Origin of the sequence: Enterobacter pseudoroggenkampii (assembly GCF_026420145.1) — a bacterium.
Classification (GTDB): Bacteria; Pseudomonadota; Gammaproteobacteria; order Enterobacterales; family Enterobacteriaceae; genus Enterobacter; species Enterobacter pseudoroggenkampii.
Map to the genome: position 1 here is coordinate 512,506 of NZ_JAPMLV010000001.1, position 57,671 is coordinate 570,176.

50 protein-coding genes (2 of these 50 only partly in view) are annotated in these 57,671 nt (G+C 56.7%); 23 read left to right on the forward strand and 27 right to left on the reverse strand.

Annotation, left to right across the window (positions count from 1 at the left end; genetic code table 11):
• From OTG14_RS02505 to OTG14_RS02515, 3 genes are all read right to left on the reverse strand, one after another.
• On the reverse strand, window positions 1-1,793 hold the 5' portion of the coding sequence (locus OTG14_RS02505; RefSeq protein ID WP_267214528.1) for a fimbria/pilus outer membrane usher protein. It extends 751 nt beyond the left edge of the window; the window shows 1,793 of its 2,544 coding nt (coding positions 1-1,793); it begins with the start codon at window positions 1,791-1,793; its stop codon lies off the left edge, out of view.
• Window positions 1,794-1,819: 26 nt separating this feature from the next.
• Window positions 1,820-2,494 carry a fimbrial biogenesis chaperone gene (locus OTG14_RS02510; RefSeq protein ID WP_267214529.1) on the reverse strand — a complete coding sequence of 225 codons (675 nt, stop codon included), beginning with the start codon at window positions 2,492-2,494 and terminating at the stop codon, window positions 1,820-1,822.
• Between the two features lie 68 nt (window positions 2,495-2,562).
• Window positions 2,563-3,099: a fimbrial protein gene (locus OTG14_RS02515; protein WP_024908718.1), complete on the reverse strand. Its 537-nt coding sequence runs from the start codon at window positions 3,097-3,099 to the stop codon at window positions 2,563-2,565.
• A gap of 256 nt (window positions 3,100-3,355) precedes the next feature.
• Between OTG14_RS02515 and ybiB the strand changes: the two genes are divergently transcribed.
• A complete protein-coding gene (gene ybiB / locus OTG14_RS02520) occupies window positions 3,356-4,318 on the forward strand; it encodes a DNA-binding protein YbiB (protein ID WP_024908717.1) in 963 nt (320 codons plus the stop codon).
• A gap of 119 nt (window positions 4,319-4,437) precedes the next feature.
• Here the strand turns inward: ybiB and ybiJ are convergent, their stop codons facing one another.
• From ybiJ to mcbA, 3 genes are all read right to left on the reverse strand, one after another.
• A complete protein-coding gene (gene ybiJ / locus OTG14_RS02525; RefSeq protein ID WP_023310874.1) occupies window positions 4,438-4,698 on the reverse strand; it encodes a DUF1471 family protein YbiJ in 261 nt (86 codons plus the stop codon).
• A 285-nt stretch (window positions 4,699-4,983) separates the two neighbouring features.
• On the reverse strand, window positions 4,984-5,250 hold the full coding sequence (locus OTG14_RS02530) for a DksA/TraR family C4-type zinc finger protein (RefSeq protein WP_267214530.1): 267 nt from the start codon (window positions 5,248-5,250) through the stop codon (window positions 4,984-4,986).
• A 122-nt stretch (window positions 5,251-5,372) separates the two neighbouring features.
• Window positions 5,373-5,639, reverse strand: a complete 267-nt coding sequence (gene mcbA, locus OTG14_RS02535) for a DUF1471 family periplasmic protein McbA (RefSeq protein WP_267214531.1) — start codon at window positions 5,637-5,639, stop codon at window positions 5,373-5,375.
• Between the two features lie 243 nt (window positions 5,640-5,882).
• Between mcbA and rlmF the strand changes: the two genes are divergently transcribed.
• Window positions 5,883-6,794 (forward strand): 23S rRNA (adenine(1618)-N(6))-methyltransferase RlmF, encoded by a 912-nt coding sequence (gene rlmF, locus OTG14_RS02540; RefSeq protein ID WP_024908713.1) that lies wholly within the window; start codon window positions 5,883-5,885, stop codon window positions 6,792-6,794.
• Window positions 6,795-6,842: 48 nt separating this feature from the next.
• On the opposite strand, the gene ybiO is transcribed toward rlmF, so the two are convergent.
• The 6 genes from ybiO to rhtA all read right to left on the reverse strand — a co-directional run bounded on the left by ybiO (window position 6,843) and on the right by rhtA (window position 13,441).
• Window positions 6,843-9,056 (reverse strand): mechanosensitive channel protein, encoded by a 2,214-nt coding sequence (gene ybiO / locus OTG14_RS02545; protein WP_061715707.1) that lies wholly within the window; start codon window positions 9,054-9,056, stop codon window positions 6,843-6,845.
• A 125-nt stretch (window positions 9,057-9,181) separates the two neighbouring features.
• Window positions 9,182-9,904, reverse strand: coding sequence for a glutamine ABC transporter ATP-binding protein GlnQ (glnQ, locus tag OTG14_RS02550; protein ID WP_048991512.1), 723 nt, complete (start codon window positions 9,902-9,904; stop codon window positions 9,182-9,184).
• Entirely contained in the window at window positions 9,901-10,560 is a 660-nt protein-coding gene (gene glnP, locus OTG14_RS02555; RefSeq protein WP_014169254.1) for a glutamine ABC transporter permease GlnP, read from the reverse strand. The genes glnQ and glnP overlap by 4 nt, the downstream gene beginning before the upstream one ends.
• Window positions 10,561-10,644: 84 nt before the next feature.
• A complete protein-coding gene (gene glnH / locus OTG14_RS02560; protein ID WP_023310880.1) occupies window positions 10,645-11,388 on the reverse strand; it encodes a glutamine ABC transporter substrate-binding protein GlnH in 744 nt (247 codons plus the stop codon).
• 362 nt (window positions 11,389-11,750) lie between these two features.
• Window positions 11,751-12,254, reverse strand: a complete 504-nt coding sequence (dps, locus tag OTG14_RS02565; protein WP_010428924.1) for a DNA starvation/stationary phase protection protein Dps — start codon at window positions 12,252-12,254, stop codon at window positions 11,751-11,753.
• 299 nt (window positions 12,255-12,553) lie between these two features.
• Entirely contained in the window at window positions 12,554-13,441 is an 888-nt protein-coding gene (rhtA, locus tag OTG14_RS02570; RefSeq protein WP_024908710.1) for a threonine/homoserine exporter RhtA, read from the reverse strand.
• A gap of 354 nt (window positions 13,442-13,795) precedes the next feature.
• Between rhtA and ompX the strand changes: the two genes are divergently transcribed.
• Window positions 13,796-14,314 (forward strand): outer membrane protein OmpX, encoded by a 519-nt coding sequence (gene ompX / locus OTG14_RS02575; RefSeq protein ID WP_024908709.1) that lies wholly within the window; start codon window positions 13,796-13,798, stop codon window positions 14,312-14,314.
• 159 nt (window positions 14,315-14,473) lie between these two features.
• Here the strand turns inward: ompX and OTG14_RS02580 are convergent, their stop codons facing one another.
• Both OTG14_RS02580 and mntS read right to left on the reverse strand, forming a co-directional pair.
• Window positions 14,474-16,057, reverse strand: a complete 1,584-nt coding sequence (locus tag OTG14_RS02580; protein WP_267214532.1) for a phosphoethanolamine transferase — start codon at window positions 16,055-16,057, stop codon at window positions 14,474-14,476.
• A 283-nt stretch (window positions 16,058-16,340) separates the two neighbouring features.
• Window positions 16,341-16,469 carry a manganase accumulation protein MntS gene (mntS, locus tag OTG14_RS02585; RefSeq protein WP_032645368.1) on the reverse strand — a complete coding sequence of 43 codons (129 nt, stop codon included), beginning with the start codon at window positions 16,467-16,469 and terminating at the stop codon, window positions 16,341-16,343.
• 183 nt (window positions 16,470-16,652) lie between these two features.
• Between mntS and mntR the strand changes: the two genes are divergently transcribed.
• The 9 genes from mntR to OTG14_RS02630 all read left to right on the forward strand — a co-directional run bounded on the left by mntR (window position 16,653) and on the right by OTG14_RS02630 (window position 27,298).
• Window positions 16,653-17,126 carry a manganese-binding transcriptional regulator MntR gene (mntR, locus tag OTG14_RS02590; protein WP_267214533.1) on the forward strand — a complete coding sequence of 158 codons (474 nt, stop codon included), beginning with the start codon at window positions 16,653-16,655 and terminating at the stop codon, window positions 17,124-17,126.
• Window positions 17,123-18,232 (forward strand): anion transporter, encoded by a 1,110-nt coding sequence (locus OTG14_RS02595; RefSeq protein ID WP_157188804.1) that lies wholly within the window; start codon window positions 17,123-17,125, stop codon window positions 18,230-18,232. Before mntR ends, OTG14_RS02595 begins: the two co-directional genes overlap by 4 nt.
• A gap of 101 nt (window positions 18,233-18,333) precedes the next feature.
• Window positions 18,334-19,428: an HlyD family secretion protein gene (locus OTG14_RS02600; RefSeq protein WP_267214534.1), complete on the forward strand. Its 1,095-nt coding sequence runs from the start codon at window positions 18,334-18,336 to the stop codon at window positions 19,426-19,428.
• Window positions 19,425-20,996, forward strand: coding sequence for a DHA2 family efflux MFS transporter permease subunit (locus tag OTG14_RS02605; protein ID WP_024908705.1), 1,572 nt, complete (start codon window positions 19,425-19,427; stop codon window positions 20,994-20,996). The genes OTG14_RS02600 and OTG14_RS02605 overlap by 4 nt, the downstream gene beginning before the upstream one ends.
• Window positions 20,996-22,519 carry an efflux transporter outer membrane subunit gene (locus OTG14_RS02610; RefSeq protein ID WP_148769782.1) on the forward strand — a complete coding sequence of 508 codons (1,524 nt, stop codon included), beginning with the start codon at window positions 20,996-20,998 and terminating at the stop codon, window positions 22,517-22,519. Before OTG14_RS02605 ends, OTG14_RS02610 begins: the two co-directional genes overlap by 1 nt.
• Before the next feature lie 107 nt (window positions 22,520-22,626).
• On the forward strand, window positions 22,627-23,667 hold the full coding sequence (locus OTG14_RS02615) for an aldo/keto reductase (RefSeq protein WP_032649388.1): 1,041 nt from the start codon (window positions 22,627-22,629) through the stop codon (window positions 23,665-23,667).
• A gap of 148 nt (window positions 23,668-23,815) precedes the next feature.
• Window positions 23,816-25,192, forward strand: coding sequence for a glycoside hydrolase family 1 protein (locus tag OTG14_RS02620; protein WP_267214535.1), 1,377 nt, complete (start codon window positions 23,816-23,818; stop codon window positions 25,190-25,192).
• A 51-nt stretch (window positions 25,193-25,243) separates the two neighbouring features.
• Complete coding sequence (locus OTG14_RS02625; protein ID WP_267214536.1) at window positions 25,244-26,566, forward strand: PTS sugar transporter subunit IIC; 1,323 nt, start codon at window positions 25,244-25,246, stop codon at window positions 26,564-26,566.
• 15 nt (window positions 26,567-26,581) lie between these two features.
• Window positions 26,582-27,298, forward strand: a complete 717-nt coding sequence (locus tag OTG14_RS02630) for a GntR family transcriptional regulator (protein ID WP_024908700.1) — start codon at window positions 26,582-26,584, stop codon at window positions 27,296-27,298.
• A gap of 8 nt (window positions 27,299-27,306) precedes the next feature.
• Here OTG14_RS02630 and OTG14_RS02635 read toward each other — a convergent pair whose 3' ends face one another.
• Window positions 27,307-28,116 carry a glycosyltransferase gene (locus tag OTG14_RS02635; protein WP_024908699.1) on the reverse strand — a complete coding sequence of 270 codons (810 nt, stop codon included), beginning with the start codon at window positions 28,114-28,116 and terminating at the stop codon, window positions 27,307-27,309.
• A gap of 242 nt (window positions 28,117-28,358) precedes the next feature.
• Window positions 28,359-29,279: a L,D-transpeptidase gene (gene ldtB, locus OTG14_RS02640; RefSeq protein ID WP_024908698.1), complete on the reverse strand. Its 921-nt coding sequence runs from the start codon at window positions 29,277-29,279 to the stop codon at window positions 28,359-28,361.
• Between the two features lie 222 nt (window positions 29,280-29,501).
• On the opposite strand from ldtB, the gene OTG14_RS02645 reads away from it, so the two are divergent.
• Window positions 29,502-31,097 carry an ABC-F family ATPase gene (locus tag OTG14_RS02645; protein WP_024908697.1) on the forward strand — a complete coding sequence of 532 codons (1,596 nt, stop codon included), beginning with the start codon at window positions 29,502-29,504 and terminating at the stop codon, window positions 31,095-31,097.
• Between the two features lie 91 nt (window positions 31,098-31,188).
• Here OTG14_RS02645 and OTG14_RS02650 read toward each other — a convergent pair whose 3' ends face one another.
• Together OTG14_RS02650 and OTG14_RS02655 are read right to left on the reverse strand one after the other, a co-directional pair.
• Entirely contained in the window at window positions 31,189-33,552 is a 2,364-nt protein-coding gene (locus tag OTG14_RS02650; RefSeq protein WP_267214537.1) for a glycoside hydrolase family 31 protein, read from the reverse strand.
• A gap of 17 nt (window positions 33,553-33,569) precedes the next feature.
• The gene (locus OTG14_RS02655; RefSeq protein WP_024908695.1) at window positions 33,570-34,871 is read right to left on the reverse strand and encodes an MFS transporter; all 1,302 of its coding nucleotides are present in this window, start codon (window positions 34,869-34,871) and stop codon (window positions 33,570-33,572) included.
• 288 nt (window positions 34,872-35,159) lie between these two features.
• Here OTG14_RS02655 and OTG14_RS02660 point away from each other — a divergent pair, with 288 nt between their 5' ends.
• Window positions 35,160-36,233, forward strand: a complete 1,074-nt coding sequence (locus OTG14_RS02660; protein ID WP_267214538.1) for a LacI family DNA-binding transcriptional regulator — start codon at window positions 35,160-35,162, stop codon at window positions 36,231-36,233.
• Here the strand turns inward: OTG14_RS02660 and OTG14_RS02665 are convergent.
• The 4 genes from OTG14_RS02665 to OTG14_RS02680 form a co-directional block, all read right to left on the reverse strand.
• A complete protein-coding gene (locus OTG14_RS02665) occupies window positions 36,230-37,486 on the reverse strand; it encodes a DUF1479 domain-containing protein (protein WP_090417642.1) in 1,257 nt (418 codons plus the stop codon). The genes OTG14_RS02660 and OTG14_RS02665 overlap by 4 nt on opposite strands.
• A gap of 149 nt (window positions 37,487-37,635) precedes the next feature.
• Window positions 37,636-38,451, reverse strand: a complete 816-nt coding sequence (locus OTG14_RS02670; protein ID WP_267214539.1) for a Cof-type HAD-IIB family hydrolase — start codon at window positions 38,449-38,451, stop codon at window positions 37,636-37,638.
• Between the two features lie 193 nt (window positions 38,452-38,644).
• Complete coding sequence (locus OTG14_RS02675) at window positions 38,645-41,077, reverse strand: formate C-acetyltransferase/glycerol dehydratase family glycyl radical enzyme (protein ID WP_267214540.1); 2,433 nt, start codon at window positions 41,075-41,077, stop codon at window positions 38,645-38,647.
• Window positions 41,078-41,081: 4 nt separating this feature from the next.
• Window positions 41,082-41,981: a glycyl-radical enzyme activating protein gene (locus OTG14_RS02680; RefSeq protein WP_248273133.1), complete on the reverse strand. Its 900-nt coding sequence runs from the start codon at window positions 41,979-41,981 to the stop codon at window positions 41,082-41,084.
• 128 nt (window positions 41,982-42,109) lie between these two features.
• On the opposite strand from OTG14_RS02680, the gene fsa reads away from it, so the two are divergent.
• Window positions 42,110-42,772: a fructose-6-phosphate aldolase gene (gene fsa / locus OTG14_RS02685; RefSeq protein ID WP_248273132.1), complete on the forward strand. Its 663-nt coding sequence runs from the start codon at window positions 42,110-42,112 to the stop codon at window positions 42,770-42,772.
• A 98-nt stretch (window positions 42,773-42,870) separates the two neighbouring features.
• Here the strand turns inward: fsa and moeB are convergent, their stop codons facing one another.
• Complete coding sequence (gene moeB, locus OTG14_RS02690; protein ID WP_267214541.1) at window positions 42,871-43,623, reverse strand: molybdopterin-synthase adenylyltransferase MoeB; 753 nt, start codon at window positions 43,621-43,623, stop codon at window positions 42,871-42,873.
• A gap of 1 nt (window position 43,624) precedes the next feature.
• Window positions 43,625-44,857, reverse strand: coding sequence for a molybdopterin molybdotransferase MoeA (gene moeA / locus OTG14_RS02695; RefSeq protein ID WP_267214542.1), 1,233 nt, complete (start codon window positions 44,855-44,857; stop codon window positions 43,625-43,627).
• 187 nt (window positions 44,858-45,044) lie between these two features.
• Between moeA and iaaA the strand changes: the two genes are divergently transcribed.
• Genes iaaA through gsiD form a run of 5 tightly spaced genes read left to right on the forward strand, consistent with a single transcriptional unit; the run spans window position 45,045 to window position 51,267 of the window.
• Complete coding sequence (gene iaaA, locus OTG14_RS02700) at window positions 45,045-45,983, forward strand: beta-aspartyl-peptidase (RefSeq protein ID WP_048990358.1); 939 nt, start codon at window positions 45,045-45,047, stop codon at window positions 45,981-45,983.
• An 11-nt stretch (window positions 45,984-45,994) separates the two neighbouring features.
• Window positions 45,995-47,866 carry a glutathione ABC transporter ATP-binding protein GsiA gene (gene gsiA / locus OTG14_RS02705; RefSeq protein WP_048990342.1) on the forward strand — a complete coding sequence of 624 codons (1,872 nt, stop codon included), beginning with the start codon at window positions 45,995-45,997 and terminating at the stop codon, window positions 47,864-47,866.
• A 23-nt stretch (window positions 47,867-47,889) separates the two neighbouring features.
• A complete protein-coding gene (gene gsiB, locus OTG14_RS02710; protein ID WP_048990344.1) occupies window positions 47,890-49,428 on the forward strand; it encodes a glutathione ABC transporter substrate-binding protein GsiB in 1,539 nt (512 codons plus the stop codon).
• A gap of 5 nt (window positions 49,429-49,433) precedes the next feature.
• Entirely contained in the window at window positions 49,434-50,354 is a 921-nt protein-coding gene (gsiC, locus tag OTG14_RS02715) for a glutathione ABC transporter permease GsiC (protein ID WP_032649351.1), read from the forward strand.
• 1 nt (window position 50,355) lies between these two features.
• Window positions 50,356-51,267 carry a glutathione ABC transporter permease GsiD gene (gene gsiD, locus OTG14_RS02720; protein ID WP_024908682.1) on the forward strand — a complete coding sequence of 304 codons (912 nt, stop codon included), beginning with the start codon at window positions 50,356-50,358 and terminating at the stop codon, window positions 51,265-51,267.
• A gap of 59 nt (window positions 51,268-51,326) precedes the next feature.
• Here gsiD and rimO read toward each other — a convergent pair whose 3' ends face one another.
• Together rimO and OTG14_RS02730 are read right to left on the reverse strand one after the other, a co-directional pair.
• Window positions 51,327-52,652 carry a 30S ribosomal protein S12 methylthiotransferase RimO gene (gene rimO, locus OTG14_RS02725; RefSeq protein ID WP_023335043.1) on the reverse strand — a complete coding sequence of 442 codons (1,326 nt, stop codon included), beginning with the start codon at window positions 52,650-52,652 and terminating at the stop codon, window positions 51,327-51,329.
• 353 nt (window positions 52,653-53,005) lie between these two features.
• Window positions 53,006-53,923 (reverse strand): LysR family transcriptional regulator, encoded by a 918-nt coding sequence (locus OTG14_RS02730; RefSeq protein WP_267214543.1) that lies wholly within the window; start codon window positions 53,921-53,923, stop codon window positions 53,006-53,008.
• Between the two features lie 204 nt (window positions 53,924-54,127).
• On the opposite strand from OTG14_RS02730, the gene bssR reads away from it, so the two are divergent.
• Together bssR and OTG14_RS02740 are read left to right on the forward strand one after the other, a co-directional pair.
• Entirely contained in the window at window positions 54,128-54,511 is a 384-nt protein-coding gene (gene bssR / locus OTG14_RS02735; RefSeq protein ID WP_024908680.1) for a biofilm formation regulator BssR, read from the forward strand.
• Between the two features lie 106 nt (window positions 54,512-54,617).
• Window positions 54,618-55,736 carry a PQQ-dependent sugar dehydrogenase gene (locus tag OTG14_RS02740; RefSeq protein WP_267214544.1) on the forward strand — a complete coding sequence of 373 codons (1,119 nt, stop codon included), beginning with the start codon at window positions 54,618-54,620 and terminating at the stop codon, window positions 55,734-55,736.
• Here the strand turns inward: OTG14_RS02740 and OTG14_RS02745 are convergent, their stop codons facing one another.
• Window positions 55,737-56,363, reverse strand: coding sequence for a glutathione S-transferase family protein (locus OTG14_RS02745; protein WP_024908678.1), 627 nt, complete (start codon window positions 56,361-56,363; stop codon window positions 55,737-55,739).
• Window positions 56,364-56,604: 241 nt separating this feature from the next.
• Here OTG14_RS02745 and dacC point away from each other — a divergent pair, with 241 nt between their 5' ends.
• Window positions 56,605-57,671, forward strand: the 5' portion of a protein-coding gene (gene dacC, locus OTG14_RS02750) for a serine-type D-Ala-D-Ala carboxypeptidase (protein WP_047653218.1). The gene runs 139 nt beyond the window's last position; the window shows 1,067 of its 1,206 coding nt (coding positions 1-1,067); its start codon is at window positions 56,605-56,607; its stop codon lies off the right edge, out of view.

Sequence of the window (57,671 nt, forward strand, 5' to 3'; positions counted from 1 at the left end):
TTGTTCAGGTTGTAGGTGGCCCAGGTGTTATGCATCCAGTGGTCCAGCGGCACGGAGACGCTCAGCGAGAACTGGTTGTCGTTCGTCACTTCGTCGCCGTTTTCATCGCTGTCCTGGGTGTTCTTGTTCATGCTGTAGCTCAGGCTGTAGCTCACCCCGTGCCAGCTGTTGTTGTAGCTGACGCTCATGGAGGTCATGTCCTGGTTCTGGCTCCAGTAAGTCTCTTTCACCATGTTCAGGGTGACGGACCCCCAGCCTTCGGGCAGCGTCTGGTCGATGGTGGCCTCGGTTCGGGCGCGGCGCTGCTGGGGGGCAGACCAGTCGTCAGAGCGGGTATATGACTCCATGGTGTCTTCCAGGGTGTAAAACCCTTTGCTGTTGTAGCGATAGCCCGCGAGCGAGAAGTTGGTGCCTGAACCGGCAAAATCTTTGCTGTAGCGCACGCGCCAGGACTGGCCTTTGCTGGCCTGCTGCTTTTTCAGCAGGGCCTTTGCGCGGGTGACGTCGATGGAGAACGCCCCTAAATCGCCCATGTTTTTCCCGGCGCCGAGCGCCTGGGACTGATAGTGGCTGCTCTGCTGTATGCCGCCGTAAGCGGTAAAACCAAAGGGCAGGCCGTAAATTGCGCTGCCCTGGGCAAACGGAGTTTTCTCGACGTCTTTGTCGTAGGAACGGTACCGCCCGGCGGTCACGCTGTAGCGCAGGTTTTTTTCGCGCTGCAGTACCGGTACGGAGGCATATGGCACCACGAAATGGCTTTCGCTGCCGTCGGTCTCTTTCACGGTGACCTGCAGATCGCCGCTGCTGCCGGTGGGGTAAAGGTCGTTAATTTCAAACGCGCCGGGAGCGACCGTGTTCTGATAAATGACGTACCCGTTCTGGCGAACCATCACCAGCGCATTGCTGTGTGCGGTGCCGCGAATAATGGGCGCATAGCCTTTTTCGCTGTCCGGCAGCATGTCGCTGTCGGATTTAAGCTCCACGCCGGTGTAGGGTACGCTGTCAAAAACATCAGAAGGCGAAGAGCTTTGTCCAACGGTGAGATCGCTTTTCATCGCCACGATATCGCGCTGGGCATAGGTATAAACGGAGGAGAATTTTTGTTGCTCTTCCTTGCCCTGGGTACTGCGATTCCACGTGGAGTAGTTGCGTACGCGCCAGGCGCCAACGTTAAACCCGGGACGCAGGTTAACGTACTGGCTGCTGTTATTCTGCTCGCCCGACTGTCGCGCATGGCTCTGGCTGGCAGTCGCGCTGTAGTTGAGAATACCTGCGGTGATCCCCTCGTCGAATTCTTTCGGGTCGATATAGCCGCGTGGAACCTGGCCCAGGGCCAGTTGAGGGATACTGAGCAGCAGCTGCTGATTGCGAACGTGAAACGACGTGGAGGCTGCCGGGATGGCGGTTAAATCGGCACACTGGCCTTTTGCCATCAGCGCCGGATATTTTTGGGTTTTGATCCCAAGGCTTTTTAAATCATTCAGGCTAAAGCAGGGCTGAAGTGAATTGCTGCCGTGTGAATCTTTTTGCAATGTGAACGTGACGTCGCGGGTATCAATTTTATTATTATTAATAAAAATAGCGACCTGATATTTACCCGGTGCCTGCCCTGGCCCTTTTTCGTAAACCGACAGATCGGTCTTACCCTGTTGCGGATTATCAATATCCAGCAGCGCCGGGTTAAAATAATCATCAGCCATAACCTGCTGCGCAAAAAACATCATTGCCAGGCCACAGAGAATGACCAGCAGGGATGAAATTCGGCAGGTGAAAGGCTTTTTATGGCTGTACATGATTATTTTATTACCGGCGGATAGTATTAACGAACGGCTTTCGACCAGGTATGGCTGATGCTGCCGTAATCAGTAATAATGGAATACGTGACGGTTGAGCCTCCGATATTGCCAGGTAAGGCAAAATGCGTTTCCGTTTTCGGGACCGCCCAGGTGGCTTTTGTTACTTTATGACCGTTCAGCGTGACGGTCTGGAAGTTCATAAAGAAAGGCGTGGGGTTATTCACCACCAATTCATTACCTTCATGGTGCCATTCAAGCTTATCGGCCACCTCTTCTGGTCTGCCTTTTACTGCTGACGGGCGATAAAGCAATTTAATACGCGTATTAATGGCAATTTGTAGCGTATTCACACCTTCGACGTGCTTTGATGATGGGATCGCTTTAATATTTAACCAGTACAGAGATTCCCTGTCTTCCGGTAAATTTCCGCCCGTACGTACAACGCGCAGAACGTTATCTTCTTTCGCATCCAGACGGAAAAGAGGAGGGGTGATTAGGAACGGCGCTTTGGCCAGGTTTTTACCGCCAGAGTCGACCCAGGACTGTACCAGATAATCCGTTGCATCTGGGTTTGAAAGACCAAGAGACGATTCCTTTTTCTCTCCCTGGTAGACCAGACGTGTGCCATTAATAATGACACCTGCATGTGCAGTAGAGGCCGCCAGTAAAAGCGTGCTCAGTAAATAACCGTGGCGCATAAATATTTCTCAATAAGATAAGAGATATTAACGCGTATAACCGTGTTAATATCTCAGGATTGATAATATCAGTTATAGATAACGGTGAAGGTCGAAACGGAGTTAGCCGGACCTGCGGTAATCGCGGCCCCGGTTTGAATATAACGCGCGCCGAATATCAGGTCGTTAACTGCTGTACCGGAGGCTAACGGATATTGCTGAGAAGGGGTGTACAGACTCACCGGCTGCTCAGAAGCGTCAACCAGCTGAATAGCGACACCCGTTGCCGCATCCACATCCGGCGTTAATGCCAGCGTTGCGTTGTTATTCGCATCCGGCGTTCCGCCGAAGTTAATCGCTGCAGAGGTAACGGTTTCCGGACAGTCTTTTAACTGAATATCGAACTTCGTTAACGTGCTGGTAGAGCCTGCCCCGGTAAATACCGTTTTAGAGACTTTACCTAACTGAACGTTTAACGGGTTACTTAACCCATTAACCACCTGACACGCTGAATCAATAATTTCCCCGGTGAAGTTGATCTGCCCTTCACCGTTTGTTGCCGCAAATGCGGATGCAGAACATCCCACCGCTGCGGCGATGAATAAACCTAAAGCAACCTTGTTCATAGTGAATCCTGATATGTGACTGGTGCGAACGTTGCCTGGACGTTTTCACCGTTGACCCTGGAAGACTTTCCGCTGGTTATTTAATCAAAAAATACATCTCTAAGAATCTTCTGCAGAAATCACAAATAATTGAAAAATTGCTTGTATATATTTTTTTTCATTAAAACAGAGCATTGGGTTAGGGGATAAAACACTAACGGGCGGGCAATCATCAGGGCTATATTGTTAACAAGATGATGCTGTCAGGAGAGAAGTCGTGGATTACCGCAAAATTATCAAAGAGGTAGGGCGTGGGAAAAATCATGCCCGCGATCTGGACCATGAAACCGCGCGTGCACTTTACACCCGCATGCTTGAGGGCGACGTCCCCGACCTGGAAATGGGGGGCATTCTGATCGCGCTGCGTATCAAAGGAGAGGGTGAGGCGGAGATGCGCGGGTTCTATGAAGCCATGCAGGCGCAAACGCTGCGCTTAACGCCGCCTGTGGCAAAGCCCATGCCGATCGTAATCCCGAGCTACAACGGCGCGCGCAAGCAGGCAAATTTAACCCCGCTTCTCGCTATTTTATTACACAAGCTGGGGTTCCCGGTGGTGGTGCACGGGGTTAGCGAAGACCCCACTCGCGTACTGACGGAAACCATTTTCGGGATGCTGGGCATCGAGCCAACGCGTCATGCCGGTCAGGCGCAGGCGAAGCTGGATGGCCATCAGCCCGTTTATATCCCGGTTGGCACACTTTGCCCACCGCTTGAAAAGCAGCTAGATATGCGCTGGCGCATGGGCGTGCGCAACAGCGCGCACACGCTGGCGAAGCTGGCCACACCGTTTGGCGAAGATGCCGCCCTTCGTCTTTCCAGCGTCTCGCACCCGGAATACGTGGCGCGTGTGGGTCAGTTCTTTGCGGCTATTGGCGGAAGGGCGTTACTGATGCACGGCACGGAAGGTGAGGTTTATGCGAACCCACAGCGTTGCCCGCAGGTGATGCTGATTGATTCTGCAGGTACGCGCACCATTCTGGAACGCGGGGAGGAAAATAGCGGTGTGATATTGCCTGAGGCAAAAGATCCCCATACTACAGCCCACTGGATTGAGCAGTGCCTTGCCGGAAAAGTTCCTGTTCCGCATTCGATCAAGCTGCAGATGGCCTGCTGTTTGCTGGCAACCGGTGAAGTGGACACGGTAGAAGCCGGGCTGGCACGCGTGGCGCAGTCTTTTTAACTAAAAAAAAAGCCCGTCCAGTGGCGGACGGGCAAGCAAGGGTAACAAACAACAGGGTCAATGAGGGTTGGAGCAGCTCACCAGAGGGTTTGGCGAGGGGACAGCATTCGTTCAGGCGATTATTTGTAGATAACCGCGGTACCGCTCAGCTTGTTATTGCCGTTAGCGGAGGTAATGGTGTATCCGCTTGCACCGGCAGCAGCGGCTTTCTCAGCCAGTTTGGCTTCCAGACCGTCCAGCGTGGTCGCGCCATCAGCACTCACCACACCGACTTTGTTCATGTTCTGTGCCTGAGTTGAAGAGACTGGCTCTACGGCGAAAGCGCCGAAGGACAGAGCGGACAGGGCAACAGCAGCTACAGCATATTTGATGGTTTTCATAATTAATCTCTCGCAGGTGTTTCTGTTAAGGGGACGATGTTCCGTCGATGTGATGAGTATCACGTTTTTTTGCGAGGGATAAAATCGAAGAGAATTGACGTGGTTGCTCAAAAAAACTGAATGACAAATAACTTATTGAATATTAATAAATTCAAACTGGCGATTTACACTTCTTTTTAATGCGCTTTACAGAAGCGAAATGAAGGGCACATTTTGCCACGCGGTTCGTTAAAAATCGTGAGCGTAAAGGTATGGGCCTGCGGGGTTAACTTAGGTAAAGGAAAGTCAACGTAACTGGCTGTCTTTCGAAACTCTGCGATTATATCCCGAATGTGATGAGTTTTTTGAATCTTTATGCTGCTGGCAGGAGATGCAAAGCCTTACGCCGGGGATGGCTTTCCGGCGCGCCTCCGGAATGGGTTCTCCGCATTCTTCGCATTCCGTTAAGCTTTCGCCGCGCGGAATTTCACCGCGGGCGCGCGCAACCGCATCTTCAATAGTACTGTTGATCTGTTCGTTAACAGCGTCGTCATTTGCCCAGCCGGAAGCCATTATGCCCTCCTGATATCGGTTTCAGCCCTACGTTTTACTATGGGGTTAAAAAATGAACAATCAAGGCGAGGGGGAAGAGAACTGCATCCGTTGGTCAGATGCAGTCTGGGGAAAAAAGCAGATTATTTATAAATGGTCGCTGTGCCGTACATATGGTTATCGCCGCCAGCGGAGTTCACCACGAAGCCTTTTGCACCTTCCTGACGGGCTTTTTCGGCAAGTTTAGCCTGGAGATCGTCAAGGTTGCTGGCACGACTAACTGAAACGGTGCCTGCAGGACGGAGCTGGCTGGTGTCGGTACTCTGGGTCAGTGACTGAACGGCCATGGCAGAGAATGAAGCGGTTGCCAGGACGCCAGCGATAATAGCAAGGGTCAGATACTTTTTCATAATCACATCCTCATGAGGAAACAGCAGGTGATTCCCTTTAAGTTTAGAAGCCTGATGAGTGTGACTTAGCGCAAATATTTGATGATGATCTGCTTATTTTTTGAACGATATAAATTGACAATTCGCTGACAGATCATAGACATAAAGGTGTTTGATTTACGGCGGTTTTTTGCGCGACGCAGAGAAAGATTTACCGTTGGGCCAGCAAAGGGTATCTTACGCCGCTGTTTAAAGGAGAATGCCATGACTGCCCAAAAGCCGGGATTGCACCCGCGAAATCGCCACCGCAGCCGCTACGACATGAATGCGTTATGCCTGAGCTGCCCGCCGCTGCAGGACTACCTGGTTCAGACCCCAGCGGGAGAGCCCTCGGTCAACTTTGCTGACCCGCAGGCGGTTAAAATGTTGAACAAAGCCCTACTGGCGCATTTTTACGGTGTGGCTCACTGGGATATTCCGGAAGGCTTTCTCTGTCCACCTGTGCCGGGCCGCGCGGATTACGTGCATCACCTTGCCGATCTTCTTGCCGAGGGCAATGAGGGCGTTGTTCCGCCGCAGGCCACCATTCTGGACATTGGCACCGGGGCGAATCTGATTTACCCGCTGATCGGCGCGCATGAATACCACTGGCGCTTTACCGGAAGCGAAATCGGTGCCGAGGCCTTTGCCAGCGCCCAGGCGATTATCAGCGCGAATCCTGGGTTGAGTCGCGCCATTCGCCTGCGTCGTCAGAAAGAGGCGGCGTCGATCTTCAACGGCATTATTCACAAAAACGAAAGCTATGACGCCACGATGTGCAATCCGCCGTTCCATGATTCGGCGGCATCGGCTCGCGCGGGCAGCGAGCGCAAGCGCCGCAATCTGGGTCAGGCTGAAGACGCCGCGCTGAACTTCGGTGGTCAGCAGCAGGAGCTCTGGTGTGAAGGGGGCGAAGTGGCGTTTATCCTGCGCATGATTGCGGAAAGCAAACAGTTTGGTCGTCAGGTAAAGTGGTTCACGACGCTGGTTTCCCGCGGAGATAACCTGCCGCCACTCTACCGCGCGCTCACCGAAGCGGGTGCCGTAAAAGTGGTGAAAAAAGAGATGGCGCAGGGCCAGAAGCAAAGCCGCTTTATCGCCTGGACGTTTATGGACAATAACAAACGTCGCAAATAGCACTCCGTCGCAGGCCGGGTAAGGCGAAGCCGCCACCCGGCAACGAGGCTACAGCGTCGGCTCCTGCGGTGGGAGCGGAGCTGCGGGCGGCGGTAGTACCTGATAGGTCTGGACCGGCATCCGCACGTTCGCCAGATCGAAGTGTTTTTTCACCATGCTGTCGAGCGCAAAGCGCACCGTCCACTGCTTCAGCGGCTGGGTGGTGAACGACACGCGCAGGGTAAACGCCGTGTTCGTCAGTCCGACGATGCCGGCGAATGACGGCTCACCAATCACCAGCCCGCGAATATCCTCCATCTGCATCAGCTCTTCTACCGCATCGCGCAGCGCCTGCTTCGCTTTGTCCGCATCCTCGTGACGATCCACATCGTAGTTCGCTACAACTGAACCAATGCCGCGTACAAAGTTGGCGAAGGTGGTGATCGAAGACCAGGGAATGATGTGGTACGCCCCGGTGTCCTGGCGCACGCCCACCGAGCGGATGGACATCCTCTCCACGGTGCCGGTTAACGGTCCGATGGTCACCAGATCGCCCGTGTTCATCCCGTTTTCAAACTGAATGAAAATGCCGGTAATAATATCCTTCACCAGCGTTTGCGACCCGAAGGAGATCGCCAGCCCCAGCGCACCGGCCCCCGCCAGCAGCGGGGCGATATTTACGCCGATTTCCGACAGCACAATCATGATGGTGATGGTGCTGATAATCACCGCCAGCGCGTTGCGGAACAGGGTTAATAGCGTTCTTGCCCGCGCGCTGGGCAGCGGCCTGCCGTGAATATCCGATACCAGGCGGTTCTCGATAAGGCTCGCCAGCAGCGTCCAGCCGACCGCGGAGAAGAACAGGATCAGGGCGATACGAATTAAAATATCGACGGTCTTTTCGCCTGCGCCGTTATGCAGCCAGTTCCAGAAATCAAACAGGCTCCACGCATTCAGGAGCAGCATAATCGCCACGCAGACGGTGAGAATGCGCGCCACTTTGAGCGATACCGACATCCAGCCGTTCACCCGTTTTTGCAGCTCCGGGTAATTACGCTGTACCTGCGGCGACAGGGTGATGGTTTTCGAGATCCAGCGCGACAGCAGCCCCGACACAAACGCCGCGATGCCGATAATGGCCAGGCTTTTGAACGTCGCCCCCATCATGAATTTCAGGCTATTGCCCGGGTCGAACAGCGAGAAGAAGCACAGTACGATGAAGTAGGCGCTTGCCAGCCAGTGCCACACCAGGGCGAAAGCGCGGATAAACAGGCTAAAGAACGAAAGGGAGCGATCGGCCAGATTCAGCAGGCTTTGGGTAATGGTTTTTTTATTGTGGAAGATCAGATACAGCGACCAGACGGTAATGCAGATCATGATAATGACGTTTGCCAGCGCCCCGAACTGGACGTTCACCTGGTTGGAGATGATCGGCACGGCAACCAGCAGACCGTAGCCAATCAGCCCGCTGAGCACGCTCAGACGCAGCGCCCAGTACTTCGCGCTCGCATCCCGGATGGCGAAAGGACGCAGTTCAGGCACGTGCGGACAAAAAAGTAACCGCAGCAGCGCTTTGAAGAACTCAATCAGGGCAAAGGCGTTCAGGAAAAGCGACTGCTGGAAGGCGATGGTTTTGTTGTCCGCGTTCAGCCTGTCGGCCAACATCTGGCCTAAAAACAGCGTCAACGCAAGCAGCAGTAAATCGATCATAAACGCTGAGGCTATCATCAACGGCAGGTGCAGCCAGCTGCTTTTCTGCTGATTCTTTCTGCGTCCCCATTGCCCCATTTTGCGATAGAGCGGCCACGCGCACAGGCGTACCAGCCAGTAAAAAAGAAATACTGCACCGGCCAGCATCAGAAACTGCGTGGCGGCGGCGGTAAACGTTTGTGGGTTAAACGGCTTATGCGGCGAGCCAATCAGGTTGCGGTAGAGCTGAGCAAAGCGCGAGGAGAGCGCTTCCCCATAGTGCCGGCTCACGTCGGTGACATTTTCCAGCACCGTTTTTTGTTCCTCCACCTGGGGAGGGGTGATGACAGGCACCGGCTCCTGCGGCGGCGTGGCGGCCACTTTCCGCAGCTGACCAATAAGTTCCTGCCGGGAGGTGTCGTTCTCAAGGACGTCGGCGAGGGCGCTGTAGGCGGCTTTTTTCTGTTCGACATCGGGTTCCGGTGGCGGCGTATTTTGCTGGCTGGCGGTTGTTCCGGTGGTCACGCCGGGGATCGCGACGGCGAACGATGGCGCACTAAACAGGCTAATCAACAGCAACAGGATCCACGGCACGGCGTCCTCCGGTGAAAATGTCGAACAAAATGATAAGTATAGAAGTCGGGACGCGGAGGGGGATTTTTGGGAACAATCTGGCGTAAAAAAGCCGGGCAAGCCCGGCTTTAGCGTAAAGCGATGGATCAGGAGACGTGCTGCAGGAACTCCTGCAGACGCGGGCTCGGCGGGTTCGCAATTAATTCCTGCGGGTTACCGTCTTCCGCGATACGGCCTTTATCAATAAAGATCAGGCGGGACGCCACTTTTTCAGCGAAGCCGATTTCGTGGGTCACGATCACCATCGTCATCCCTTCTTCTGCCAGATCCTGCATGACCTTCAGCACCTCGTGGCGCAGCTCCGGGTCGAGTGCGGACGTAGGCTCATCAAACAGCATCATTTTCGGTTTGACCGCCAGCGCGCGGGCAATCGCCACGCGCTGCTGTTGACCACCGGACAGCTCAGAAGGGTAGTGGTGCGCGCGTTCAGCCAGGCCGACTTTCGCCAGCAGATCTTTGGCCAGCGCTTCTGCTGCCGCTTTGTTAGCGCCGCGCACGCGCAGGGGGCCAAACATCACGTTTTCCAGCGCCGTCAGGTGAGGGAACAGGTAAAACTGCTGGAACACCATGCCCGCTTCCTGACGAATCAGACGGTCGTCCACTTTCGGGTCGTTCACCTTCAGACCGTCGACGATAAGATCGCCGCTGGTGATCTCTTCCAGCTTGTTGATGCAGCGCAGCAGGGTGGATTTACCGGAGCCGGATGGCCCAATAATCACCACCACTTCACCCTGTTTAATGTTCAGATCGATATTGTGCAGCACCTGGGTTGGGCCAAAGTGCTTGGAAACGTTTTTAAATTCAATCACAGGATTTTCATCCTTCTTTCAAGACGACGCAGAACGAAGCTCAGAACCAGAGTAATGATCAGGTAGACAACGGCTACCGCACTCCAGATTTCCAGCGCGCGGAAGTTGCCAGCAATGATCTCCTGACCCTGACGGGTCAGCTCGGCCACGCCGATAACAATGAACAGCGACGTATCTTTAATGCTGATGATCCACTGGTTACCGAGCGGTGGCAGCATGCGACGCAGCGCCAGCGGCAGAATAACGTGGCGGATCGTTTCGCGACGAGAAAGACCTAGCGCCAGACCGGCTTCACTGAAACCTTTATGAATCGACAGCACCGCACCGCGGGTGATTTCCGCTATGTAAGCGCCTGAGTTGATCATAATGGTGACGACGGCTGCGCTGAACGGATCGATGCGCAGGTCGGTGAACGCCATTGGCAGGGCGAAGTAGATGAACATGACCTGTACGACAATTGGGGTGCCGCGGATCACTTCGATGAAAACCAGTGCGATGTGGTTTGCAATCCAGCCGCCGTAGGTGCGAGCGAAACCGGCGACAAGACCGATAATCAACCCACCAACCAGACCCAGGACCGAAATCCACAGGGTCATTTTAGCGCCTTCAAGCAAGATAGGAATGGCAGGCCAGATGGCGCTCCAGTCAAACTGCATGATAATTTCCTGTTACTGTTACCGTGTTTCAAAAATAGCAGGGGCGAAAGGTCGCCCCCGAGTGAACGTCATTGTTACGTCTTATTATTTAGGCTCGGTACCGAACCATTTTTTGTAGATTTCGTTATAGGTGCCGTTCTCTTTCAGCGTTTTCAGCGCGCCGTTAACTTTCGTGCGCAGGTCGTCGCTGCCTTTCGGGAACGCGATACCGTACTGCTGGGCTTCCAGAGACTCGCCAACCGCTTTGAACTTACCGTTACCGGCTGTTTTGATGAAGTACAGGATGTTCGGCGTGTCGTGCAGAACCGCGTCAGCACGGTTGGTGCCGAGTTCCATGTACGCGTTGTCGATGTTCGGGAACTGACGCAGGTCTTTGGTTTTGATATTTGCTTTCGCGTAATCAACCGAACCGGTGCCGCTCTTCACTGCCACCACTTTGCCGTCGAGATCTTTCACGCTTTTTACGTCGTTATTATCGGCTTTGACCATCACCAGCAGGCCGCTTTTGTAGTAGCCGTCAGAGAAGTCGATCGCTTTTTTACGTTCATCGGTAATGGTGATGCCCGCCAGCGCCAGATCAACGTTCTTGGTTTGCAGTGCCGGGATGATGCCGCTGAAGTCCATCGGCTTCAGGGTGTAATCCAGTTTGAGTTCTTTTGCGACTGCGGCCCACAGATCCACATCAAAACCAACGTATTTATCACCCTGTTTGAATTCAAACGGAACGAACGCCGTGTCGGTCGCCACAACCAGTTTGTCGGCAGCCTGAGAGGACACCGCAAAAGCCAGGGTAAGTGCAGCCAGTGAAACTTTTAATACAGACTTCATAGCATTTCCTTTTATATCCACGGGGCGATCCCCTGCGAGAACAGGTGGCACAATGAAAAAATCGTGCCAACTTTACAAGCTATTGTTTTGCAAAGGGGATGATGTCATACATTGCACATTAAATGGGGCAATGAGGTTTTATTGCACCAAAGTGGAGCACTGTTTTGGTGCGCTTCGTTTGGCTCAACTGACGGGGAGATATTTAGCGTAAATTATGACGAAAAAACAATCTTCCGTTAACGGTTGTGTGAGGTGATTATTACATTTCGTTCACTTTTGCAGGTGTGCAGACAAAAACTGTGCACCATAGATGTGCAAAACCCTCACCGGAGGGCGAGGGTTTGATAGAAAATTCGTATGAATTATTCGATGTTAGATTCGATAAACCACAGGAATTGATCCAGGTCGCGGGACGCGGCGGTGAAGATGTCTGCAGTATCTTCGTCTTTCGCTTCGCCAATCGCTTTGCGCACATCATTTGCCACAATCGCGTAGCGGTCCGCCAGCTCTTTCAGGTGATCCTGAACGGTATGGATATCCAGCGGATAACTCTTCAGTGGCGTTTTGCTGTTGATCACCTGCGTGGTACCCAGCGCCACGCCGCCTAGCTGAACGGCACGTTCAGCCATCGTATCGAGGTGGGTCACCAGTGCTGTGCGGAAGCCATCCAGCATTTCATGAACGGCAATAAAGTTTGCACCGCGCATATTCCAGTGGGCCTGTTTGGTGATCAGCGAAAGATCGATGAACTGGATCACCTGGCGATTCAGCAACTCAATGGTTGCTTTTTTGTCGCTGTCCGATACATCGTTACGGGTATAAAGCAGATTAGACGCTTTCGTTTTCACCAGTTTAGCGGTACTCATAATCTCATATCCTCTTGATGTTTATGTCCCAGGTAATTACGGAACTAAGTATAGCACCGGATTTTTTCCCTGCGGTTTGGCTGTGCCTATCGGTTTAATAGCGAGAAGGAGGTTGAGAATTTAACTCATTGAAATTAGTCTAAAATTTTAAAATTTATACAGATCAATCTTAATTACTGGCTGGGAATGTAAACCCAGAGGGATATTTTGAAAATAGGGCGAAGTGTGTAAAAAATTATAACGACAGTCTTTCTGGCCTTTATTCTGCATGGCATGGAAGCCATGCAGAATATATGGGCTTAGCGGATATCCACTTTCTCCACTTTAGGTTCAGGGCGCATGGTGAGCGTCGAGCCCATTGATGCCGCGATAATCGAGCAGAGCGCCAGCGTCTGGGTCAATGTCAGGGTTTCGCCGAGAAACACCATCCCGGAAATGGCGGCTAGTGCAGGCTCCATGCTCATCAGGGTGCCAAATATGCGCGTCGGCAGACGCGTAAGGGCAATCATCTCCAGAGAATAGGGAAGTGCGGTAGAGAGGATCGCGACCGCCAGCCCGATGGGCATGACGGACCATTGCCAGATAGATTCGGTCGCCTGCGCCATGCCGATGGGCACAAAGACGATAGCAGCGATCAGCGACCCCAACGCGACGGTCGCCGGACCGTGCTCTTCTCCTGCACGCTGGCCCGTGAGTATATAGACGGCCCAGCAGGCGCCTGCACCCAGCGCCAGCGCTGCGCCCGTCAGATCAATCTCAGAAACACTCTTGCCCAGCGGCAGCAGGAACCACAACCCCAGAACGGCTAACACGACCCAGATAAAATCGACCGGACGTCGCGAGGAGAAAAGCGCCACCGCCAGCGGGCCGGTAAACTCCAGCGCGACGGCAATACCCAGCGGTATCGTCTGAATAGAGAGGTAGAACAGGTAGTTCATTGCCCCCAGGGAGAGTCCATAAAACAGCAGCGGTAAACGCTGCTCCTTTTTGAATCGCAGACGCCAGGGTTTGAAAATAACCACCAGTATCGCCGTGCCCAGGACGATACGCAGGGCAGTTACCCCAGGCGCACCGACCAGCGGAAAAAGCGATTTTGCAAGCGAAGCACCGCTTTGAATGGACAACATGGCAATGAGTATGACTGCGACCGGCAACCAGACCGACGACGTGCGGGATAACCCAGGCATCCTTTCTCCTGTCAGCTTATGTCAAATGAGGTAAAAGTTGCAGTGTAAAGGAAATATGCGGCTACGGTTGAGGCGCTGTTGAAAAAAAACCACGTCAAATCCGTAAAATGGTTAAGCGCTGGTGGATTTATCGCCTGTCAGATTAGGAATAATCTGGATGAATGTAACTGCGCAGACGCGCACTATGCGCATTTAGTAGTGAAAATTGCATGTGATTTGAAAGAGATAGCTGACGCTGGAAACGTTCTGTTACAGGAAAGGTTTCATTAGACATCACGAATCACAAAGAGTTTCGCAAATTTTTTTGATATATTTAAAACTTACGGACTTACTTGGATCACATTTGAGGTGGTTATGAAAAAAATTGCATGTCTTTCAGCACTGGCCGCTGTACTGGCTGTTTCCGCAGGTACCGCTGTAGCTGCTACTTCTACTGTTACTGGTGGTTACGCTCAGAGCGACTATCAGGGCGTGATGAACAAAGCTAACGGTTTCAACCTGAAGTATCGCTACGAGCAGGATAACAACCCACTGGGCGTGATCGGTTCTTTCACCTACACCGAGAAAGATCGTTCTGAAAACGGCGCATACAACAAAGGCCAGTACTACGGTATCACCGCGGGCCCGGCTTACCGTCTGAATGACTGGGCGAGCATCTACGGTGTTGTAGGTGTTGGCTACGGTAAATTCCAGCAGACCGAAAACCAGGGTCTGAACCGCACTGCAAGCAACAGCGACTATGGCTTCTCCTATGGCGCAGGCCTGCAGTTCAACCCAATCCAGGACGTTGCTCTGGACTTCTCCTATGAGCAGAGCCGTATCCGCAACGTTGACGTTGGCACCTGGATCGCTGGCGTAGGTTACCGCTTCTAATCACTTCGGTGATTAAATAAAAAATCCGCCCAATGTGGCGGATTTTTTTTGTCGAAGAGAAAAGCAAAACGGCAACCTTAGGTTGCCGTTTTTAGTGTTTGTTCCCTCTCCCCGTGGGAGAGGGCCAGGGTGAGGGCATCGGTCCGCACGAGACGGCAATTACTTATTCTTAATATCAAAAATATCCGTACCCAGATGGTTGTAGTCAACTTTCTGTAACTTGAAGTTGGTAACGTACACTGGGGAAGCTTTCTTGTTAGAGACAAACGGGTAAGCATTTTTTATCTGCTCAGCCTTAATCCCGGTCCACTGCGAGAAGAACTGCAGGAAATCATTTGCCGAACGACGCGCTTTAATAACGCGATGCGTTTTATCGTCACTCGACAGCACCATAAACGGCACCTGGAAGTTCTGCTGGAACTTGTCATCGTGCGCCAGGTACTGCACCTCTTTACCACGCTCTTTAAACGCCAGCCCGTGATCCGAGAAATAGACCATGGAGAAGCTGTCGCCCGTATTGCGTAGCTGATCGTACAGCTTGCTCAGCAGGTCGTCGGTTTGCGTCATGGTGTAGAGATAGCAGGACGTCTCTTTGGACTGCACAAACTCCGCGTACTTCCCACCGGTCCGATCGCAGGCCTGCGGGTGCGACCCCATCAGGTGCAGGACGATCAGCTGAGGCTGGGTGCGCGGGGTGGCGAAGACCTGTGCCGTCATTTTCAACAGCGCTTCGTCTTTGGTGTTTTTGTCGGCTTCGAAGTCGCCATTTTTCAGGAACTGCACTTCGTCAGCGCGTTTGGCGATACTGGCGATGGCCGTATCGTATTCGCCAATTTGCCCCTGATTAGAGAACCACCACGTCTGAAAACCCGCACGGTTTGCCAGGGTGACGAAATTATCCTGATACTGCGGTTTGCCATCCACCACCCGGTTAAGGGTCAGGCCGAGCGATTTCTGCGTCGAGCCGCTGGCCGCGACATAATCGGTAAACAGCGTGCCTTTGACTGAACTGGCAAACGGTGTGTTATCCCAGTGACCGCCAAACGCTCCCATCGCATCGCGACGCGCGCTTTCGCCAATCACCACCACATAGGTGTGATATTTCGGCTTAACGGCCAGCACGTTCCAGGTGTCTTTCATATTGGAAAGCTCAGCCATGCGCGCCTGTTCGTCGAGAACCTCTTTATTGTTTACAACGACGTCTTTCACGAAGCGGAAAACCGGATAACCGATATTGCTGAGCCTTAGTTTACCGTCCCAGGTAATATTCTGGATGGGAGCGACAAAGGCCACGGCAATGCTGAGCACCAGACAGAGTATTTCGATCTTACCCCAGGATTTTTTCTCGCCCGACTGACGGCGGATGGCGATAACGCCCAGCGCGAAGATAAAGATCCCGACCACGTAGCTGTACCACGGGAAGATCGTCAGGATCTCCGTTGACTCTTCCATATTGGTCGAGTGCAGCGCCAGCAGGGTATTAAAGTTTGGCGCGCCGTAAGCCTGACCAAACGGGAAATAGAGTGCAGCAACCAGCGAACAGATGCCGATTAACGCTTTTTGCACGCGCGGTGCGGATCGCCACAGCAAATGCAGAACGCAGGTGAACGCCACCGCGTAAAGCAGACTAAAGGGATAACCCAGCGCAAAGTTAATCAGTAATGACTGCAAAAAGTAAAAACCCGTCCACGGGCTTAAGGCCCGGCTGCGGGTCACAACGGTATCTATCAGGGTTACATTCATAGGTCACTATCATGGATGAAAACGCCATGTGCTCACCCTGGCGTCAAGGGTCATAACCTGCCTGACAGTGCGTGGAGAGGGAATGAGGGTCCGCTTCAGCGAGCCGCAAATTGTGCAGGGCTGCAAGAAGATAGTGCGAGCGCTAAATAATATCAACAGTTGCTAAGCAGATGTTTTGCGAAGGGGATTGCAAATCCGTAAAAAAGATCGGGAATAAGGCGGCTGGAAGCCAGTTTAGAGCGAGATTGTGACGGGAAAATGAAGCGGCGTACCGCAACGCCGCTTAGTGGGAAGATTTGTCGTCCTGATGCGGTTTGTTGTTAAACATATCGCACAGCATGTTCAACAGCATTAAGCGCACTTTAAAAGGAGAGTGGGTAAACACGGTCATGCACCTCTTGAATTCGTTCATAAGACCTCCTGAGTTTTGATCCCTTCGATCCGTGAAGGGTGACTGCATTACATACAGATATAGCACAGGCTATATTGTATAGCTATGGCTATTTCGTTAATTTTTTGTGCTTGCGGAGCTATGGTTTACAATGTGCGCTCTCGAAACCGGGCGCTGGAAGCGTCACCCCACTGAGGAAGTACAATGAACCGTCGCGCAGGTCATCCGACAATGAGGAAAACGACGCAACTGGTGAATGTTGAAGAACATGTCGAAGGTTTTCGCCAGGTCCGTGAAGCGCACCGGCGTGAACTGATTGATGATTATGTTGAACTCATTTCCGATCTGATCCGTGAGGTTGGTGAAGCGCGGCAGGTCGATATGGCCGCCAGGCTGGGGGTTTCACAGCCAACTGTCGCTAAAATGTTAAAACGCCTGGCCTCCGTGGGCTTAATTGAAATGATCCCCTGGCGCGGTGTTTTTCTGACGCCGGAAGGGGAGCAACTCGCGCAGGAGAGCCGCGAGCGCCATCAGCTTGTCGAGAATTTTTTACTGGTGCTGGGCGTCAGCCCGGAGATTGCCCGCCGGGATGCGGAAGGAATGGAACACCACGTTAGCGAAGAGACGCTGGTGAAATTTCGTGAATTTACGCTTAAATATGGTCCCTCCGCTGAATGAAAATCCCTGGACTGCAGGCCCTGGCACGCGATCGTTTCTTCCATCTCTTATTAATTATTGGCGCAGCGTTAAGCCTCTTTGTGCCTTTTGCCCCACACGCCTGGCCCGCCGCGATTGACTGGCGCACCATCATTACCCTGAGCGGCCTGATGATGCTCACCAAAGGGGTCGAGCTGAGCGGCTATTTTGACGTTCTGGGACGTAAAATGGTGCGCCGGTTTGCCACCGAACGCAGGCTGTCCCTGTTTATGGTGTTCTCCGCCGCGGTGCTGTCGACGTTTCTGACCAACGATGTGGCGCTATTTATCATCGTGCCGCTCACGCTCACGCTGCGTAAGCTCTGTGAAATTCCGGTCAGTCGTCTGATTATCTTTGAAGCGCTCGCCGTAAACGCCGGTTCTCTGTTGACGCCTATCGGCAACCCGCAAAATATCCTGCTCTGGGGCCGTTCCGGCCTGTCGTTTGCCGCCTTTACCTGGCAGATGGCCCCGCTGGCGCTGGTGATGATGCTGTCCCTGCTGGCGGTCTGCTGGTTTGCCTTCCCGGATAAAAAACTGCAGTACCACAGTGGCACAACGGGCCCGCAGTGGCAGCCGCGTCTGGTGTGGAGCTGCCTCGGGTTATACATTGTCTTTCTGTTCGCGCTGGAGCTGAAGTATGAAGTGGCGGGCGTCCTGCTGGTCGCCGCGGGCTTTGTCGTCCTGGCGCGGCGTGTGCTGGTGAGCGTGGACTGGACGCTGCTGCTGGTCTTTATGGCGATGTTTATTGATGTGCATCTCCTTATCCAGCTTCCGGTGCTGCAAAACGTTCTGCACAGCGTCAGCACGCTGTCTCAGCCGGGATTGTGGCTAACGGCGATTGGCCTGTCGCAGTTTATCAGCAACGTGCCTTCCACCATTCTGCTGCTCAACTACGTTCCGCCGGATACGCTCCTGGCCTGGGCCGTTAACATTGGCGGGTTTGGCCTGCTGCCCGGCTCGCTGGCCAACCTGATTGCCCTGCGTATGGCCAACGACCGTCGTATCTGGTGGCGTTTCCACGTCTGGTCGATTCCGATGCTGGTTTGGGCCGCGGCGATCGGTTTCGGACTATTCCTTCTCATATAGTGCGCAATTTGTCAGTTTTTCCTGGCAAACGTATAGCAACGTCCTAGCTTTAGTGAACGGCATAGTGTGATGCCGCTCACTGACAGGACCGTTGCTGACCTATGGCTGAAGATCAAACTCCCCCTGCTGACGAGCAGGACAAAAACAATAATGCGCGTAAGCGCCCGGGCAAAAAACCGTTAATTATCCTCGGCATTGTCGTGGTGGTGATGGTCGTCGTGGCGCTGGTCTGGTGGTTTTTAACCCGTAACGAAGAGACGACCGACGACGCCTTTACCGACGGCGACGTGGTGACGATTGCCCCCAAAACGGCGGGCTACGTCACCGAGCTGCGCGTGCGTGATAACCAGCGCGTGAAAAAGGGCGATCTGCTGGTGGTCATCGATCCGCGTGATACCACCGCGCAGCGCGATCAGGCCCAGGCCCAGCTTGGGCTGGCTATCGCGCAGCTGCATCAGGCTCAGGCGCAGCTGGCGCTCTCGAAAGTGCAGTATCCCGCCCAACGTGACGAAGCCAAAGCGCAGGTGCTGAAAGCGCAGGCCGATCTGGCGAACGCGCAGGCGGAGTACCGTCGCCAGAGCGGCGTCGACCCGCGGGCAACCACCCAGCAAAGCATTGATTCCGCGAACGCTCAGCTGCGCAGCGCGCAGGCGGGGCTGGCCAGCGCCCAGGCGCAGCTGGAGGTAGCGGAACAGGTACAGCTGCAAATCCGCCAGCAGGAAACCAACGTTGAAGCGCGCGAGCGTCAGGTCGATCAGGCGAAAGCGCAGCTGGAAACGGCCAATCTGAACCTCTCTTACACCGAAGTCCGCGCTCCGTTCGACGGGTTTGTCACCAAACGCAACGTTCAGCCCGGCACGCTGGTGCAGGCGGGAACGGCGTTGTTCTCCCTGGTTTCACCGAACGTGTGGGTGGTGGCGAACTTCAAAGAGTCCCAGCTTGAGCGCATGAAGCCCGGCGATAAGGTCACCGTGTCCGTCGACGCGTGGCCGGATATGGCGCTCGAGGGCCACGTTGACAGCATCCAGCAGGGCAGCGGCTCGCGCTTCTCCGCCTTCCCGGCAGAAAATGCCACCGGTAACTTCGTCAAAATTGTGCAGCGCGTGCCGGTCAAAATCGTGATTGATAAGGGGCTCGATCCGAACAGACCGCTGCCGCTGGGGCTGTCGGTTGCGCCGAAGGTGACGGTGGAATGACGGATCACAGCCACGACAGCTGGAAGCCCGCCAGCAATCCGTGGGCGGTGGCGATTGTCGTCACCCTGGCGGTGTTTATGGAGATCCTCGACACCACCATCGTCAACGTGGCGCTGCCCCACGTGGCGGGTTCGCTCTCGTCCAGCTATGACGAATCCACCTGGGTGTTAACCAGCTACCTGGTCGCGAACGGCATCGTGCTGCCCATCTCGGCGTTTCTGAGCCGCGTCTTCGGCCGCAAGCAGTTCTTCCTGATCTGCATCGTCATGTTCACCGTCTGCTCGTTCCTGTGCGGGATCGCCACCGAGCTGTGGCAAATCATCCTGTTCCGCGTGATGCAGGGCTTCTTTGGCGGCGGGCTGCAGCCGACGCAGCAGTCGGTGCTGCTCGACTACTTCAAGCCCGAAGACAGGGGCAAAGCCTTTGGGCTCTCGTCCATCGCGATTATCGTTGCGCCGGTCCTCGGCCCGACGCTGGGAGGCTGGATCACCGACAACTACTCCTGGCGCTGGGTGTTCTTTATCAACATTCCGGTGGGGATTGTCACGGTGCTGGCCATCTACCAGCTGCTGGAAGATCCGCCGTGGGAGAGCAAGTCTAAAGAGAAGCTGACCATCGACTGGACGGGGATCGGCCTGATCGCCCTGGGGCTGGGCTGTCTGCAGGTGATGCTCGACCGGGGAGAAGACGAAGACTGGTTTAACTCGAACTTTACCCGCACTTTCGCGGTATTAACGCTGATCGGCATCATTGGTGCGATTTACTGGCTGGTGTATGCCAAAAAACCGGTGGTGGATCTGCACTGCATGAAGGACCGCAACTTTGCCATCTCCAGCCTGCTGATGGCGGGGATGGCGATGATTTTGTACGGCAGTTCGGTGGTGATCCCGCAGCTGGCGCAGCAGGACCTGGGCTATACCGCCACCTGGTCCGGGCTGGTGCTGTCGCCCGGAGCGGTGCTGATTGTGCTGACGATTCCGCTGGTGCTGAAGCTGATGCCGGTGGTGCAAACGCGCTGGATTATCGCCTTTGGCTTTACCTGCCTGGCGGTGTCGTTCTTCTGGTCGCGCACGCTGACCCCGGATATCGACTTCGAAACCCTGGTATTGTTCCGCAGCGCCCAGTCGCTGGGGCTGGGGTTCCTGTTTGTGCCGCTGACTACCATTGCCTTTATCTCGATACCAAGGCGGCTGAACGCCGATGCGGCGGCGCTGTTCACCATGTTCCGCAACGTGGCGGGCTCGGTCGGGATCTCGCTGTCGACGGCGGCGATTACCGAGCGCTCGCAGGCGCACAGCGCGCACCTTGCGTACCACGCCTCGCCGTTTAACGAGCAGTTTCAGCAGGCGATACGCGAAAGCGCGCAGGCGATCCAGAACTTCACCACCCAGGTGGGCGATCCCACCGGCATCGCCACCGGACGTATGTACCAGACGATGATTGAGCAGTCGCGCTTCCTGGCCTACATCGACGTCTTCACCATTCTGAGCGCGGTGGCCTTGCTATTGATTCCGTTTTGTTTGTTGCTCTCGCCGGTTAAGAGCGAGGGGAGTGCAGGAGCACATTGATGATACACAGACGTTTACACCCCCTGATGATAATGATGCTGCTGGCAGGCTGCGCCGTCGGGCCGGACTACCAGCCGCCCGCGCCACCTGCCGTCACGCACTGGAACGATAAGGGCGACAGCGCGGTAAAATCGCAAACGACCTCCGCCGCGACCAACCCGCGCTGGTGGAAGACCTTCGGCTCGCCGCAGCTCGACAGCCTGGTTGAGCGCGCCATTGCCGGGAACCTGACGCTGCAGCAAACGGTGCTGCGCATCGCCGGCGCGCGTGAACAGATTAACCAGGCCGGCGGGGCGTTTTATCCGTCGGTGAACGGCAATCTGCAGGCGACGCGCCAGCAGCTTGGGCTGGAAGGGGAGCTGAAATCCCACGGTGTATATGACCAGGTGGATAGCATCGATCCCGCTCTCAAGGGCGCGCTGGGACCGCTGACGCAGCCGATCAACCTCTACCAGGGCAGCTTCGACGCCCAGTGGGAAATCGACCTGTGGGGCAAGGTGCGCCGTCAGGTGGAAGCCGCCGAAGCGCAGCAGAAAGCGGCTATCGAGCAGCGTAACGACGCGCTGGTGTCGCTGGAGGCGGAAGTGGCGCGCGCGTGGCTCCAGCTGCGCGGGGCGCAGAGCATTATCGCCACGCTGAACACCCAGATTAAAAGCGCGCAGCAGACGCTGGATCTGACCGAGAGCCGCCAGCGCGGCGGGCTGTCGCCGCAAATGGATGTGGAAAACGCCCGGGCGCAGTTAGGCAACCTTGAGGCACAGCTTCCGCAATATCAGGCGCAGGCGCGTCAGGCGATGAATGGCCTGGCAATCCTCCTGGGCAAGCCGCCGGGGGCGCTGGATGCGGAATTACAAAGCGTGCAGCCGATGCCCGCGCTGCCGGATATTGTGCAAACGGGCATTCCGTCGACGCTGGCGCGCCGCCGTCCGGACGTGCGCGAAGCGGAGGCGAACCTTCATGCCGCCACGGCGCAAATCGGCGTCTCTGTGGCGGAGCTGTTCCCGAGCTTTACCCTCTCCGGGCAGTTTGGCCTGCGCAACAGCGAAACCAACTGGCTGACCGACTGGAGCAGCCACTTCTACAGCTTTGGCCCGCAGGTCTCCATTCCCATCTTTCAGGGCGGTCGACTGGTCTCCAGCGTGAAGGTGGCGCGCGCGCAGCAGGGTGCGGCGGTGCTGGACTATCGTCAGACGGTGCTCACCGCGCTTGGTGATGTCGAAAATGCGCTGGTGAGCTATCGCACCGACCAGCAGCGTGAAGCGGGGTTGGCGAAAACGATCGATGCGCTGCAAAACGCGTTTGACCTGGCAAGCGACAGCTACCGCCAGGGGATCGCCAGCTTCATTGACGTGCTGGACGCCCAGCGTCAGCTGGCGCAGGCGCAGCAGCAGCGCGCGCAGGCGCAGGTGCAGAGCGCGCTCGATCTGGTGGCGCTCTACAAGGCGCTCGGCGGCGGCTGGGAGCCGTATCAGCAGGTGCAATTACCGGACTACAGCGTCTTTGGCGACGCCCCGCGCGGATAAATATTCAGAGGATTGGGCAAGAAACGGACAGGAACGCCACATTCGCGATCGCTGAGGGGCGGGTATAACTATCGGGTACCCCTTAAACGACATGCGAGGATTATCTTATGCGTTATCAAAAACTGGGCAACACCGGACTGTTTGTTTCTGAACTGTGCCTCGGCACCATGACCTTCGGTGGTGAAGACGGCATGTGGGGCAAGATTGGCCAGCTTAAGCAAAACGAAGCCGAGCAGCTGGTGGGCCGCGCGCTGGATGCGGGCATTAACTTCATCGATACCGCTGACGTCTATTCGGAAGGGCGCTCGGAGACGATCCTCGGGCAGGCGCTGAAAAACCTCAACGTCCCGCGCGAAAATGTGGTGGTTGCCACCAAGGTGTTCGGCGAAACGGGCACCGCCGGGGTGAACTCGCGCGGCAGCTCGCGGTATCACATCATCAGCAGCGTGAAGGAGAGCCTGCGCCGCCTGCAGCTCGATCATATCGATCTCTATCAGCTTCACGGTTTCGACCCGGCCACGCCGATTGAGGAGACGCTGTATGCGCTGGATAATCTGGTGCAGCATGGCCACGTGCGCTATATCGGCGTCTCGAACTGGGCGGCGTGGCAGATTGCCAAAGCGCTGGGTATTTCCGAGCGTCTCGGGCTGGCGCGTTTCGCATCACTCCAGGCGTATTACACCATCGCCGGACGCGATCTGGAGCGCGAGCTGGTGCCGATGATGCAGAGCGAAGGCGTCGGGCTGATGGTCTGGAGCCCGCTGGCGGGCGGCCTGCTGAGCGGAAAATATGGCCGCGACGGGCAGAGCGAAGCCGGTGGTCGTCGTCTGGAGTTTGACTTCCCGCCGGTGAATAAAGATCGCGCCTTCGACTGCGTGGACGTAATGCGGACTATCGCCGAAAGCAAGGGCGTCTCCGTCGCGCAAATCGCGCTGGCGTGGCTGCTACATCAAAAAGCGGTGACCAGCGTGATTATTGGCGCGAAACGCGTTGAACAGCTGGACGACAACATTGCCGCCACCGGTATCCTTCTCAGCGAAGACGAGCTTAAACAGCTGGATGCGGTCAGCGCGCTGCCGCGGGAATATCCTGGCTGGATGCTGGAGCGTCAGGGAGAGTATCGCCGTAATCAGCTCGCGCAACAGTAACCCTTCTTGCCCCGGGAGTGCATCGCTTACCGGGGCTTTTTTTCCCGCCTTGCTCACAAAAAACGATCCTCCTCTTTGATCCTCTTTTCAGTATCGCCTATATGACTAGACATGAAATTTTAAATGACTAGTCATATAGGGAGAGACCATGATCAATTCATTGCCGACCAACTTTTTGTGGGGCAACTCAGTGTCCAGCATGCAGACGGAAGGGGCCTGGAACGAGGGCGGGAAAGGCATGTCGGTATACGACATTCGTGAAGCCGGGGAGAACGTCTCCGACTGGAAAGTGGCGACCGACTCCTACCACCGCTACCGGGAAGATTTTGACCTGATGCAGGATCTGGGCATGAACTGCTACCGCTTCCAGATCTCATGGAGCCGCGTCTGCCCGCAGGGTGACGGCCCGTTCAACGACGAAGGCATCGCATTTTACGACCGCTTTATTGACGATCTGATCGCCCGCGGCATCGAGCCGATGATCTGCCTGTACCATTTCGACATGCCGCTGGCGCTGGCGCAGGAGTACAACGGCTTCAACGACCGCCGCGTAATGGACGCCTTTATCCGCTATGGCAAAAAGATGATCGACTGTTATGGCGACCGCGTGAAGTACTGGCTGACCTTCAACGAGCAGAACATCTTCCATATGCCGGAAGCGTTCCGTATTTCCGGCTATATGAAAGGCGAGAAAACCCTGCGCGAGCTGTACGAGCTGCAGCACCATACCATGGTGGCACACATGGCGCTAACCGAATACCTGCACCGGACCAGACCGGGCCAGCTGATGGGCGGCATGCTGGCGCACCAACTGATCTACCCGGCTACCTGCAAACCGCGAGATATCTTCTGCGCCCAGCAGTATGACGAGTTTCTCAACCAGAACCTGCTGCGCGTCTTCGCAGGGCAGGGCTACAGCCCGGCGGTGATGGCGGTGGTGGAACAGGAGGGCTTTGGTGATATCTACCGTGCCGAGGACCTGGCCCTGTTCGCCCGTACAAAGAACGACTATATGGCCTTCAGCTATTACGCCAGCAAAACGCTGGACAGCGATGCGATCCCGGAAGGCACGCCGGTGAACTATTACCTGCTGCACGGCGAGAAAAATAACCCGTACCTGAAGGCCACCGAGTGGAACTGGCAGATCGATCCGCTGGGCTTCCGCACCATCATCACCCGCTACGCCAACGACTGGCGCCTGCCGGTGTTCCCGATCGAGAACGGCATTGGGGTGATTGAGTCATGGGACGGCGTGAACCCGATTGAGGACACCTACCGCATCGACTATCACCGGGCGCACATCGAGGCCATGAAAGCGGCGATGTTCGAGGACGGGGCAGAGGTCATTGGCTACCTCGGCTGGGGATTGATCGACATTCTCAGCTCCCAGGGCGACATGCGTAAGCGCTACGGCGTGGTCTATGTCAACCGGGAAAACCACGACCTGAAAGACCTGAAGCGCGTGCCGAAGAAGAGCTACGCGTGGTTAAAACAGGTTATCCATACCAACGGACGCGAGATGTAAGCCGTACGCTGCCGGGCCGTTTTTGTGACTGATTGATGGGAACACTCCGCTATGTCTGAAACAAAAATCACACCGCACATGCAGTCCTTTGTCGATAAATTTGTCGAGTTTTCGGCGCGCCTGGCAAACCAGGTGCACCTGCGCTCCCTGCGCGACGCCTTCGCCACGGTGATGCCGATTTTCATCCTCGCCGGTCTGGCGGTGCTGGTGAACAACGTGGTGTTTCCGTGGATTTTTCACGGCGATACGCTGGCACACTTCAAAGTGTGGGGCGAGGCGATTATCAACGGCACGCTGAACATTGCCGCGCTGCTGCTGGCCCCGATGATTGCCTGGTCGCTGGCGCGCAACAAAGATTTCGACAATCCGGTCTCGGCAGTGGTTATCGCCGTCAGCAGCTTTATCATCATGATGCCGATGCGCTTGCAGATTACGCCCGTCGGCAGCGATACCACGGTGAACGTCACCCAGGTGCTGACGTTCGCCAATATCGGCTCCACCGGGATTTTTGCCGGCGTGCTGATTGGGCTGCTCTCAACGGAACTGTTTATCGCTATTTCGCGGCTTAAGGCGCTGCACATTTCGCTGGGGGAAAACGTGCCTCCGGCGGTGAGCAAATCTTTTACCGCGCTGATCCCGACCATCCTCACGCTCTCGCTGTTTGCTGTGCTGGCGGCAGTGCTGGCAAACGTGCTGCATACGGATCTGATCCATCTCATTACGACCTTTATCCAGCAGCCGCTGCGGCTGATCAACACCAGCCTGCCCGGGACGATTTTCATCTACAGCTTCGGCAACTTCTTGTTCACGCTCGGTATTCATCAGTCGGTGGTCAACAGCGTGGTGCTGGAGCCGTTCCTGCTGATCAATACCAACGAAAATATGCTGGCCTTCGCCAACGGTCAGCCCATTCCGCACATCATCAACAATATCTTCGTGCCGACGTTCGGCATGGTAGGCGGCACGGGCAGCACGATCTCGCTACTGATCGCCATCTTTATCTTCTCCCGACAACAGTCGGCGAAGCAGGTGGCGCGTCTCTCGCTGGCGCCGGGCCTGTTTAACATCAACGAGCCGGTGATTTTTGGCCTGCCGATCGTGTTTAACCTGCCGCTGATGATCCCGTTTGTGCTGCTACCCGCCATCGGCATCTATTTCGCCTGGCTCTGTACCACGCTGGGGTTAATGTCGCGCTGCGTGGTGATGATCCCGTGGACCACGCCGCCGATCCTGAGCGCCTGGCTGGCCACGGCGGGGGACTGGCGGGCGGTGGTGGTGCAGTTGGCAATCATCGTATTTGGTGTATTCTTCTACCTGCCTTTCCTCAAAATTGCCGAGCGAGTGGCGTTGAAAAACAGCGGGATAGAAAACTAACAGAAAGGAAGGACGATGGCGGCGAAGTACATCACCATAGCGCGGGAAATTAAGAAACGCATTATCAGCCAGCAGTACGCCGCCAACGAACCCCTGCCGGACCAGTTTGCGCTGGCGGCGGAGTTCAGCTCCAGCCGGATGACCATTCAGCAGGCGATGCGCCAGCTGATCGTCGAAGGTCTGGTCTATACCCGTCAGGGCCAGGGCACGTTCATCCGTAAAAACTTCCTCCAGCTCTCGCAGTGGGATCTCTCCGGCAGCGACTACTTTGGCGCGACCAAAACCTGGGCACATCTGGGCACGGTCACGAGCCAGGTGGTGCATTTCGAGCTGCGCTTTCCTAATGAAAAAGAGCAGGCGTCGCTGATGATTAACGCCGATGCGCCGATCTATGACTTTATTCGACTCCGTTTGCTGAACGGTGAACCGATGTCGCTGGATTCCACGGTGATGCCGATGAATCTGGTCCCGGGCCTGACGAAAAACCATCTTGAAGCTTCAGTGTTCCAGTACGTTCAGGAAACGCTGGGGCTGAAAATTATGGGGTCGTACCGGGTGGTGCGGGCGCTTAAGCCCAGCGCACTGGACAGAGAGCATCTGGTCTGCGAGGAAACCGATCCGGTGCTGGAGGTGGAGCAGGTGATTTATCTGGAGGATGGCACGCCGCTGGAGTATGCCCACTGCCACTATCGCTACGACCACGGCGGGATCGTGATCGTGAATAACGGGTAATCAGTCTTTCAGGCGCACGACTCGAAATAGCTGTCCGTGTCTTTTATGTAAAGATCGTTCTGACACAGATGCTGGATTTGACCAGGCTTAAATGTAAAACGGATTTTTTGAAACCAGGAACGTTTTATTTTGCTGGTATTCTCGCGCGATAATCCATAGTCATGGATTATTTCATGAACAAAACGAATGCTTTGTGCAGAAACATAGACAGGTGTTTTGGTTAGCTGAATCAGTTTGCTGATCCAAATATCATCCGCGCGAGGACAAACCGTAATAAAATCTTCGTTAAAATGGAAATATTCCGGGATCATATTTTTCTTGAGCACAACGCCACCAAGACCGGTGATGATATAGTTCTGCTCAACGACTTTTGGCACGGTGATAAGCGGGAAATTACGATAGGTATCAAGAAGTTCTTTCTTCTTCTTTACTGTTTCACGCACCCGCGCGGCAACCACATATTTTTGATTGTGGCGATAAAAATCATCCAGCAGTGTTTCTGCCCAAATTTCGTTATAGATTGCGTCATCATCGGCATAAATCAGAATATCGTCTTCGGTTGCTGCTTGCAGCGCCGGAAACAATTTCCGATAAGGGCCGGTGTTCTTAACCCATTTAAAAACCAGGTTGGTGCCCGTCTGGCGAATTTTCTGCGCCCATTCCGGCTCCTCAGTGATGCCTTCGTCACTGAGATAAGGTGTACTGGAGACCCACACAACAATTTGATCGACCTTCTTACTCTGGTTCGCCAGTGACCACACTGTTTGCGAACAGAGATAAAGGCGCGATTTTGTTGTTGTTAAGTTAATGCTAATCATCAAACTATGCGTGCTCCAGGAGATAAAAAGACCTTATAAAAGCAGATAAAACTGATTTTATAAGTGGGCGCATCATAACACTTAGAGGATTAGATGTAACCCCGCTGGGTTAGCAGAAAATGGCAAGAAAGGCACTTACGGCAGTAATAGCTGTTCAGAAAGGGTCAGCGTGATGGAGATTACAGTGCAATAAGACCCCGATAATACGGGGTCTTATAAGATACGTTATTGATTCAGTGTGATCAGTTCAAACGCACCGGCATACCGGAGCGGTTCTGCACGGCCTGGTCAACAATCGCCGTTTCGACATCTGGCTGAGACGTCACCGCCTGCACCGCGCTGTTCAGCGTAACAGGAACGACTTCGTTGTTGTTGATCTGGTCCTCGCTGGTGGACAGCGGGTTGTGCACTTCGATGTAGCGGCTGCCGTCTGGTTCAGAGGTCGCTTTCACCGGTTCGTTGATGAACTGCACGCGCGTACCGACCGGCACGTTTTCGAACAGGAATTTGATGTCGTCGTTACGCAGGCGCACGCAGCCGTGGCTCACGCGCAGGCCGATACCGAAGTTGGCGTTGGTGCCGTGGATCGCATACAGACGACCAATGTACAGCGCGTACAGGCCCATTGGGTTATCCGGGCCTGCCGGTACAACGGCTGGCAACGGTTCGCCCGCCGCGATGTATTCTGCGTGCATTTTGGCGGTCGGCGTCCAGGTTGGGCCCGCTTTCTTACGCTCAACTTTGGTGGTCCAGTTCATTGGGGTGTCTTTACCCAGCTGGCCGATACCGATTGGCAGCACGATAACGGTGTTGGTGCCTTTCGGGTAGTAGTACAGACGCATTTCGGCGCTGTTAATCACGATACCTTCATGAACGGTATCCGGCAGGATCAGCTGCTGAGGAATATTCAGCACTGTACCTGCTTTCGGCAGGTACGGGTCAACGCCCGGGTTCGCTTCCAGCATGTTAGACAGGCCCAGCTGGTACTGCGCAGCGAAATACTCCAGCGGCTGAGAGTTACCTTCAGGAACCGTCACCACCTGGTTTTGACCCACCAGACGGCTTCCGTCGGTCGGCAGGGGATACGTCACCGCAGACGCGGTCTTACAAAAACCTACTACGGCTAACGCCGCCGCAAAAAGCGCTGTTAATTTCATGTTCATGTTGTGCGAGGTATCTAAGCCATTCAGGCGATGAGTTGATAAGTCTGAATCTGTGATGGGAGCGCATTATATGTGCATTCCCGCTCACAGGGAATTCAGATGTGTACGAAATCACATTTTTTTCGATTTTGTTAAAGTTTAGTGGATGGTTGCAACGCGGGATCTCAATTCGGAATTGTGGCATAATGCCGTGTTTATCACACTTTTCGCAGGAATCTCCCCGTGTTAGTTACCAGCAACGTCACTATGCAGTTTGGCAGTAAGCCGCTGTTCGAAAACATTTCCGTCAAATTTGGCGGCGGCAACCGTTACGGCCTGATTGGTGCCAACGGTAGCGGTAAATCCACCTTTATGAAGATCCTCGGCGGCGATCTGGAGCCGACCCTCGGCAACGTGTCGCTCGATCCGAACGAGCGCATCGGTAAGCTGCGTCAGGATCAGTTCGCCTTCGAAGAGTTCACCGTGCTCGACACCGTGATCATGGGGCACGCGGAGCTGTGGGAAGTGAAGCAGGAGCGCGATCGCATCTATGCGCTGGCCGAAATGAGCGAAGAAGACGGCTATAAAGTGGCCGACCTGGAAACGCAGTACGGCGAGATGGACGGTTACTCTGCGGAAGCGCGCGCGGGCGAGCTGCTGCTGGGCGTGGGTATTCCGGTTGAACAGCATTACGGCCCGATGAGCGAAGTCGCGCCAGGCTGGAAGCTGCGTGTGCTGCTGGCTCAGGCGCTGTTCTCTAACCCGGACATCCTGCTGCTCGACGAACCGACGAACAACCTGGACATCGACACCATCCGCTGGCTGGAGCAGACGCTGAACGATCGCGACAGCACCATGATCATCATCTCGCACGACCGTCACTTCCTGAACATGGTCTGTACGCACATGGCGGATCTGGACTACGGCGAGCTGCGCGTGTATCCGGGCAACTACGACGAATACATGACGGCGGCCACCCAGGCGCGTGAACGTCTGCTGGCGGACAATGCCAAGAAGAAAGCGCAGATTGCTGACCTGCAGTCCTTCGTCAGCCGCTTCAGCGCCAACGCCTCTAAATCGCGTCAGGCAACCTCGCGCGCGCGTCAGATTGATAAAATCAAGCTGGAAGAGGTTAAAGCCTCCAGCCGTCAGAACCCGTTCATCCGCTTCGAACAGGACAAGAAGCTGTTCCGTAACGCGCTGGAAGTGGAAGCCCTTACCAAAGGCTTCGATGAAGGCCCGCTGTTTAAAAACTTCAACCTGCTGCTGGAAGTGGGCGAGAAGATTGCCATTCTGGGCGCTAACGGCGTGGGTAAATCCACCATGCTGAAAACCCTGGTCGGCGAACTGCAACCGGACAACGGCACCGTGAAATGGTCCGAAAACGCGCAGATTGGTTACTACGCGCAGGACCATGAGTACGAGTTCGAAAATGACCTGACCGTCTTTGACTGGATGAGCCAGTGGAAGCAGGAAGGCGACGACGAGCAGGCGGTGCGCAGCATTCTGGGTCGTTTGCTGTTCAGCCAGGACGACATCAAAAAGCCGGCTAAAGTGCTCTCCGGTGGCGAGAAGGGCCGCATGCTGTTCGGCAAGCTGATGATGGAAAAACCAAACATCCTGGTGATGGACGAACCGACTAACCACCTGGACATGGAATCTATCGAATCCCTGAACATGGCGCTGGAGATGTATCAGGGCACGCTGATCTTCGTCTCTCACGACCGTGAGTTTGTCAGCTCGCTGGCGACCCGCGTGATCGAAATTACGCCAGAGCGCGTGGTGGACTTCACCGGTAACTACGAAGATTACCTGCGCAGCAAAGGTATCGAGAACTAAAAAAATGCCGGGTGGCGGCTTCGCCTTACCCGGCCTACGTTCTATACCCTCTCCCTGTGGGAGAGGGTTAGGGTGAGGGCATCAGGCCGCACTACAGCACCCACTCACTCCCTTCAACCCCGTTCACCCGCAGCGTACGTTTTTCCCCCGCCGGTAATGATACCTTCAGCGCCTTCCACGCCGGACGATAGTCGCCGCGCGCATTCACCTTCAGGTTGATACTTGCGCCGTCGCACACCATTTCCCATTCCACCCACAGCGCATTGCCGTTCTGGTATCCCCAGCTTTCGCCGTCGTCTTCAAACAGCATGCCCGAGGTTGTGCCGACGCCCTTCACAGGGAACAGCTTCAGTTCGCGGGCCGTATCTTTTTCGGCACTCACATGCGTGATGCGCTCGCTGAGCGGCAGACCGGCTCCGGCGCGCACCAGCAGCGGCAGTTTTTCCAGCGGCGCGTCGAGAACGATCGACTGGCCGCCCGCATACCACGCGTGGGTGTAAAAATCATACCAGCCGGTGTCGTTATCCGGCAGCCAGACGCGGCGCTCGCGCTGCCCGGCTTCGACCACGCTGGCGACCAGCAGGTCGCGGCCCAGCAGGAAGTCATCGCATTCTTCGAAGGTCTGCGCATCGTGCTCGTGGTCGAGGAAGGTCGGACGCAGCATCGGCTCGTCGTCGGCGTGCGCCTGCCATAGCAGGGTGTAGAGATACGGCAGCAGGCGGTAGCGCAGCTCAACCGCGCCGCGAATGGCTGGGGTGACGCCCGGGTACATCCACGGCTCGTTCACCGTGTGGTCATCGTTCCACGAGTGAATGGTAAAGCGCGGATGCATCACGCCGTTCTGCACCCAGCGCACGAACAGCTCGGCGTCCGGCTTGTCGCCGGAGAAACCGCCCACGTCATGGCCGACGTTGAACAGCCCCGACAGGCTCATGCCCAGCCCCATGCGGATGTTATAGCGCAGCGTGTCCCAGCTGGTGCGGTTGTCGCCGCTCCAGGTCTGAACGTAGCGCTGCATCCCGGCGCAGCCGGAGCGGGAGATCAGATACGGGCGTTTTTCCGGCGCAAAGCGCTGCTGCGCTTCCAGCGAGGCGCGCATCATCAGCAGCGGCATCACCGGGCGAATGTGCTTGATGGCGATCTCCTTACCGAAGCCAAAGCAGCGGGCTTCCCCGTCCCACACTTCATATTCGTTGTTGTCGTTCCAGGTGGAGTCGATGCCCATCTCCAGCAGCTGCGTTGTGACGCCGTTCTGCCACCACTGCACCGTCTGCGGGTTGGTAAAGTCGAGGTGCGAGCCTTCGTCATCCCAGAAGCTGGAACGTTCGGGTGCATCGGTTTCTGAATCGCGAATGAACAGGCCGCTCTCCGCCACTTCGTTATAGCGAGGATGATCCTGCAGCAGGCACGGCTTGATGTTGGCGGCCAGCTTCAATCCCGCGTCGTGGAACGCCTGGCTCATTACCTTCGGCTGCGGCACCTTGTCGTAGTTCCAGTTGAAGACGTAGCGCTTGCCGTTGATGGAGGTATAGCCGGAGGAGAGCTGGAACGAGTCGCACGGAATGGCGTGCTCTTCGCACAGGCGGATGAAGTTCATCAGCTGGTTTTGCGCATCCGGCGCGTCGGTGTAGTGCATGGTCGAGCCGCTGTAGCCCAGGCTCCATTTCGGTCCGAACAGCGTTTTCCCGGTCAGACGCACGAAGGCTTTGGTAACGTCCAGCACGCGTCTGCCGGTAAAGATGTAGTAGTCGATATCGCCCGCTTCCGCCTGCCAGCGGCGATAGGCGGTGTGGTAGTTGTCGATTTCGTTACCCAGATCCAGCCAACAGCTGCTCAGGTTGTCGTAGAACAGGCCGTAGCTGACGTCGTCGCGGCGGGCGATGGTGAACGGGATGTGCTTGTAGAGCGGGTCGGTGCTGGCCGCGTTGTACCCCATCGCGTCGAGGTTGCGCATCTCATAGCGTTTACCGTTGCGCTGCAGATCGCCCGCTTTCTCGCCCAGGCCGTAGAAACGCTCGTCCTTACGACGGCTGAGATAGTGCGCTACGCCGTCGCCGTGGGCGTTCAGCAGGTAGGCGCTGGTGGGGCGGTCATTGACCAGCGGCAGCCATTCGCCCGCCTCATTGCGGTAGTGCCACTCCAGCCACAGCGGCTGGTGGACGGTCACGCGCAGCTGTTCGGTTGCCACGGTTAGCGTCTCACCCTGCTGAGTCAGGTTCCAGGCCGGGCAGGAGAAACCGCTTATGTCGTCACGACTGCGGCCTTCCCAGGGCACGTCTTTTTCCGGAGCGATACTCCAGGTGCGGTCCAGCGCCAGCTCGCCTTTGCGCTTAATCAGCACGCGGAAAAGGTTCTCTTCCAGCACATACAGGCACAGGCGGTGCTGGTTATCGACCAGCAGTTCCAGATGGTTTGCTGACTGAATATCAACGGTCCAGTTTTTCAGGGTTTTCATATGCAATACATCCACTATCAGGCGCGCTTGGCGCGACGTTCAGCAATAAATGCTACCAGGAAGACAGCGCCAATCAGGTCAAAGAAGCCCATGGCGATAAAGAGCGGGTTAAAGCCGATTTTGTCGGCGGTCACACCGATTAACAGCGAGAACAGGAAACTGGCGATCCACGCCGCCGAGCCGCGCATGCCGTTGACGGTCGCCATCTGGCCTTTGTCGAAGGACTCCACGACCAGGGCGCTCAGCATGCAGGAGATGATCTGGTGCCCGAAGCCGCCGATGGAGATCAGCACGATGGTGATATACGGGTCGCGGGTAATGGCCACGATGGCCAGCGAGATCATCAGGAACGCGCCGGTCACGGAGCTGGCGACGACCGAGTTAACGCGGGAGCAGCCGAACAGACGGGTGTACAGACGCGTCAGGTAGCCGCTCGCCACGCTGCCGAGGTCGGCGGCGAGGAACGGCAGCCAGGCAAACATCGCAATCTGCTTCAGGTCCATGCCGTGCTCTTTGGCAAGGTACAGCGGCACCCAGAAGCTCAGCACCGCCCAGGCGGGTTCCGCCATAAAGGCCGGGATGGCGATACCGTAGAAGCGTTTGTTTTTCGAGACGGTTTTCAGCGCGGTCAGGAAGGGCAGTTTGACGGCAGGTGGTTCGTTATCCTGCTTGATAAACGCCAGCTCGTCCTTGCTCAGGTTCGGGTGCTGCTCCGGGTTATGGTAGAACGCCCACCACAGGATCACCCACAGCAGCGCCAGCACGCCGGTAAACATAAACGCCCCCTGCCAGCCAAACGAGGCGTGAGCAAAGTAGATGATTGGCGGAGCCAGCATCGCGCCGATGGAGAAGCCCACGCCCGCCCAGCCGGCGGCAACGGGTCGTTCTGATTTCGGGAACCATTCACCGATGGTTTTGGCGTTAGCCGGGGTAGCGGCGGCCTCAGAGGCACCCATAAAGAAGCGCAAAATAGCCAGGTGCAGCCAGCTTCCGGCGCCCGCGTGGAAAATACACATCAGCGCCCAGATGCCGGCGCAGACCATAAAGCCAATCTTCAGGCCGATCACGTCAATCAGCCAGCCGCAGAGGGGCTGGAAAATGGTGTAGGCGATCTGGAACGCGCCAACGATCCAGGAGTACTGCTCGGTGGTGATCCCGAGGCTCTCTTTCAGCTCGGGGGCAAGAATGCCTAACGAATTTCGGGTGATGTAGTTAACGGTGACGCCAAGTAAGAACAGCACCAGCACGTACCAGCGCAGGTTCTTGATGACGCGACGGGTTTTGCTTGTCGCAACGGTGTTATTGATGTCCTGACTCATTTTACTCTCCACAAGACGGACGGTAAGGGGACGGAGGTTCAGGTGTCACACAGATTTTTATGCCTTTGATTTCTATCCGTTTAAACTGCTTAAGTTGGTATACAACTAGTATGGAAGTTGTGTGACAAGTTCACCTTAAGGGAGAAAATGAGTGGGCAATAGTGGATTTTGTGCAAAATTTCTCATAACTGACTCAACCACTCTGGCATGATGGCATTTATGTCAGTTATTGCCTGACGGATACGCTATGAAAATTTTTTCATTTCGCAAAAGGAGCCAGATCACAAAATGGACAAAAGGCTAAAAATCACCGAAATCGCCGCCCGTACGCAGCTCTCGATCAGCACCGTGTCTCGGGTGCTGGCGGGGAAAGCGAATACCAGCGAAAAAGCGCGCGCAAAGGTGCTGGCGTGCGCGCGGGAGCTGGGGGTGATGGAGGGCATGGCGGCGGGACGGCTGCTGCTCAATAGCCTGGTGGTTTTTGCCCCCCAGCGCGCCTTCGACGAGCGGTCCGACATCTTTTACTACCGCGTGATCCAGAGCGTGAGTAAAGGCCTGGCATCCCACGATGTGCGCCTGCGCTACTGCGCGCTGGAAGAGAACGACAGCGATGCCCAGCTTTTTCTGGCGCGCATGAATGAGCCGGATACTCAGGCGGCAATCCTTCTCGGCATTGACGATCCCCATATTCACGATCTGGCGGTAGATGTGGGTAAACCCTGCATGCTAATTAACTGCCGCGACCGGCACATGCGTCTGCCTGTCGTTGCGCCGGATCACCGCGCCATTGGCGAGCGGGCGGCGGAATACCTGTTCGAGATGGGACACCGTGAGGTGATGAACGTGCTGTGCCTGCGTCGCTACACCATGGAGCTGCGCCTGTCCGGGATCCGCGACGCGTGGCAGTCCCACAACCTGACGTTCAGCGATAAACGCGATCTGCTGGTGGTGCCCAGCTTCAGCGCGCGCGAAACGGAACAGGCGGTCAGCAGCTGGCTCAGCGAAGTGCGGGGGAAAGATTTACCTACCGCGTTTCTGGTCGGCGGCGACTTTATGGCGGCGGGCACCATCAGCGCATTACAAAACCACGGTCTGTGCGTGCCGCAGGACGTGTCGGTGATGAGCATCGACGGGTTTAACCTGGCGGCGATCCAGGATGTTCCATTAACGGCCGTGCACGTTCCCCGCGACGAACTGGGAACCGAAGCGGTACACATGCTCCAGCAGCGGCTGATGCGCCCGGACGCGCCGGTGGGGACGTTGCTGCTTAACGGCACGCTGACCGTGCGGGATTCGGTACGGCGGATACGTCAGGGGAAACGACGCACCGCCGTGGAGCGGGAAGGGCTGTACGACAGTTAGACCATGCCCAGCGCGCGCTTGCCGTGGATGTTGAGATCGTTCACGGTAAAGCGGTCCTGCCAGCTCTTTTCATAATCCTCACGCGGGAAATCCCCCGGCGACGCGCCGGTCTCCAGCGCTTCCTTGACCTTTTTCGCGTAGGCGAGGTTTTTCTCGCACATCGGTGCGGCGGGGATGTACATCACGTTGCCCCAGCCCTGCTGATTGTCCACCGGCGCGACGGAGTGGATCACATCGCAGTGCCACCACACGGAATCGCCCGCGTCCAGTGCCGGAATGCTGGTCAGCGCCTCGATAAGCAGCGGGTGCCACTTCTCGGAAACCGGCAGCACGCGCCCCGGCGCCACGCCGCACAGCTCGTCTTCCGGCACGTCGTCCAGCAGCGGACGCAGCAGAATGTACGCCATCGCTTCCGGGATGGGCACCACGTGCAGCAGCCCCTGTCCGGGGATCATGTCCGACAGCGCGGTCCAGCCCTGGAAGGTGCGGAATACCGAGCATTTGGTGGTGTTATCGACGGTATACTCTTCCACTTCGGTACGGTGCGCGGCGTTCCACGGATCGTATTTCTCGACGTTGCCGTCAAACACGCGGGCAAAGACCTGCTGGTAAGCCGGCAGCAGCCAGCGCTCCAGCGCGCCGGAGTCGGTATGCGCGCCCAGTCCTTTCGAGGTGGTTCCCGGCGGACGGCGGCGGATACGGTCCGGATAAATCACGCTCACGTCCGGGTCAAACCACTGTTTGCCGTTGCTCTCGAATGTCCATAAACGGTTCAGGAACGACTGCACCTGCGCCATCTCTTCGCTCTGGCGCGCCTGCATCTGCGCCTGCGACCAGTAAATCGGGTAAATCTCCGGACGGGAAGCGGTCAGGGTGCCGAAGAAGTTATCGCCCGGCCCTTTGTACACCTCGTCAAACTTGTTCAGATCGAGGTAGTCGAGCATCGACTGATCCCACGCCAGCGCCTGCTCGCGCGGGAAATGACCTTTAATCACCGCGCAGCCGCGGCGCTTAACGGCTTCGCGCTGCGCGTCGGTAATGGTGCCGTTTTTTACATCCGCGAACGGGATCGCCGGCCAGACGGATTCGCCTTTGTTTTTAAGGGCGTTGATTTCCGCCACGCGGGTGGCAATTTTATCGCTGAGCTTGTTGAACACCGCCTGCACGTCGCCGATCTGCGCACGCAGCTCACGTTTCAACTGACGGATTGCCGCTTTGTGATCCGCCGGCAAAGTTTCACTGGTAAAGGTCATAACTGCCTCGCCTCTTTCATTCGAAAGTAAAAGTGTCTGCAAGTGATACTTTAAGTTAAAATTAAGTTAATGCAAGTTTAAAAACTTGACGCAAGCCACAGGACGGAAAAAGAGTGAGAGGCCGGAGCCAGGCTCCGGCGAGGAGAGGATCAGGCGTCGAACGGGGAGTGGTTGTCGAGCACGGCCTGAATGACGTTCAGCGCGCCCTGATGGTTGTTGTCGTCGGTGCTGTAGCGGCTGATTTCTTTGATGCGTTCCGCCGCGTTGCCCATCGCAAAGGAATATTTCACCAGCTTCAGCATCTCGGCATCGTTGCCGCTGTCGCCAATGGCCACGCACTCCTGCGGGGAGATTTTCCAGCGCTTCAGCAGACGGCTGATGCCGTTGGCTTTGTGCAGGCCGGGGATAATCAAATCCACAAAACCAAAGCCGCTGGTGACGGGCTTCATGATGCCGTCCAGGGAGACGTGCAGCTTATCCACCAGATTAGGGATATCGCTGTCCGGCAGGTTCAGGGAGAACTTAAACAGCACGTCGTCAATTTCACGGTAATCGCTGATGCGCTTTAAGCGGTGGTAGTGCTTTGACATCAGCGCCACGAACGCTTCAGGGGCTTTGTCGCTCACGTATGCGCTCTCCAGCCCGCAGGCCACGAAGTTCAGCCCTTTATCTTTCAGCAGTTCGCCAATCACGATCTGCGATTCATGGCGGGTCAGCTCGCCGTGAAAAATTTGCTCCCCGCGATCGAACACCAGCGCGCCGTTTTCCGCCACGAAGGAGATCCTGTCTTTCAGCTCCGGAAAGAAGGAGATGAGCTGGTAATACTGATTGCCGCTGGCGACAACGAATTCAATGTCGCGGGCTTTAAGCTGCTCAAACTGTGCCTGGAAGCGGTCACGATCGTACTGCTTGGCATCATCAAGAAAAGTTCCGTCCATATCGGTGACGATAACTTTAACGGTCATACTGTGCTCCTGGGTCACTGCGTTTTGAAACATTCTAATAACAAGGTGACGGGGAGCACAAATTTAATTTCATTCGAAAGTAAAAGCAAAACGGCAACCGAGGTTGCCGTTTTTAGTTTTTACTCCCTCTCCCCGTGGGAGAGGGACGGGGTGAGGGCATCAGCGTGCGCATTTCCCCTTAGGGGATACACCGTTACAGCGTATGCTCAGTACGGGCAATAATATCATCCTGCGCATCCGGCGACAGGGCGGTGAAGAACGCCGAGTAGCCCGCGACGCGCACCACCAGGTCACGATACTGGTCAGGGTGTTTCTTCGCCTCCAGCAGCGTGTCGCGCGAGACGATGTTGTACTGAATATGCCAGCCTTTGTGCACCTCGAAGAAGGTGCGCAGCAGCACCATTAGCTTCTGGCGATCGCTGTCGTTTTCCAGCGTTGACGGATTCAGCTTCTGGTTCAGCAGCACGCCGCCGAGAATCGCCTCGGTAGGCAGTTTACCCACCGAGCCGATGACCGCCGTTGGACCCAGGTGGTCGGTACCGGAAGCCGGGCTTGCCCCTTCCGCCAGCGGGGTGTGCGCCTTACGTCCGTCTGGCGTCGCCATCGTCGCCGCGCCAAACGGCACGTTCGCGGAAATGGAAGAGGTGCCCGCGTAGTAGTTACCGCCAATCGGGCCGCGGCCGTAGCGCGGATTGTGGTACTGCTTCAGCTCTTCAATGTAGGTCTGATAGGCCCGGGTCAGCAGCATATCCACGCTGTCGTCGTCGTTGCCGTACTTCGGCGCGCCGTTGATCAGGCGCTGGCGCAACTGCTCGTGGGTCAGCCCGTCGAAGTCATCCGCCAGGGCGGCCGCCAGCTGCTGCTGGCCGATGACGCCCTGTTCGAACACCAGCTTCTTCACCGCCGCCAGGCTGTTGCCGAGGTTGGCGATGCCCACCTGCAGGCCGGAGACCCAGTCATACTTCGCGCCGCCCTGCTTGATGCTTTTCGCGCGCTCGATGCAGTCGTCCACCAGCGCCGAGCAGAGAATATCGTGGACATTTTCCTCCAGCATGGTGTCCACCACGTACTCAATCTCGATGGATTTACGGGTGTAGTAGCGGATCTGGGTATCCCACGCCGCCATCACCTCGTCGAAATTGTCGAAGTTACCGGCAGAGAGCGCTTTTTCCTGGGGCAGGAACACCTTGCCGCTGGTGGCGTCGCGCCCGCCTTCCAGCGCCGCCAGCATGACGCGGGCGAAGTTGATAAAGCTCATGCCGGTGCAGCGGTAGCCCCACTTGCCGCCCACCGCGGTTTCAATACAGCCAATCGCCGCGTAGTCGTAGGCGTCGTCGCGCTCAATGCCGAGCTTGATGAATTCCGGGATCACGATTTCGTCGTTGTTGAACGCCGGCATCCCGAAGCCGCAGCGGATCACCTGCACGCAGGCGTCGAGGAAGTCGTTGCTCATGCCCGCGTGATAGCGCACGCTCAGGTTCGGCTGGGTGGAGCGCAGACGGCCGCAGGATTCCAGAATCGCGTAGGAGAGCGGGTTCACCGCGTCCATCGGCTCACCGTTGACCAGCTTCTGGCCGCCGATGGTGACGTTCTGGTACAGCGGGCTACCGGCGGAAGCCTTGGAGTGCGAGCCGGAGCGGATCTTGTTCACTTCCAGCAGCTTCAGCCAGCAGCTGTGCAGCAGTTCAATGGCGTGTTCGCGGTCGAGGCTCTGGTTCAGCTCCACGTCGCGGCGGTAGTACGGATAGAGATACTGGTCCATGCGCGCGAAGGAGACCGAGTGGCCGTTGGACTCAATCTGCAGGATCAACTGAATGAAGTAGCACAGCTGCAGCGCCTGCCAGAAGGTTTTTGGCGGCTCGTGAGCAATCACGTCGCAGTTTTCCGCCATCGCCAGCAGCTCGTCGCGGCGGCTTGCGCGGGTTTCGGTTGAGGCCATCTCGCGCGCCAGATCGGCAAAGCGTTTGATGTGCAGGCTCACCGCTTCCAGCACGATATCAATTGCCTTCAGGAACTGATCGCCGTGCAGGTCTTCCAGCACCGTCAGGTTGATGCGCGAGCGGCGCTCGGCCACTTTGGCGCGCAGGCCGTCGAGACCTTTCTCCAGCACCAGCGGGAAGTTCACCGCCAGGTGCGCGTCACCGGAGGTCATGTTGCCTTCGGCTTTGATGATGCCGGTTTCCAGCAGGCCTTTCTGCTCGTCGGTGAACATGCCGTAGCAGCGGTCCTGCACCGTCTGGCCGCGCCACCACGGGCAGATCTCGTGCAGCACGCGCTTATTCTCTTCGCTCACCGCAAAGCCCGCGCCCGGGCGATCGGCCAGGTCGTCGATCTCTTTTTCAATCCAGGAGACGGTGTATTCCGGGAAGATCGGTGCTGCGCGCACTTCGCTTGCCTGGTTACCAATAATCAGCTCGTCGTGTTTGATCCAGATGGTACGCTCGGCCAGGTGATGGGCCAGCGCCAGGGCGCGACGGACCGGGATCGGCTTGTCCATGTGCTGCTGGTACATTTCGGTGTAATGCTGCGCGCGCTCGGTACAGACCGGCGGCTTAACGATATGCACCAGCGCCGTTTTGTGCGCCTTAATGCGCTCGCTGAGGGTATTGAGATTCAGGGTTGTCATAAGTTTATCCTCGTAAGGTCGCGGTTAACCCTTTCTGGCAGGCGTACTGTTGCGCGAAGTCCAGCAGGGCAGGGTTATCCAGCGGTTTGTCAGGGGCAGAGTAGGGTTGGCCGAGCAGGGTGTATTTGTTCATGCCCAGCGTGTGATACGGCAGAAAATGAATATCGTCGACGCCGAGTTCGTCGGCGGCGAAGTTGGTGATGGCGGTGATGGAGGCTTCATCGGCGTTAAAGCCCTGGATCAGCGGCACGCGGATGGTGATTTTTTTCCCGGCAGCGGCCAGGCGTTTCAGGTTGTCCAGGATGCGCTTAGCCGAACCGTCCGTCCACTGTTTGAACACGTCACCGTCGACGTGCTTCAGGTCGGAGAGGAACAGATCGACGTAGGGTAATGACGGCTCGATATAGTGCCACGGCACGTGAAGGCAGGTTTCGACGGCGGTGTGGATCCCGTGTTCGTGGCTGGCTTTAAACAGGGCCTGTGCCAGCTCGGGGTTCATAAACGGCTCGCCGCCGGAGAGGGTGATCCCGCCGCCGCTGCGGTCGTAGAAGGGTTTGTCGCGCAGTACGGTCGCCATGATCTCCTCGACCTGCTGCTCTTCACCGCAGACGGTCAGCGCCTGCGTCGGGCAGCAGTCGGTAAGGGCATTAAGCGTCTCTTCATTCAGCTTTTCGCGGTGGATGACTAGGCCATTCAGCGCGCGTTCGATACAGTCCGGTGCCGCCTGCTGGCACAGGTCGCAGCCGTCCAGGCACAGGCGTGCATCAAACAGCACGTCCCGGCTGCGGGAGCGGCTTTCCGGATTCTGGCACCAGCGACAGCCCAGCGAGCAGCCTTTCAGGAACACCACGGTTCGAATGCCGGGACCATCGTGGGTAGAGTAACGCTGAATATTGAAGATCATGATTTCGCCTCTCATCTTGCATATGAAGATTAAATTACTTTCGAATGAAAGTTATCTTGATGCAGGTCAACTCTTGAGCAGGTTTTGTCGTGATAGGGTAAGTGCAGGCTAATTTTGAGGGTGACATCATGGAACTTTATCTCGACACATCTGACGTTGCGGCAGTTAAAAAGCTGGCGCGTATCTTCCCGCTGGCGGGCGTGACCACCAACCCAAGCATCGTTGCGGCCGGTAAAACGCCGCTCGACGAACTGCTGCCGGCGCTACACGACGCGCTGGGCGGCAAAGGTCGTCTGTTCGCCCAGGTGATGGCGACCACCGCCGAAGGGATGGTGGAGGACGCGCGTAAGCTGCGCGCTATCATCAACGATCTGGTGGTGAAAGTGCCGGTGACCGCAGAGGGGCTGGCGGCAATCAAGATGCTGAAAGCGGAAGGGGTCCCGACGCTGGGCACGGCGGTTTATGGTGCCGCGCAGGGGATGCTCTCCGCGCTGGCGGGTGCAGAGTATGTGGCGCCTTACGTTAACCGCGTGGACGCGCAGGGCGGGGACGGGATCCAGACCGTTGTGGAATTACAGCAGTTGCTGACGCTGCATGCCCCGCAGTCAAAGGTGCTGGCCGCGAGCTTTAAAACCCCGCGTCAGGCGCTGGACTGCCTGCTGGCAGGGTGCGAGTCCATCACGCTGCCGCTGGACGTGGCGCAGCAGTTTATTACTTCTCCGGCAGTGGATGCGGCGATCGTGAAGTTCGAGCAGGACTGGCAGGGGGCGTTTGGAAGGACGTCGATCTGATACTGTTGCCGGGTGGCGCTGACGCTTACCCGGCCTACGGTTTTCTCCCTCTCCCTGTGGGAGAGGGCCGGGGTGAGGGCATCAGGCCGCAGCAGGGTTTACCCTCCGCAGACCTCACACCCCGGGTTACGCATCAGCTTCATCTCGCGGAACTGGCAGGTCATCGCGTCATACATCACGATTTTCCCCGCTGCGGGCGTGCCGTAGTTCGCCAGGACTTTGATCGCTTCCATTGCCTGCAATGAGCCAATCACGCCGACGAGCGGCGCCATCACGCCCGCCTCAACGCAGGTCAGCGCATTCTCGCCAAACAGACGGCTCAGGCAGCGGTAGCAGGGTTCACCCTCGGCGTACGTGAAGACGCTGATTTGCCCCTCCATGCGGATCGCCGCGCCGGAGACCAGTGGAATTTTGTGGGCAAAACAGCCCGCGTTGAGCTGGTTGCGGACGGCGACGTTATCGGTGCAGTCCAGCACCAGATCGTGCTGCGCAATCTGCGCGGACAACGCGTCGTCATCCAGCATCGCGTCAATCAACGTGAACTGAACGTGGGGGTTGAGGCGCGCCAGCGCAGCCCTGGCGGATTCCACTTTCGGCTGGCCCACCGTCGCGTCGCTGTGCAGCGTCTGGCGCTGCAGGTTCGAGACCGATACGGTATCGAAATCCAGCAGCGTCATCTTTCCCACGCCCGCTGCGGCAAGATACTGCGCTGCGGCGCAGCCCAGACCGCCCAGACCGACAACCAGTACGCTGGCTGCCTTGAGCGCTTCCTGGCCCTCGAAATCGAATCCGCGCAGCACAATCTGGCGGTTGTAGCGCATCATCTCCTGGTCGCTCAGCTCCACCGTCATGTCAGCCTCCGAACAGGTGGTTAAAGCGCTCGACCTCAACCCACTCGCCTGCTTCCACGTTACCGCGCTCGCGCTCCAGCACGATAAAGCAGTTGCCCTGGCTGAAGGAGCTGAAAATGTGCGAGCCCTGGTGCCCGGTGGTGCTCACTTCGAGCTCGCCGTCCGCGTTGCGCGCCAGAATGCCGCGCTGGAAATCGAGGCGGCCCGGTGATTTTTTCAGGCGCGTGGCGGCACGAACGCGCTGGCGTTCCGGCAGCGGGTTAGCATTGTTGCCGGAAAGCTTCGCCAGCAGCGGGATCACCAGCTGGTAGAAGGTGAGTGCCGCCGAGACTGGGTTACCCGGCAGGCCGCAGAACCAGCTGTGTGAAAGCTTGCCAAACGCGAACGGCTTGCCCGGCTTGATCGCCAGCTTCCAGAAGGCGATTTCACCCAGCTCTTCAAGAAGGGTTTTGGTGTAATCCGCTTCGCCCACGGAGACGCCGCCGGAGCTGATGACCACGTCGGCGGATTTATCCGCCTCGATAAACGCGGCGCGCAGTTTTTCCGGATCGTCAGGAATGATGCCGAGGTTAATCACCTCGCAGCCCAGCTGCTCCAGCATCAGGTGTACCGCCAGGCGGTTGGTGTCGTAAATCTGGCCGTCCTGCAGCGGCTGGCCCGGAAGCTGCAGCTCGTCGCCGGTGGAGAAAACGGCAACGCGCACTTTACGGATAACGTCGATGTCCGCGATGCCGAGCGAGGCCAGGACCGGCAGCTCCGCCACCGTCAGCTTCTGTCCGGCGGCAAAGACCGTCGCGCCGAGGGTAATGTCTTCGCCCGTGCGACGGATGTTCTGGCCCGCTTTGACGCTCGCGGTAAAACGCACGCCGTCGTCGGTCTGTTCGGTCTCTTCCTGCATCACCACGGCGTCGCAGCCTGCCGGAACCGGTGCGCCGGTCATGATGCGCACGCAGGTGCCCGCAGGCCATTCGCCGCTAAACGGCTGACCCGCAAAGGCTTTACCCGCCACCGGCAGGGCGTTACCCGTCTGGAGATCCGCCAGGCGTACCGCGTAACCGTCCATCGCGGAGTTATCAAACCCCGGCACGTTAAGCGGAGAGACGATATCGCGCGCGGCAATACGGCCAAAACAGCGCACGAGGGGCAGCGTCTCAACGTCATGCAGCGGGGAAACTCGGTCAAGCATCTGCGTGAGTGCCGTCTCAAGCGGCATCAGTCCGGCGGTAAAATCCATGGTGGGCTCCTGCGGAGTAACAACGAAAGCGTCCATTATGGCAGAAAAGTGCGGCTAACTGTATGACCGAAGGGTGCACGCTTTACATCACTGTTACGTCTTTCTATATTCAAAAATCATCTGAAGTTTCGTCGACGATAATGATATTTATAGAAAAAGCCGCAAAACAGGCTAACGGGTGATGCGAATGGTTAAGGCGGTAATCGCAATTCATGGCGGGGCCGGGGCAATCACCCGAGCACAGCTTACGCCTGAGCAGGAAAAACGTTACATCGACGCGCTGTACGCCATTGTGGAAACGGGCCAGAGAATGCTGGAAGCGGGCGAAAGCGCGCTGGACGTGGTCACCGAGGCGGTGCGCCTGCTGGAAGAGTGCCCGTTATTTAATGCGGGGATCGGTTCGGTCTTTACCCGGGATGAAACGCACGAGCTGGATGCCTGCGTGATGGACGGCGTCACCCTGAAAGCGGGGGCCGTGGCAGGCGTCAGCCACCTGCGTAACCCGGTGCTGGCCGCGCGTCTGGTGATGGAAGAAAGCCCGCACGTGCTGCTGACGGGCGCGGGGGCGGAGAGGTTTGCCTTCGAACACGGAATGGAGCCGGTATCGCCGGATCTGTTTTCCACGGAAGCGCGCTATCAGCAGCTGCTGGAAGCCCGTTCGGCGGGCATGACGCAGCTTGACCACAGTGCGCCGCTTGATGAAACCACCAAAATGGGCACGGTCGGCGCGGTGGCGCTGGATAAGGCCGGAAACCTCGCGGCGGCGACGTCAACGGGCGGGATGACCAACAAGCTGCCCGGACGCGTCGGCGATAGCCCGCTGCCGGGCGCCGGCTGCTATGCCAATAACGCGACGGCGGCGGTGTCGTGTACCGGAACCGGGGAAGTATTTATTCGCGCCCTCGCGGCCTACGACATCACCGCGCTGATGGATTACGGCGGCTTAAGCCTGAGCGAGGCCTGCGAGCGCGTGGTGATGGAAAAACTGCCTGCCCTGGGCGGCGTCGGCGGACTCATTGCGGTGGATCGTGAGGGCAACGTGGCACTGCCGTTCAACAGCGAAGGCATGTATCGCGCCTGGGGTTATGCCGGTGATGAACCGAGCACGGGCATCTATCGTGAATAAGGGGGCAGCGCGTGCCGCACAGTGAAGAACTGGACAACCGCGAAGTGCTGGCTGTCCATCAGCTCGATATTGCGTTTCAGGAAGAGCGGCAGTTCATTCCCGCAGTACAGAATTTATCGTTCACGCTCAGGCGCGGCGAGACGCTGGCGATTGTTGGCGAGTCCGGCTCCGGGAAATCGGTTACCGCACTGGCGCTGATGCGCCTGCTGGAACAGACGGGCGGGCAAATCAGCAGCGAGAAAATGCTCCTGCGCCGCCGCAATCGTCAGGTCATTGATTTAAATGAGCTAAGCGGTTCGCAGATGCAGAGCGTGCGCGGGGCGGATATTGCGATGATCTTCCAGGAGCCAATGACCTCCCTGAACCCGGTGTTCCCGGTCGGGGAGCAAATTGCCGAGTCCATCCGCCTGCATCAGGGGCTGAGCGGCGATGAAGCGCTCAAAGAGGCCCGACGGATGCTGGAGCTGGTGCGCATTCCGGAGGCGCAGGCCATTCTGGGGCGCTATCCGCATCAGCTTTCCGGCGGCATGCGCCAGCGGGTGATGATTGCCATGGCGCTCTCCTGCCGTCCCGCGGTGCTGATTGCCGACGAACCAACGACGGCGCTGGACGTGACGATTCAGGCGCAGATCCTGCAGCTCATCAAAGTCCTGCAGCAGGAGATGGAGATGGGGGTGATTTTCATCACCCACGATATGGGCGTGGTCGCCGATATCGCCGATCGCGTACTGGTGATGCATAAGGGCAGCGCGGTGGAAACCGGCACGGTTGAGCAGATTTTTCACGCGCCCGTGCATCCTTACACCAAAGCGCTGCTGGCGGCGGTTCCGCGTCTGGGGGCGATGAACGGTAGCGATTTGCCGCGCCGCTTCCCCCTGATTTCTCTCGAGGCGTCTGAGCAGCAGGAGGATGAGCGCGAGCAGGACACCGTGGTGCCGGGTAAGCCCATTCTGGAAGTGCGCGATTTGGTCACCCGGTTTCCGCTGCGCAGCGGCGTACTGAACCGGGTGAAGCGCGAAGTGCATGCGGTGGAAAACGTCAGTTTCGATCTCTGGCCGGGCGAAACGCTGGCGCTGGTGGGGGAGTCCGGCTGCGGTAAATCCACCACCGGGCGTGCGTTGCTCCGTCTGGTGGAGTCACAGGAAGGCAGCATTACCTTTAACGGTGAGCGCATTGATACCCTTCCGGACAGCAGGCTGCAGGCGGTGCGGCGGGATATTCAGTTTATTTTCCAGGATCCGTATGCCTCCCTCGACCCGCGCCATACGGTGGGGTATTCGATCATGGAGCCGCTGCGGGTACATAACCTGCTCGACGGTGAAGCGGCACAGCGTCGCGTGGCCTGGCTGCTGGAGCGCGTCGGCCTGAAGCCGGAGCATGCCTGGCGTTATCCGCACGAGTTTTCCGGCGGACAACGGCAGCGTATCTGCATCGCCCGCGCGCTGGCGCTAAACCCGAAAGTGGTGATTGCCGATGAGTCCGTCTCGGCGCTGGATGTCTCTATCCGGGCGCAGATCATCAACTTATTGCTGGATTTACAGCGGGATATGGGCATTGCCTTTCTGTTTATCTCGCACGACATGGCGGTGGTCGAGCGCATCAGCCATCGCGTGGCGGTGATGTTTATGGGGCAAATCGTGGAAATTGGGCCGCGAAGAGCGGTGTTTGAGAACCCACAGCATCCGTACACCCGCAAGCTCATCGCGGCGGTCCCGGTTGCCGATCCGGCGCATCGTCACGGCCAGCGCGTGCTGCTGCAGGATGAAATGCCGAGCAATATTCGTAAGCGTGGCGAGGCCGTGGAGCGCGTGACGCTGCGCGAGGTCAGTCCGGGTCATTTCGTTGCTCCCCCGCGTCAGGACAATGCCTTTTCGCGGTTATAACTTTCAACAGGCAGGAGAACACAATGGTTACATTTGTAGCGCGTAGATGGTTGTTAGCCGCGAGCGTGACGGCAGCCCTGGCCGCTGCCCCCGCGTTCGCTGCCAAAGATGTGGTGGTTGCCGTCGGCTCTAATTTCACCACGCTCGATCCGTATGACGCCAACGACACGCTCTCTCAGGCGGTGGCGAAATCGTTCTACCAGGGCCTGTTTGGCCTGGATAAAGAGATGAAGCTCAAAAACGTGCTGGCGGAGGGGTACACCGTGTCCGACGACGGACTGGTGTATACCATCAAGCTCAGGACCGGCGTGAAGTTCCAGGATGGGACAGATTTCAATGCGGAGGCGGTGAAGGTTAACCTCGATCGCGCCAGCAATCCGGAAAATAGCCTCAAGCGCTATAACCTGTATAAAAATATCGCCAGCACCGAGGTGGTCGACCCGGCAACGGTAAAAATCACCCTGAAAGAGCCGTTCTCCGCGTTTATCAATATTCTGGCGCATCCGGCAACGGCGATGATTTCCCCTGCCGCGCTGAAGAAATACGGCAAGGAGATCGGCTTCCACCCTGTTGGCACCGGTCCGTACGAGCTGCTCACCTGGAACCAGACCGATTTTGTGAAGGTGAAGAAATTCGCCGGATACTGGCAGCAGGGGCTGCCGAAGCTCGATACCATCACCTGGCGCCCGGTGGTGGACAACAACACCCGCGCGGCGATGCTGCAAACCGGCGAGGCGCAGTTTGCCTTCCCGATCCCGTATGAGCAGGCCGCCATTCTGCAGAAAAACAGCAAGCTGGAGCTGGTCGCCAGCCCGTCGATCATGCAGCGTTACATCAGCATGAACGTCACGCAAAAGCCGTTCGATAACCCGAAGGTGCGTGAGGCCATCAACTACGCCATTAACCGTCAGGCGCTGGTGAAGGTCGCCTTTGCGGGCTATGCCACTCCGGCCACCGGCGTGCTGCCGCCGGCTATCGCCTATGCGCAAAGCTATCAGCCGTGGCCGTACGATCCGGCCAAAGCGCGCGAGCTGCTGAAAGAGGCGGGCTTCCCGAACGGCTTCAGCACCACGCTGTGGTCCTCGCATAATCACAGTACCGCTCAGAAGGTGCTGCAGTTTACCCAGCAGCAGCTGGCACAGGTGGGGATTAAGGCGCAGGTGACCGCGATGGATGCCGGACAGCGTGCGGCAGAGGTGGAGGGCAAAGGGCAGAAAGAGAGCGGGGTGCGGATGTTCTATACCGGCTGGTCGGCCTCGACCGGTGAAGCAGACTGGGCGCTGTCGCCGCTGTTTGCCTCGCAGAACTGGCCGCCAACCCTGTTCAACACCGCGTTTTACAGCAATCCGCAGGTGGATAAAGACCTGGCCGATGCCCTGAAAACCACCAAACCGGAAGAGAAAGCGCGTCTCTACAAGGACGCGCAGGACATCATCTGGAAAGAGTCGCCGTGGGTGCCGCTGGTGGTGGAGAAACTGGTGTCAGCCCATAATAAAGCGTTGACCGGGTTCTACATTATGCCGGATACGGGCTTTAGCTTTGACGATGCGGATTTAAAATAAACCTCATGCTGAATTATGTGTGTAAACGCCTGCTGGGGCTTATCCCGACGCTGCTGATTGTGGCGATCCTGGTGTTTCTGTTTGTCCATATGCTGCCGGGCGATCCGGCGCGTCTGGTTGCCGGGCCTGAAGCGGATGCCACCGTCATTGAGCTGGTGCGTAAGCAGCTTGGCCTCGACCAGCCGCTGTATATGCAGTTCATCCATTATATCTGCAACGTTCTGCAGGGCGATTTTGGTATCTCGATGGTATCGCGCCGTCCGGTGTCGGAGGAGATTGCCAGCCGCTTTATGCCGACGTTCTGGTTAACGATTGCCAGTATGAGCTGGGCGGTCGTGTTTGGGCTGGGCGCCGGGATTGTCGCGGCCGTCTGGCGCAACCGCTGGCCGGACAAGCTCGGCATGGCGCTGGCGGTGACCGGCATCTCCTTCCCGGCGTTCGCGCTGGGGATGCTGCTGATGCAGATCTTCTCCGTCGAACTGGGCTGGCTGCCGACCGTCGGGGCCGATACCTGGAAGCATTACATTCTGCCTTCCATGACGCTTGGGGCTGCCGTGTCGGCGGTGATGGCCCGCTTTACCCGCGCCTCGTTCGTTGACGTACTGAGCGAAGATTATATTCGCACCGCGCGGGCGAAAGGGGTCAGCGAGAAGTGGGTCATTCTCAAGCACGGGTTCCGCAATGCGATGATCCCGGTTGTGACGATGATGGGACTGCAGTTTGGCTTCCTGCTGGGCGGCTCTATCGTGGTGGAAAAGGTCTTCAACTGGCCGGGGCTGGGACGCCTGCTGGTCGATTCCGTCGAGATGCGCGACTACCCGGTGATTCAGGCGGAAGTCCTGCTTTTCTCGCTGGAGTTTATTCTTATCAACTTAGTGGTGGACGTGCTCTATGCCGCCATTAACCCGGCCATCAGGTACAAGTAAGATGCGATTGTTGAACTGGCGACGTCAGGCCGTTTTAAACGCGATGCCGGGGCTAAAACCGGACCACGTCCGCACCCCGTGGTCTGAATTCTGGCGGCGTTTTCGCCGTCAGCCGGTCGCGATGACCGCGGGGCTGTTTGTGCTGCTGCTGATTGCGGTGGCGGTGATTGCGCCGTGGGTGGCGCCGTTTGATGCGGAAAACTATTTTGACTACGACCGTCTGAACGACGGACCGTCGATGCTGCACTGGTTCGGCGTGGACTCCCTCGGGCGCGATATCTTTAGCCGCGTGCTGGTGGGGGCGCAGATCTCGCTTGCCGCCGGGGTGTTCGCGGTGCTGATTGGCGCGGCCATCGGTACCGTGCTGGGTCTCGTTGCCGGGTATTACGAAGGCTGGTGGGATCGCATCATCATGCGCATCTGCGACGTGCTGTTTGCTTTTCCCGGCATTTTGCTGGCGATTGCCGTGGTGGCGATCATGGGCAGCGGCATGGCAAACGTCATCATTGCGGTCGCGGTGTTTTCGATTCCGGCGTTTGCTCGTCTTGTCCGCGGCAACACGCTGGTGCTGAAACAACAGACCTTTATCGAGTCGGCCCGCAGTATGGGGGCCAGCGACGCCACCATTCTCTTCAGCCATATTCTGCCGGGGACGGTGTCGTCCATCGTGGTCTATTTCACCATGCGTATCGGCGTGTCGATTATCTCGGCGGCCAGCCTGTCGTTTCTGGGGTTAGGGGCTCAGCCTCCAACGCCGGAGTGGGGCGCGATGCTGAACGAGGCGAGGGCAGATATGGTGATTGCCCCGCACGTGGCGATCTTCCCAAGTCTGGCGATTTTCCTGACCGTGCTGGCGTTTAATCTGCTGGGGGACGGGCTGCGCGACGCGCTGGATCCGAGGATTAAGGGGTAGTGCTGTGAAATGTGCCGGGTGGCGGCTACGCCTTACCCGGCCTACTACAGAGGGGGAGATTAAACCCGGCTACCCCACAGGTCATACTCATCCGCGTTTTCAACCTTCACGCGAATAATATCACCCGGCTTAACGCTGGTTTCGCCGTTCAGGTACACCGCACCGTCGATTTCAGGGGCGTCCGCCATGCTGCGGCCAATCGCGCCTTCTTCATCCACTTCGTCGATGATAACCATAATCTCGCGGCCCACTTTTTCCTGCAGACGTTCAGCAGAGATCTGCTGCTGCAGCTGCATGAAGCGGTTCCAGCGCTCCTCTTTCACCTCTTCCGGCACCTGGTCCGCCAGCTCGTTGGCGGTTGCGCCTTCTACCGGGCTGTACTTGAAGCAGCCGACACGGTCCAGACGTGCTTCTTTCAGGAAGTCGAGCAGCATCTGGAAGTCTTCTTCGGTTTCACCCGGGAAGCCGACGATGAAGGTGGATCGCAGGGTCAGATCCGGGCAGATCTCGCGCCACTGCTTGATGCGCGCCAGCTGGCGGTCAACGGAGCCAGGACGCTTCATCAGCTTCAGAATGCGCGGGCTGGCGTGCTGCAGCGGGATATCCAGGTACGGCAGAATCTTGCCTTCCGCCATCAGCGGGATCACGTCGTCAACGTGCGGGTACGGGTAGACGTAGTGCAGACGCGTCCAGATACCGAGTTTGGACAGCTGCTCGCACAGGCCCACCATGCTGGTTTTCACCGGCTCGCCGTTGTGGAAACCGGAGCGATGTTTGACGTCTACGCCGTAGGCCGAGGTGTCCTGGGAGATGACCAGCAGCTCCTTCACGCCCGCGTCGGCCAGACGTTTGGCTTCCGCCAGCACTTCACCAATGGGACGGCTCACCAGATCGCCACGCATGGACGGAATGATGCAGAAGGTGCAGCGATGGTTGCAGCCTTCGGAAATTTTTAAGTAAGCATAGTGGCGCGGCGTCAGCTTCACGCCCTGTTCCGGCACCAGGCTTAGGAACGGGTTGTGTTTGGGTTTTGGCACGTAGTGATGAACATGTTGCAGCACCTGCTCGTAGCTGTGCGGGCCGGTGATCTCCAGCACCTTCGGGTGTACTTCGCGGATCTGGTCTTCTTTCGCGCCCAGACAGCCGGTCACGATCACTTTGCCGTTTTCCGTCAGGGCTTCACCGATGGCTTCCAGTGACTCCTGAACCGCGCTGTCGATAAACCCGCAGGTGTTAACGATCACCATATCGGCGTTGTCGTAGCTTGGCACCACGTCATAGCCCTCGGTGCGCAGTTCGGTCAGGATGCGTTCTGAATCCACCAGGTTTTTCGGGCAGCCCAGGGAGACGAAGCCGATTTTCGGCTGGTGCGTAACATTGCTCATAGGTTAAAAATTCATCAATTATGGAGTTATCAGGGCGGGATTTTACAGCGTATCGCGGGGGATTTATACAGGTCTGTGGCGATCTCAGCAGGTTTGGATCAACCGCTTTGCTTAGCAACACTGTTTAGAATTACTTATCCCGGCTTTAAGCGATGCTAATTGGCTAATAAATCATCAAAAGATATCTTTCACCCTGTCAACATGACTTGTGAGATCCTTAATGAAAGATATGTATGTCCAGTCCAAAGTCGCTATGGCTAAAACCCTTTATGCGCACGGCGTCAAGCTAACCGATATTGCTGTCGCAACAGGGCTAAATCCGCGAAAAATTAAATCAGAACTGAAACGCGCCGCTAAGTTGTCGGGACCAGCAGGTCATCCAGCACAGTAGAGAGCAATTTATTGCTCTCTTTTCGGTATGAGGAGTAAGTGCTGAATTTCGGTAACGGGAACGGGGTGCCAACTCGTCTGAGCTTGTACATCTCTGAGTAAGTGGCAAAGGCGCGCTCGGGAATAATCCCCAGACATGGAGTTTTGGCGATAATGATTAGAATGGAAGCAAACGAGGTGGTGAGTAAACAGCGTTCGCTGGAGCGGAATTTTTTATCAGCGATGCTGCGGTAATAAATAATTTTTTCGTTTTTAGTGTTATAGCCCACCAGGCTGGCATTTCTGAACAGCTCTTCATCGATAGTACTGCCATAAAGCGGGTTATCCTGCGCGGCGACAAGCACCAGGTCTATATCGCACACCTTCTGACATCGGATGTTGCTGTTTTCCACTGAGAACGTAGAGAACACCACATCAGCCTGACGCATGTTCAGCAGTTCAGTGGTTTTTTGTTCATTCAGGTCTTCAGTGCGATGCAGCAGACTAATGTCTGAATTCGTTTCAAGGAGCTTTTCCGTTAATTCCGGCACCACCAGCGGAGAAATAAAGGATTCTGTATAAAGCGTCACGCGCTTCTTACGTGAGGGGACTGAGTCAGGCAGAAGGGTGGAGAGCTTATCGATTATCGAGATTGTATTATCGTAAAGCTCATCTGAAAACACCGTCGGCAGCAGGATGTTGCCGCTGCGGACAAAGAGGTTGTCCCCCATCATTTCACGCAGTTTTCGCAGCGACTGGCTGACAGCAGAAGCGGATATGTCCAGCATATCGGCAACCTTAGAAATGCTTCCTACGCTATAGATTAAGCAAAAGATGGTGAGAAGATTCAGGTCTACCTTAGAGAGAGAACATATTTTTTCAGACACCGGGAGTGCTGCCATACTCACCTCTGCGAGTGCGATTTTGCAAGCCATTCAGCCTAATAAAAAAGTAGCATAGCTCCCCGGAACGCGCTTCGCTGCGCGTGAGGTTGTAACATTGTAAATTATGTTAATCAGTTAATAAAAATTGATCCCAGGCATTAAACTGTACAAAAAATGAACTTATCCTGACTATGCACCATGGCTGACAGAGGAGGAAAGAGCATGACCGTTGACAGACTGAAACGCGATCTGCTGAACAAGCTGATCAACGCCCGAATCGACCTGGCCGCGTACCTGCAGTTGAGGAAGGCAAAAGGGTATATGTCAGTCAGCGAAAGCGAACATCTGCGTGATAACCTGTTTGAACTGTGTAATTTCATGCGTGAAAAAGCACCGACCCTGAAGGCGAACGGCGGCGAAAGTGAAGAAATAGCGCTGCGCCGCGCCGCCGAGGTGCTCTCCATTGCAGGGGTGTGTCTGATGAACGGACGCCACGACTGCCCGAACTTTATCGCCGTAAACGCGGAGAAGCTTGAAAACTGCCTGACAACGCTCTCTCTATGCATCATGTGTCTGAACGAGCACAAACAGCTTGAACAGCACTGATCCCGGGGGAGGCAACTCCCCCTTCTGATTAAGCTTTTGTAAAAGTGGTAACGCGCCCGGATGCAGTGGCTAACCTTTATGCCATATGCCGATAAAGGAGCGCGTTATGCCTCGATCCTCGCTAACTTCCCTGCCTGCGTTGTTCATTCCGTTTTCGCTTCTTGCTGCCCCAGAGGCGGTCAAGGTCGAGGTATTGCAAAATAAACTCGATCACCCCTGGTCTCTGGCGTTTCTGCCGGACAATCAAGGCCTGCTGGTAACCCTGAAGGACGGTCAGCTCAAACGCTGGCAGGCCGGAAAAGGGTTGTCCGATCCGATTATCGGCGTGCCGAAGGTCTGGGCAAACGGTCAGGGAGGATTGCTGGACGTGGTCCTCGCCCCGGATTTTGAAAAATCGCGCCGCGTCTGGCTGAGCTTCGCCGAAGCAGGGAGTGATGGCAAAGCCGGAACGGCGGTGGGCTATGGCCGGCTAAGCGACGATTTTACGCGTATTGAAGCCTTCCAGGTGGTGTTCCGCCAGATGCCGAAACTCTCCACCGGGAACCATTTTGGTGGACGACTGGTGTTTGACGGCAAAGGTTCTCTCTTTATCGGACTCGGCGAGAACAACCGGCGTCCGACGGCGCAGGATCTGGATAAATTGCAGGGTAAAGTGGTGCGCCTCACCGAAGACGGGAAAGTCCCGTCGGATAACCCCTTTGTGAAGACCCCCGGCGCGCGGCCCGAAATCTGGTCTTACGGCATTCGCAACCCGCAGGGGATGGCGATGAATCCCTGGAGCGACACGCTGTGGCTGAACGAGCACGGACCGCGCGGCGGGGATGAGATCAACATCCCGGAGAAGGGTAAGAACTACGGCTGGCCGCTGGCGACGCACGGCATTAACTACAGCGGCCTGAAAATACCGGAAGCCAAAGGCGAGCACGTTGAGGGTACCGAGAAGCCGCTGTTCGTCTGGAAGGTCTCACCCGCGGTGAGCGGCATGGCGTTCTACAACAGCGACGTTTTCCCGCAGTGGCAAAACAAACTCTTTATTGGGGCGCTGAAGGAGAAGGACGTGATCGTGCTGAGCGTGGAGGGAAACAAGGTGACGGAGGACGGGCGCATTCTGGGCGACCGGGACCAGCGTATTCGCGATGTGCGGGTCGGGCCGGATGGGTATCTGTATGTCCTGACCGACGAGACGGACGGGCAGCTGTTGAAAGTCAGCCCGTCCGGAGCGTAATCAGGTGACCGGGATCATCACCACGTTGCGGTACGCCGGGCGATCGCTCAGCTGTTTAAGCCAACGCTCAAGGTGAGGGCGCGGCGTCCACTTCAGGCCCATGTTGGTCAGGTTCCAGACAAACGGCGCCACGGCGATATCGCCTGTGCCGAACGCCTCGCCGGAGAACCAGGCGTGCTTCGCCAGCTCGTCATCCATCATCGCAAACAGATTTTCGCAGGCATCCTGCGCGGCGTGAATTGCGGGATAGTCACGTTCAGCTTCCGGCGTGCGGATAAGCCCCATCAGGATCACGCGGTGGGTCGGGGATAACGTCTGGTTTGCCCAGTCCATCCACTTTTCGCCCTGAGCGCGTCGGGCGGGGTTTTCAACCCACAGGCGGCCCTGACCGTACTGCGCGGCGAGGTAACGCACAATGGTGTTGGACTCCCATAGCGTCGCGTCTGTTTCATCATCGCGCAGCAGCGGCACCAGGCCGTTCGGGTTCATGGCCAGATAGTCGGCCTCTTTGTTTACGCCGAACGACATGCCAGCCATGATTTGATTGAACGGTAAATCCAGCTCTTCCAGCGTCCAGAGCACTTTCTTAACGTTGGTCGAATTATTTCTGCCCCACAGCGTAATCATATTTACTCCCGATGAGATGTGAATCCGAGTCAGCCTTTCGCCATGGTGAGATAAACCTAACAATTACGCAACAGAAGACAAAAAAATCGTCTTAATCAAAGCGTATCTGAATGTTATTGCATAAACTTTAATAACTTTACCCTCGTTGGGTTTCTTTAACCGTTTTAGTGCGCTATTACTCATCGCTTCTTGCGACACGGTGATGTGACGTAATTTTTGAATGGACACTCGGGTGGCATTTATGACGCGTAAAATGACTTCTCTGCGCAGCCTGGCGACCGGCTCTGCGCTTCTTTTCCTGTTTGCACCAACGCTCTACGCAGCTGAACAGGCTGCGCCCGAAGCGCCGCCTGTGGATGCGCGCGCCTGGATCCTGATGGATTATTCCAGCGGTAAAGTGCTGGCGGAAGGGAATGCGGATGAGAAACTCGATCCGGCAAGCCTGACCAAAATCATGACCAGCTATGTGGTGGGCCAGGCGTTAAAAGCGGGCAAGATCAAGCTGGACGATATGGTAACCATCGGTAAGGACGCGTGGGCGACCGGCAACCCGGCGCTGCGCGGATCATCGGTGATGTTCCTGAAGCCGGGCGATCAGGTTTCCGTTTCCGATCTGAACAAAGGGGTAATTATTCAGTCGGGAAATGATGCGTGCATCGCGCTGGCCGATTACGTTGCCGGCAGCCAGGATTCTTTCATTGGTTTGATGAATGGCTACGCGCAAAAGCTGGGCCTGACCAATACGACCTTTAAAACGGTTCACGGTCTGGATTCGCCGGGGCAGTTCAGTACCGCGCGCGACATGGCGCTGCTGGGGAAAGCGCTGATCCACGACGTGCCGGATGAATACGCAATCCACAAAGAGAAAGAGTTTACCTTCAACAAAATCCGCCAGCCGAACCGCAACCGCCTGCTGTGGAGCAGCAACGTCAATGTGGACGGGATGAAAACCGGCACCACGGCGGGTGCAGGTTATAACCTGGTGGCCTCCGCGACCCAGGGCGACATGCGCCTGATTTCGGTGGTGCTGGGCACCAAAACCGACCGTATTCGCTTTAATGAGTCAGAAAAACTGCTTACCTGGGGCTTCCGCTTCTATGAAACCGTGACGCCGATTAAACCGGATGCCACGTTCGTCAGCCAGCGCGTCTGGTTTGGTGACAAGAGCGAAGTGAACCTGGGCGCGGGTGAGGCGGGCTCGGTGACCATTCCGCGCGGTCAGCTGAAAAACCTGAAAGCCAGCTACACCCTGACCGACCCGCAGCTCACCGCGCCGCTGAAAAAAGGCCAGGTGGTCGGAACCATTGA

Excerpts from the sequence above, each read along its gene's own strand:
- OTG14_RS02740 (WP_267214544.1), top strand. The coding sequence starts at position 54,618 with ATGCCTCGATCCTCGCTAACTTCCCTGCCTGCGTTGTTCATTCCGTTT.
- OTG14_RS02610 (WP_148769782.1), top strand. The coding sequence starts at position 20,996 with ATGATACACAGACGTTTACACCCCCTGATGATAATGATGCTGCTGGCA.
- OTG14_RS02630 (WP_024908700.1), top strand. The coding sequence starts at position 26,582 with ATGGCGGCGAAGTACATCACCATAGCGCGGGAAATTAAGAAACGCATT.
- OTG14_RS02580 (WP_267214532.1), bottom strand. The coding sequence starts at position 16,057 with ATGAATGTAACCCTGATAGATACCGTTGTGACCCGCAGCCGGGCCTTA.
- OTG14_RS02650 (WP_267214537.1), bottom strand. The coding sequence starts at position 33,552 with ATGAAAACCCTGAAAAACTGGACCGTTGATATTCAGTCAGCAAACCAT.
- OTG14_RS02680 (WP_248273133.1), bottom strand. The coding sequence starts at position 41,981 with ATGATCTTCAATATTCAGCGTTACTCTACCCACGATGGTCCCGGCATT.
- mntS (WP_032645368.1), bottom strand. The coding sequence starts at position 16,469 with ATGAACGAATTCAAGAGGTGCATGACCGTGTTTACCCACTCTCCTTTT.
- rhtA (WP_024908710.1), bottom strand. The coding sequence starts at position 13,441 with ATGCCTGGGTTATCCCGCACGTCGTCGGTCTGGTTGCCGGTCGCAGTC.
- ldtB (WP_024908698.1), bottom strand. The coding sequence starts at position 29,279 with ATGAACATGAAATTAACAGCGCTTTTTGCGGCGGCGTTAGCCGTAGTA.
- OTG14_RS02665 (WP_090417642.1), bottom strand. The coding sequence starts at position 37,486 with ATGACCTTTACCAGTGAAACTTTGCCGGCGGATCACAAAGCGGCAATC.
- OTG14_RS02510 (WP_267214529.1), bottom strand. The coding sequence starts at position 2,494 with ATGCGCCACGGTTATTTACTGAGCACGCTTTTACTGGCGGCCTCTACT.
- OTG14_RS02515 (WP_024908718.1), bottom strand. The coding sequence starts at position 3,099 with ATGAACAAGGTTGCTTTAGGTTTATTCATCGCCGCAGCGGTGGGATGT.
- OTG14_RS02530 (WP_267214530.1), bottom strand. The coding sequence starts at position 5,250 with ATGGCTTCCGGCTGGGCAAATGACGACGCTGTTAACGAACAGATCAAC.
- OTG14_RS02615 (WP_032649388.1), top strand. The coding sequence starts at position 22,627 with ATGCGTTATCAAAAACTGGGCAACACCGGACTGTTTGTTTCTGAACTG.
- glnP (WP_014169254.1), bottom strand. The coding sequence starts at position 10,560 with ATGCAGTTTGACTGGAGCGCCATCTGGCCTGCCATTCCTATCTTGCTT.
- OTG14_RS02620 (WP_267214535.1), top strand. The coding sequence starts at position 23,816 with ATGATCAATTCATTGCCGACCAACTTTTTGTGGGGCAACTCAGTGTCC.
- bssR (WP_024908680.1), top strand. The coding sequence starts at position 54,128 with ATGACCGTTGACAGACTGAAACGCGATCTGCTGAACAAGCTGATCAAC.
- OTG14_RS02730 (WP_267214543.1), bottom strand. The coding sequence starts at position 53,923 with ATGGCAGCACTCCCGGTGTCTGAAAAAATATGTTCTCTCTCTAAGGTA.
- OTG14_RS02600 (WP_267214534.1), top strand. The coding sequence starts at position 18,334 with ATGGCTGAAGATCAAACTCCCCCTGCTGACGAGCAGGACAAAAACAAT.
- mcbA (WP_267214531.1), bottom strand. The coding sequence starts at position 5,639 with ATGAAAAAGTATCTGACCCTTGCTATTATCGCTGGCGTCCTGGCAACC.
- glnH (WP_023310880.1), bottom strand. The coding sequence starts at position 11,388 with ATGAAGTCTGTATTAAAAGTTTCACTGGCTGCACTTACCCTGGCTTTT.
- rimO (WP_023335043.1), bottom strand. The coding sequence starts at position 52,652 with ATGAGCAATGTTACGCACCAGCCGAAAATCGGCTTCGTCTCCCTGGGC.
- OTG14_RS02745 (WP_024908678.1), bottom strand. The coding sequence starts at position 56,363 with ATGATTACGCTGTGGGGCAGAAATAATTCGACCAACGTTAAGAAAGTG.
- fsa (WP_248273132.1), top strand. The coding sequence starts at position 42,110 with ATGGAACTTTATCTCGACACATCTGACGTTGCGGCAGTTAAAAAGCTG.
- dps (WP_010428924.1), bottom strand. The coding sequence starts at position 12,254 with ATGAGTACCGCTAAACTGGTGAAAACGAAAGCGTCTAATCTGCTTTAT.
- OTG14_RS02675 (WP_267214540.1), bottom strand. The coding sequence starts at position 41,077 with ATGACAACCCTGAATCTCAATACCCTCAGCGAGCGCATTAAGGCGCAC.
- OTG14_RS02655 (WP_024908695.1), bottom strand. The coding sequence starts at position 34,871 with ATGAGTCAGGACATCAATAACACCGTTGCGACAAGCAAAACCCGTCGC.
- OTG14_RS02670 (WP_267214539.1), bottom strand. The coding sequence starts at position 38,451 with ATGACCGTTAAAGTTATCGTCACCGATATGGACGGAACTTTTCTTGAT.
- OTG14_RS02605 (WP_024908705.1), top strand. The coding sequence starts at position 19,425 with ATGACGGATCACAGCCACGACAGCTGGAAGCCCGCCAGCAATCCGTGG.
- moeA (WP_267214542.1), bottom strand. The coding sequence starts at position 44,857 with ATGGATTTTACCGCCGGACTGATGCCGCTTGAGACGGCACTCACGCAG.
- OTG14_RS02595 (WP_157188804.1), top strand. The coding sequence starts at position 17,123 with ATGAAAATCCCTGGACTGCAGGCCCTGGCACGCGATCGTTTCTTCCAT.
- ompX (WP_024908709.1), top strand. The coding sequence starts at position 13,796 with ATGAAAAAAATTGCATGTCTTTCAGCACTGGCCGCTGTACTGGCTGTT.
- iaaA (WP_048990358.1), top strand. The coding sequence starts at position 45,045 with ATGGTTAAGGCGGTAATCGCAATTCATGGCGGGGCCGGGGCAATCACC.
- gsiC (WP_032649351.1), top strand. The coding sequence starts at position 49,434 with ATGCTGAATTATGTGTGTAAACGCCTGCTGGGGCTTATCCCGACGCTG.
- gsiD (WP_024908682.1), top strand. The coding sequence starts at position 50,356 with ATGCGATTGTTGAACTGGCGACGTCAGGCCGTTTTAAACGCGATGCCG.
- OTG14_RS02660 (WP_267214538.1), top strand. The coding sequence starts at position 35,160 with ATGGACAAAAGGCTAAAAATCACCGAAATCGCCGCCCGTACGCAGCTC.
- OTG14_RS02625 (WP_267214536.1), top strand. The coding sequence starts at position 25,244 with ATGTCTGAAACAAAAATCACACCGCACATGCAGTCCTTTGTCGATAAA.
- rlmF (WP_024908713.1), top strand. The coding sequence starts at position 5,883 with ATGACTGCCCAAAAGCCGGGATTGCACCCGCGAAATCGCCACCGCAGC.
- OTG14_RS02635 (WP_024908699.1), bottom strand. The coding sequence starts at position 28,116 with ATGATTAGCATTAACTTAACAACAACAAAATCGCGCCTTTATCTCTGT.
- ybiJ (WP_023310874.1), bottom strand. The coding sequence starts at position 4,698 with ATGAAAACCATCAAATATGCTGTAGCTGCTGTTGCCCTGTCCGCTCTG.
- moeB (WP_267214541.1), bottom strand. The coding sequence starts at position 43,623 with ATGACGGTGGAGCTGAGCGACCAGGAGATGATGCGCTACAACCGCCAG.
- gsiB (WP_048990344.1), top strand. The coding sequence starts at position 47,890 with ATGGTTACATTTGTAGCGCGTAGATGGTTGTTAGCCGCGAGCGTGACG.
- mntR (WP_267214533.1), top strand. The coding sequence starts at position 16,653 with ATGAACCGTCGCGCAGGTCATCCGACAATGAGGAAAACGACGCAACTG.